Origin of the sequence: Priestia sp. D3YE.R1 (assembly GCF_049199565.1) — a bacterium.
Lineage (GTDB): Bacteria > Bacillota > Bacilli > Bacillales > Bacillaceae_H > Priestia > Priestia aryabhattai.
Genome location: NZ_JBLTHW010000002.1, coordinates 980,415 through 1,038,085 on the forward strand (window position 1 = coordinate 980,415; position 57,671 = coordinate 1,038,085).

Sequence of the window (57,671 nt, forward strand, 5' to 3'; positions counted from 1 at the left end):
AAAGAAGGAATATTTTTTTCTGAAAACATACTTTAGACCTTTATTATTATCATTCTAATCTCCATAAAGGAAAAAGAATAGAACGTTTTCATGTCCAAATAATAAAAAAGAGTACTGATTTTTCAAGAGATTGATGAAAACACAATGATTGAAAAACATAAAAAAAGGAATAGCGCTTTCAATGCTAGAAAGATAGAGTATTTAATCATGTGAAAAAGATAAAACGCAACGGCTGGAAAACGTGGTTTGGAATGTAAAAAAGTCGTACACTTTTTTTTGAAAAACGGTTACATAAAAAGTCTCTTACACGTAAACTTTGGTCCTAGTTACAGCTCAATGAAAAAGATGAAAATGAAAAATAGCTACATTTGGCATGTTTGACTTTCGTCATTTATCCAAGTAATCTTTTGGTTGAACGGAACCGGTTCTGTTTTCGGATTTTTGATAGCTAATTGAATTAATAAATTTATATTCTTTACTAACCCAAAAGGAGAAAACATATGAAAATGAAACGAGTTGCTAAGCATACAACTGCTGCTACACTGGCTGCAGCCCTACTAGTAGGCGGGGGATATCAAACATTTGCTAAAGGAAATGACAGCAAAGACTTTAATAATAGCTACGGAATTTCGCATATTACTCGCGATAATATGGTGAAAATTCCACAGCAGCAAAACAGTGATCAGTTTGAGGTTCCTGCTTTTGATGAATCAACTATTAAAAACATTGCTTCTGCTAAGGGAAAAGATGCATCGGGAAATACAATTGACTTAGATGTATGGGACAGCTGGCCATTACAAAATGCTGACGGAACAGTGGCGACTTATCATGGATATCAAATTGTGTTTGCCCTAGCAGGTGATCCAAAAGATTCTAATGACACGTCTGTTTATCTTTTTTATAAAAAAGCTGGAGACAAATCGATTGACAGCTGGAAAAACGCTGGAAGAGTATTTAAAGATAGCGATAAATTCGTTCCGAATGACCCGCATCTTAAAAATCAAACACAAGAATGGTCTGGTTCTGCCACATTAACGAAAGATGGGAAAGTTCGTTTATTCTACACGGATTATTCAGGTAAACAATACGGAAAACAAACGTTAACGACAGCTCAAGTGAACATGTCTCAGCCAAACGATAATACGTTAAAAGTTGACGGAGTAGAAGATTACAAGTCAATCTTTGATGGTGACGGAAAGATTTATCAAACGGTTCAGCAGTTTATTGATGAAGGCGGCTATGACACAGGGGATAACCATACGCTAAGAGATCCTCATTACATAGAAGACAACGGACATAAGTACCTTGTTTTCGAAGCTAACACTGGAACAGAAGATGGCTATCAAGGCGAAGACTCTCTTTATAACAGAGCATACTACGGAGGAAACAATCCTTTCTTCCAATCTGAAAAGAAAAAGCTTCTTGAAGGATCGAATAAAGAAAAAGCTTCTTTAGCAAACGGGGCTTTGGGCATTATTGAGTTAAATGATAACTACACGCTCAAAAAAGTAATGAAGCCGCTTATTACATCAAACACAGTTACAGACGAAATTGAACGTGCAAACATTTTCAAAAAAGATGGAAAATGGTACTTGTTCACTGATTCTCGCGGATCTAAAATGACGATTGATGGAATCGGACAAGATGATGTGTATATGCTAGGCTATGTTTCAAATACGTTAACAGGAAAATATAAGCCTTTAAATGATACGGGATTAGTTCTTCATATGGATTTAGATCCTAATGATAAAACATTTACGTATTCTCACTTTGCCGTACCGCAAACAAAAGGCAATAATGTCGTTATTACAAGCTACATGACAAACAGAGGCTTTTATGAAGACAACCACTCTACATTTGCACCAAGCTTCTTAGTAAATATTGACGGTTCAAAAACATCTGTTGTAAAAGACAGCGTTCTTGAGCAAGGTCAGTTAACAGCGGATGAAGACTAAACGCTTTGCAATAGCAACAAAAGAAAATGGTGATTGTAATCACCATTTTCTTTTGTTTTATTCGATGTAGACAAAAAAGAGAAAGGCGGGGTTTGTTTGAAGAAAAAAGGTGCTTATAAATGGATAACGCTTGCCGTTCTTTTAGTTGTAATAGCCGGACTCATTATAGCAGGCGTATCCAAAAAAGAGGATACAAAAGATCAAGGAAAAGAAAAAGGGAATAAAAGTGAATCCACTTATCGCCCGGTATATCATTTTAGCACGCCTGATAAATGGAAAAATGATCCTCAAAAGCCTATTTATTTTGACGGAGAGTATCATTACTATTACTTATACAATCATGATTACCCTAAAGGGAACGGGACGGAATGGCGACATGCAACGTCTAAAGATTTGGTTCATTGGAAAGATAAAGGAGTAGCTATTCCAAAGTATACAAATAAAAATGGCGATATATGGTCCGGATCCGTTGTAGAAGATAAAGAGAACACAGCAGGTTTTGGTAAAGGCGCAATTGTAGCGATTATGACCCAGCCTTCTGCTGATGGACAAAAGCAAGAACAGTATCTATGGTATAGTACCGATAGAGGAAAAACCTTTAAATCATATAGCAAAAATCCTATCATGCCTAATCCAGGCACCAAAGATTTTAGAGATCCTAAAGTTATATGGGATCATGAACATGACAAGTGGATACTCGTCATGTCAGAAGGTGAAAAAATCGGATTTTATGAATCTTCTGATCTAAAGAATTGGACGTATACAGGAGGATTTGTAACCAAAGATATTGGTATTACAGAATGTCCAGACCTTTTTCAAATGAAGGCCGATGACGGGACAATCAAGTGGGTTCTCGGGACAAGTGCAAATGGAAAAGAAAGCGGAAAACCAAACACCTATGCTTATTGGACTGGAAATTATGATGGAACAACATTCACTCCTGATATAGACGAGCCACAATGGCTAGATCATGGCTTTGATTGGTACGGAGGAGTCACGTTTAAGGACGGTAAAAATGAGGATTCTTTAGAAAAACGCTATGCTTTTGCATGGATGAACAACTGGGATTATCCCGATAAGACACCAACGATGAAAGATGGGTTTAACGGATTCGATTCAGTAACCCGTGAAATTACGCTTTCGAAACAAGACGACGATCAGTACAGTCTGTTATCAAAGCCTGTCGAAGAATTAAATCAGCTAATTGATTCAACAAATTCTCTCAAGCAAGTAGAAGTGAACGGGGAGAAAAAGTTAAAGATAAAAGGCGAAGCTTATCAGCTTGATACAGATATTTCGTGGTCGGACGCAGAGAATGTAGGCTTAAGGCTAAGAGAATCCACAGATCAAAAGCGGCACATTGATGTGGGCATTTTTGCAAAAGATAACGTCTCATATGTGAATAGAAGCTATAGTAATCAGCCTGATCAAAGCAAAAAATATGTAGAAAGCCGCGATTACTTTGATGCAGGCAAGAAAAATGTTCATTTGAAGATACTGGTAGATAAAACAAGTATTGAAGTCTTTATTGATGATGGAAAAACAGTGCATTCTAGCGAGGTATTTCCGCGTCACAATGACCAAGGAATTACGCTTTTTTCCCAAGGGGGAACGTCTTTCTTTAAGAATATAGAAATCAAACATTTTCGTTCCAGTCAGTAAATTCCCTATTTTCAAAAAGAAGGAATAGAATATCACCTTATTATGGTTTAGGACTCGTTCAAAAGGGTACATGTCTACTAACAGTAAATGAAAGGGTGTTTATTCAAATGGAAGAGAAAATGAGACAACTAATAGAGGGACTTAATACCGATTTAGCGGGTGAATATTCAGCGGTTATTCAGTACACTTACTATGCGTCTACAGTAACCGGCCTAGAATATCAAATTTTAAAACCTTTCTTTGAAGGAGAAATTCCTGATGAGCAAGGACATGCCCTTTATTTATCAGAAAAAATTAAAAACCTTGGCGGTGAGCCAACAACAAAGCCGGCTGAGGTAAAGCACGTCTCAAACGTGACGGAAATGCTTAAAGAAGCAAGCAGAGCTGAAAAAGAAACTATCGAGCGCTATGAAGAGCGAAAAAAGCAAGCAGAAGAGTTAGGATTAACAGAACTTGTTGTCAAACTTGAGGATATGATTGCAGATGAAACAAATCATATGGAAGAAATGGAACGTTTATTAAAAGATCCGCGACTAAGTTAATCATACAAACCATAGAAAAAGCATCCCGTAGCATCTGTTGCGGGATGCTTTCTTGTGGTTTGAAAAAGAAATAAAACATCGTTTACGCATGTTTTTATAAATGAGAGTAAAGTCATATTTTTGAAATTCTCTATCGCTTTGAAAAAATTTATAGTAAAATAATTATTTGGCTGCATATGGCAGTAACTATATGCGGAGCATCACATACATATAAAGGCTAAAAGGGTATAAGTATATTGAAACCGCTTTTATCTTCTGTAAGAAAAACGATGGTATGCCCGCAGTTGCAAGGAGAGAAAAAGATGAGGAAACGAATCATGACAGCGCTGCTGCTTGTCACTGTTTTAGCTGCAATGGAAGGAACCATTGTCAGTACGGCTGTTCCAAGAATTACAAGTGATTTGTCAGGTATTGAGCTAGTTAGCTGGGTGTATGCCATTTATATGCTGACAACCGCTGTATCTACACCTATATACGGAAAGTTAGCAGATTTATTCGGCCGCAAAAAAGTTATGCTTGTTGGAATTATTATTTTCTTAATCGGATCGATACTTTGCGGACTTAGCTTTTCGATGCAACAATTAATTGTCTATAGAGCAATTCAAGGGCTAGGCGCCGGGGTCGTTATGCCGCTTACAATGATTATTATTGGCGACTTGTATGAAGAAGCAAAAGAAAGAGCTAAAGCGCAAGGATGGATTAGTGCAGTGTGGGGAGTTGCTGGAGTTCTCGGTCCTCTTCTTGGGGGATTTTTAGTCGATACGCTGTCTTGGCGCTATATTTTCTTTTTAAATATACCGTTTGGCCTAATGGCTTTTATTGTTCTTCTAGTAAACTATAAAGAAGAAGTGGTAAAAGAAAAACGCTATATCGATTACATTGGAGCGGTGACGTTTTCAGTTGGAACCATTGCATTTCTATACGCGCTTTTAACCGGAAGCCAGCATCAAAACTGGGGAGATCCGGTCATTATAGGATTATTTGTTCTAGCTGTTCTGACATTCATTGGCTTTATTTATATCGAAAAGAAATCGCCGGAACCTCTTATTCCGCTTGAGTTGTTTTCCATTCGAAGTGTATCTGTTATAAACTTATTAACACTTCTTGTCGGATCAGTAGTTATTAGTATTACGGTTTACCTTCCAATTTGGAGCCAAGGAGTGATGGGAAAAAGTGCAACCGCTGCTGGTTTTGTCTTAATGCCCATGCCAGTATGCTGGACAATTGGTTCACTGCTTTCAGGGAATTTAGTAGGGCGTCTTAAAACGCACTCCATCCTTACGCTAGGAACGGCAATCGTAAGTACGGCATGTTTTATGCTGTTTTTAGTCTCCACGCACTCACCCGTATTTTTAATTTATGTAGCCGTTGGGGTTCTTGGGTTAGGAATGGGGATTATTACGCCTATCTTTATGTTGGTTATTCAATCAGCAGTCCCAGCTAGCAAAAGAGGAGTAGCGGTGGCTCTTAATACGTTTACAAATACATTCAGTCAAACGCTAGGTTCTGCGGTGTTTGGTACAATTTTTAACTTAGTGACGCTTTCACAAGCAAAGAAATTAGGGCAAGAAAATTTGAATGCTTCGTTTGAAACAGGCGGGGTACCAGCAGAAGAACTGTCAAAGCTTCATGAAATTCTTGCATCAGGTGTTCACATTATTTACAGCGGAACGTTTTTAGCTGCTTTGCTAAGCTTTGCTGTCTCATGCTTATTAGTAAAAAACGGACATAAAAAAATAAAGAACATATCTGTGCAAAAGTAACGGAAGAGACTGCTACAAAAGTATTTTAATTGAAGGAAAATCCGAACGAGTTTGATTAAGGACCAAACTCGTTCGGATTTTTTTATTGGTATGGTGAATGTAGGTTTCATGTATGGAGGTGCTTTTAGCTGTTGATTCAGTTATGTATCAGTCTCTTTTTTAAAAGAATTATCAAAGAGAGAAAAGAAAAAAGATATTGTCTAATAACGTTCCGGAAAAATCGTTAACAGAAGGAAGAATTTTTATTATTGCCGAAAATTTCTTATTTTTTGTATTTTTAGTATGGACATTTACTGGGTTGTTGATTATTATAAATTCTATAAGTGTTGAATTTTAAGCGCTTACAAAAGAAACATTTGTCTTTCTCAGGAATACACTTGATTTTTAATTCATATACTATAAGTGCTTGAATTAATCTTTTAATGGGGAAAAGAGAAGTTTATAAGACGTGTTGAACAACAATGAGGGGGTATGGAAGATGACAAGCAGACGTTTAAAAGAATTCTTGAATAATAATTTAGAAGATTTAAAAGATAAAGGGCTATACAACGTCATTAATCCAGTAGAGGGACCAAACGGACCTGTTATTCAAATTGATGGAAAACAATTAATTAATTTATCATCCAACAACTATTTGGGGCTTGCTACAGACGAAAGGCTTATTAACGCGTCCAACCAAGCCACTGAAAAATACGGAGTGGGAGCTGGAGCTGTCCGAACGATTAATGGAACTCTAGATATTCATATTAAGCTAGAGGAAAAGCTTGCCGAGTTTAAGCATACGGAAGCAGCTATAGCTTACCAATCTGGCTTTAACTGCAATATGGCAGCCATCTCTGCAGTTATGGATAAACATGACGCGATTTTATCAGATGAGCTGAATCACGCTTCAATTATTGACGGATGTCGGCTATCAAAAGCAAAAATTATTCCTTACAAGCATTCGGATATGGAGGATCTTCGTGCAAAAGCAGGCGAAGCACAAAAGTCCGGTGCCTATAATAAAATAATGGTAATTACCGACGGTGTATTCTCAATGGATGGAGACATTGCTAAGCTTCCCGAAATTGTAGAAATTGCAGAGGAATTTGATTTAATCACATACGTAGATGATGCTCACGGGTCGGGCGTATTAGGTAACGGTATGGGCACAGTCAAACATTTTGGCTTATCTGAAAAAGTAGACTTCCAAATTGGAACCTTGTCAAAAGCGATTGGAGCTGTAGGTGGATACGTAGCTGGAAAAAAAGACTTAATTGACTGGTTGAAAGTACGAAGCCGCCCGTTTTTATTCTCGACTGCTATTACACCAGGCACGGCTGCTGCATGTATGAAAGCGATTGAAATTCTAAGCACAAGTACGGAGCTGCAGGATCAAATGTGGGAAAACAGCCGTTATTTAAAGCAAGGATTAAAAGAGCTGGGCTTTAATACCGGCGAAAGTGAAACACCTATTACTCCGTGCATTATAGGAGATGAAAATCAAACGCAGGTTTTTAGTGAGAGATTAATAGAAGAAGGGGTATACGCTAAATCAATTGTTTTCCCTACCGTTCCAAAAGGAACAGGACGCGTGCGCAATATGCCAACGGCTGCTCATACAAAAGAAATGTTAGATGAAGCACTTCGTATCTACAAAAAAGTAGGCAAGGAAATGAAATTAATCTAATCGTTGAATTTAGGCAGTACATGAGGAGGATATTGAGATGAAAAAAGTATTAATAACGGGGTCTCTAGGACAAATCGGTTCTGAATTAACAATGAAAATGAGAGAGATGTACGGTTCAGAAAATATTATTGCCACTGATATTCGCAAGACGGCGAGCGATGTTGTGACTTCAGGTCCATTCGAGATTTTAGACGTAACGGATCAGACTGGTTTATTTGCGATCGCCGAAAAGCATAAAGTCGATACGATTATTCACTTGGCTGCGCTGTTATCAGCGACAGCCGAGCAAAAGCCGCTTCTGGCGTGGAATCTCAATATGGGCGGATTAGTAAACGCGCTCGAAGTAGCGCGTGAGCTGAAGTGCCAATTTTTCACTCCAAGTTCAATTGGTGCATTTGGTCCAACGACTCCAAAAGACTGGACCCCTCAGGATACGATTCAACGTCCTACCACGATGTATGGTGTTAATAAAGTAGCGGGTGAATTACTTTGCGATTACTATCATCATAAATTCGGAGTCGATACACGAGGGCTGCGTTTTCCAGGCTTAATTTCATACGTAACGCCTCCAGGTGGAGGGACAACGGACTACGCTGTTGAAATTTATTATGAAGCCGTTAAACATAAGCGTTATACGTCTTATATCGACAAAGGAACATATATGGATATGATGTATATGCCTGATGCACTAAACGCTGTTATCCAACTAATGGAAGCAGACGGTTCTAAGCTGAAGCACCGAAATTCATTTAACGTTTCTGCTATGAGCTTTGATCCAGAACAAATGGCAGCGGAAATTCGAAAAACGATTCCGGAATTTGTGCTGAATTACCAAGTAGATCCTGTTCGACAAGCAATTGCTGAAAGCTGGCCTAACCATATAGATTCCAGCTGTGCTAAGGAAGAGTGGGGGTTTAAAGCAGAATATAACCTAGAAAAAATGACGAGAGAGATGCTGGGAAAGTTAAAAGTTGAATCACAGCTTGTCTTAACGTAAGCAGAGAAAAATGATTTCTTCCTCGAAAATAAAGTAAGCGCTTACTAAAAGGCAGATTGCTTGTTTATGCAAGTTCTACTTCGTAACAGTGGTGGACAGTACACATAGATCTTCTGCCCCTTTAAGTGAGCGCTCGTTCGTTGAATAATCAGCACCCTTTTAGGTATTCGTCTGTTAAAATAATAAGGGGATAGAAGGGAGGGAATGACAGTTGAACAATAAATTTCAACAAGTTAATGATTTTTCAATGGGAAGATTAACATCTTTACTCGTTCTTTTACACAATACGGAACTAGCTGAAGGTATTGAAAAGGAAATCAATGAGAGAGGATATAGCTACACAGTAGGAAAAGTCGGAGCGATGGAACTGTCTAAAGTCGTGGCGGCAATTGAAACGAGCGCCAAGACAAACAAAATTATTAATGCCCAGTCGTACCGGGAAGTTCACGCTCTTTATCATGCTATACTTGAAGCCATTCAAGGAGTGAGTCGAGGAACGCTGCAGCTAGGTGATATTTTACGGACAGTAGGACTCACATTTTCAATTGTGCGCGGAAAAATTGAGTTCTCAGGATCAAGCGAGGAATGGATTAGTGTTTGTGTGTATGGAACAATAGGTGCGCCTAAAAAAGGCTTTGAACATGATACGTTAGGCTTTGGTTTTAACCATATCTAAAGAGTAATTGATGAAATAGTATGATAATAAAAAGCGAGTAGCAGATGTACATAGCTGTTTTAAAGAAGATATTTTTCTTATTGAAAGGTTCTGTGCGGCGTGTTAACATAGTGATTAATATAATAACTGCCTTTAAGACGGTCCAGAGAGGCCGAAAAGGACGGATAACTTGTTTGCTGCTTCTATGCCTATCTGTGCCCTTTTGCCCTCTGCGACAAAAGGGCTTTTATGCGTTACTTACCTCTTTTAAACGAAGTCCAGAGAGGCTTCAAAAGAGAATGGACATATATTATTTATCCATTCCTTCAAAAAAGAAAGAGCGTTTATACAGACAGAATACAGTGGAGGGTGGAACAACATGAATTATCGTAACAAGACAGTTGTAGCATCAGTAGCAGGTTTGACGTTAGAAGGGATGGACATTATGTTTATCTCGTTTGCTATGTCAATGATTATTGCTGAATTTCACATTGATTTAGCAACAGGTGGACTTATTTCTTCTATTACAAATATAGGAATGCTCATAGGCGGCGTAATCTTCGGAATTTTAGCAGATAAGTTTGGAAGAGTGCGGGTTTTTACCTACACGGTTCTTTTATTTGCAGTCGGAACGGCATTAACAGGTTTTGCAGCAAATGTGGAACAAGTGTATGCTTCACGATTTATTGCCGGAATTGGGGCTGGAGGAGAGTACGGAATCGGTATGGCTCTTGTTGCAGAAGCGTGGCCGAAACATAAGCAAGGAAGAGCCTCATCTTATGTTAGTATTGGCGCACAATTTGGAGTTATTCTTGCGGCGCTTTTAAGTTCTCTGATCCTGCCGATGTTCGGATGGAGAGCCTTATTCTTTGTCGGAATTATACCCGTCATTTTTGCTTTTATCGTACGAAAAAATTTAAACGAATCTCCTGAGTGGCTAAAAACTCAAAAAGAGAAAACAGCGGTTGCTAAAAACAATGGCAAGCTTCGCCAACTATTTGCTACGCCTAAGACAGCGATGACAACCATTTCGCTGGCAGTGATGGCTACCGTTCAAATTGCAGGCTATAACGGACTCATGATATGGCTTCCGTCTATGCTTCAGCAATCACAAGGCCTCTCTGTTTCAAGTTCAGCTCTTTGGACAATCAGTACAGCCGTTGGAATGATTATAGGCATGCTAACATTTGGGCAATTTATGGATCGTTTTGGATCCAAACGTACCTTTGGAATCTTTCTTCTTGCTTCTGCTTGTGCGGTATTTTTATACTCGTATGCCGAAGGAAGTGCAGGGCTGCTTATAGGAGGAGCTGTGGTCGGATTTTTCTCAAATGGAATGTTTGCGGGATACGGAGCATTGATAAGCAGCCACTATTCAGTAGAAGTTCGCAGTACTGCAACGAACACCATTTTTAACTTTGGGCGAGCGCTCGGAGGCTTATCACCAATTCTTGTCGGCTATCTTTTGCAAAGCTATGATATGACGGTAGCGATGACGTACTTGGCAGGGCTGTACTGTATTTCGTTTGTTTTTATGGTGAGTCTTAAAAAAACGGGAGAAAAAAAAGTAAAACAAATGAACGCTCAGTCTGCTCTTTAAAATAAAAAATAGATTCTATGCTTTTCTGGAAAAACCGCGCTTACTCAAAAGGGCGGTTTTTTGAGTGTATAAAAAAATAAGTTTAGATGTTGTAACGTTGTTTCTTTCGCAGATGCTTTATTAACAAAGATGTCTACATTATCTATAAAAATATTTATGGATAAGCAGATATTTTCTAATTTGTATTATAGTAATTCCTCTCTTACAATATGGTGTGTAAGGCGGAAACAGAAAATACTATCTTTATTTGCAGGAGGACGTTACTATGTCTAAACATATATTAATGGTCGTAACAACGGCTGACAAAATGAAAGAAAATCATCCAACAGGCCTTTGGCTTTCAGAATTTGGTGAAGCGTACGTAGAGTTCGAAAAAGCTGGATTTACGATTACTGTAGCAAGTCCTCTAGGAGGAAAAGCGCCGGTGGATGCTCGCAGCCTTGAAGGAGAGACTTCTCAAGAAATCTTAAATACAGCTAGGCATCTAGAGAATACCCTAAAACTTGATACAATTACAGACAGTGCTAAATTTGATGCTGTTTTCTTACCAGGCGGTCACGGCACAATGTTTGATCTGCCAGATAATCAAACGCTCCACGCTTTAATTCGTGAACTATACGAAGGAGACAAAGTAGTAGCCGCTGTATGCCACGGACCCGCAGGCTTAGTAGGTGTTACATTATCAGATGAAAAGCCGTTGGTCGAAGGAAAAGATGTCGCTGCGTTTACAGATGGTGAAGAACGTGAAACAACATTGGATCGCTTCATGCCGTTTCTTTTGGAAACACGTCTGCGTGAACTTGGGGCAAATGTAGTAACTGCTCCAAACTGGACAGATAATATACAAGCAGATGGAAACTTGATAACAGGTCAAAATCCTCAGTCAACAATCAGTGTAGCAAAAGCAGTCGTGAAAAAATTATTGAAATAAGATGTAAAAAAGCCTGTAGGCTTATAGACTACAGGCTTTTTTATGAACAGCATGAAGAAAGAACGCTGTAGATAATGTGTATGTTTTGCTGTCTTGCACTAGAGAGATTAATCATCGTACAAAAAAATGATGGTTAGTGTAATGAATACCAAAAGAGGGAAGCTTTTTATAAAGAATATTTTTTAAAAGAAATGAGGAAAAACGATGTCAGAAATTATTGTTAACGCCATTTTGCAAGCCAAGCCAGGAAAAGAAGAAGAGCTTCGATCAGAGTTAGTAAAAGTTATTGAACCATCAAGAAAAGAAAAAGGATGTATTCAATACACTCTCCACCAGGATACAGACAAAGCAGGCACATTTGTTTTTTATGAGAAATGGGAAAGCAAAGAAGATGTTGAAGCTCACATTGAAACACCTCACTATCAAGAATACAGACAGCAAACAGAACCGTTAATTGAAAGCAGAGCGGTACATCGTTTACAAGAAGTACTTTAATACAAAAGAGGCTGGAGCAAAAGTGTTTTAGTTGAAGGAAGATCCGAACGAGGAATCAAGATTCTTGATGGAGAATCAAACTCGTTCGGATTTTTTTGTGGTAATGGTGAATGTGAGTTTCATTTAGTGAGACCAAACAGGAGCGTAAGCGAGGAGGCTCATCGACCGCCTACAGAAAGAGAAGGCTTGCAGGGAAACCAGCAGCGGTATCACAAACAATCCATACTAGCTCCTTTATCCAATTTGTTCATCTTTTAGATGTGATTGATTTCGCTATGACTCCATCCCTGTTTGTTATAAAGAACTAAAAAACTTCAGGGGGAAAATAATTTCAGCTGCGAAAAGCCGATTGGAGCAGTGAAAGAAACAAAAAATAATAGAAGCGGCGTTTGAGAAGCAGACAGGCGGGTAGATAAAAACTAGATGACATAGTTCAACAATTAACAAACTAAAAGGAGAGATCAAATCAATGCGTACAAATTTAAAACACTTTATTAACGGAGAATGGGTTGAATCAACAGGAAACGAAACGTCAGATGTGATCAATCCTGCTACTGAAAAATCAATTGGTAAAATTAGCTTAGGTACAAAAGAAGATTTAGATAAAGCCGTGGCAGCAGCTAAAGCAGCGCTTCCCACATTTTCAAGAACAACAAAAGAAGAGCGAATTAAAATGCTTCGCAATATTGCAAAAGGGTATGAAAAGCGTAAACAAGAGCTTATTGAAGTTATGACTGAAGAGCTTGGCGCTCCTTTAAAAATTTCAGAAGAAGTGCACTATGAAATGGGACTTAGCCACTTTAAAGAAGCAGCTAATGCACTTGAAGATTATACATTTGAAAAAGATCATGGAAGCTACAAGGTCGTAAAAGAGTCTATTGGAGTAAGCGGACTTATTACACCATGGAACTTCCCAACAAATCAAACGTCTACTAAAATTGCAGGAGCTATCGCAGCAGGAAGTCCAATGGTATTAAAACCATCAGAACTTACACCGTATGCAGCGATGATATTAGCAGAAATCATTGATGAAGCTGGTGTACCAAAAGGTGCCTTTAACCTTGTAAACGGAACGGGAAGCACAATCGGTGACGGTATTAGTTCTCACCCGGACATTGACTTTGTATCATTTACAGGGTCAGGTGCTGTAGGCGAGAAAATTATGCAAAACGCGGCTAAAACAATCAAAAAAGTAGCCCTTGAGCTAGGCGGGAAATCACCGCTAGTTGTATTAGAGGATGCGGATGTAGAAGAAGCGGCTAAAATAGCAGTTTCACACATTGCAATGAATACAGGACAAGTATGTACGGCAGCAACGCGCATTATCATTCCTGCCTCTATGAAAGAAAAATTTGAAGAAGCAGTGAAGAAGGTTCTACCATCATTCCCGGTTGGTGATCCGTTAAATAAAGACAACGTAACTGGACCGCTCGTAGCGGAAAAGCAGTGGGATCGCGTACAGGATTATATTAAAAAAGGAATGGATGAAGGTGCAAAGCTTCTTACTGGCGGAACGGGCAAACCAGACGGCTTAGAAACAGGATACTTTGTTAAACCGACAGTCTTTACTGACGTTTCAAATGATATGGTTATTGCACAAGAAGAAATCTTTGGACCTGTAACCACTATTATCACGTATGATGATCTAGAGCAAGCTCTTGAAATTGCAAACGATACAATTTATGGACTTGCAGGCTATGCGGTCGGAAAAGACCAAGAAACACTTGACTATGTTGCTAAAAACATTAGAGCTGGTCAAATCATCGTCAACGATGCCGAGCAAGACAGAGCTGCCCCATTCGGTGGATTCAAACAATCTGGTATTGGACGCGAGTGGGGAGCATTTGGTATTGAAGAATATCTAGAGCCAAAAGCAATCATGGGCGTTAAAGTTCCGGCAAAAGTATAATTGATGTAAAAAAAGAAAGGAGTTTTTCTCCTTTCTTTTTTTTATGGATACATAAAAGAGAGCTAGTAAAAGAAAGAATAACGAAAGCAAAGGTGGATAGCATAAACGTGTATCACGTATATGAAATAACACGCTAAAGGAGGGAATTATAAAGTGAATAGAGAGATGCACGGAAGTTCATCAACGGAAAGCTTTATCCCCATGAGCTCTGTAGCCAGTGGAAAAGGAGTCGAAGTGGCGCCGGATATCTACAGCTACACTACACAGATTGTTAACGTATGTTTTATAGGAAATCCAGACAAAGAAAATAGTTTTGTACTTGTGGATGCGGGAATGCCTAATTCGGCTTCTATGATTATCAAAGAGGCAGAAGAAAGGTTTGGAAAAGGAAAAAAACCAAAAGCAATTATTCTTACACATGCACATTTTGATCATATTGGATCTATTATTGAATTAGTGGAGAAGTGGCAAATACCGGTATATGCACATCCGCTTGAACTTCCATATGTGACGGGTAAAAAAAATTATCCCACACCGGACGGCACAGTCGAAGGCGGGCTTGTAGCAAAGCTTTCTCCGCTATTTCCAACGGAAGCCATTGATTTAGGTTCTCATGTGCAAGCTTTACCAGCCGACGGCTCTGTACCCCATATGCCGGAATGGGAATGGGTTCACACCCCTGGTCATTCTCCAGGACATATTTCTCTTTTTAGAAAGCAGGATCTTACGCTTATCGCCGGGGATGCTTTTGTTACCACTAAGCAAGAATATTTACTGGATGTACTAGAGCAAGAATTGGAAATTAGCGGTCCTCCTCGTTATTTAACTACGGACTGGGCATCTGCCAAAAAATCAGTTGAAGTGCTTCAGTCACTTCATCCATCTGTGGCGGTGACAGGACATGGAAAACCGGTTTCCGGCGAATGGCTTTCAACTAATTTATTGAAGCTTACGAAGAATTTTGATGAGATTGCTCGTCCTGATTACGGAAAGTATGTATAAGGCTAAAGAAAAAAGTTTACTCTTTAAGCAGCTCTTAAAAGCTGCAGGTGAAGATCAAAAGCTCTACGAACTCAGTGAGTTCGTAGAGCTTTTTAGTTTTTCGTATAAAAGTAAAAAAAGTTATAACTACCCTTATTAAAAATTTTGCTGAATAGCCTGCTGCGCTTCGCGTAAGTGTCTTAAGTGTTCTTCCATTCGTCTTAATTCTTTATCACCAGACGCCGCTTCTTTTTGTTCATTAATTTGCTGCTGAACGATATTCAAATGCATTTGAGCATTTTGAAAATTAGCTCCATTCAAATTCATCTGTCCTTGATAAACAGCCTGCTCAGCTAATTGTAGTGCTTCTTTAATATGAGTGTATGAATTCATGCCTCTCATCCTTCTGTATAGTATTTACAGTTAACATGCGCTGGTTTTTCGCAGCTATACAAAAGGATTTAGAAATAAAATAAAAATTACGTAGTACAAGCTAAGTAGGCTGCATACATTTATCATAGTTCAATTTATAAAACCTCAGAAGCAGGGAGGGATACATGTGGGAGCTTTTTTCAGCTATATGTTGTTAGGGCTATCGTTAGCCGCACCAATCGGCCCTATCAACGCCGCTCAGCTTGACAAAGGAATTAAAAATGGTTTTTTACATGCTTGGTTCTTAGGGATAGGAGCAACATCAGTTGACGCTCTTTATATGCTTGTAGTTTATTTTGGGTCCGTTCATTTTTTAAGCAGCGATTTTATGAAAACATTTCTTTTTTCGTTTGGATGCTTCGTATTAATTTATACCGGTATTGAAGGATTAATGAGCGCAGGGAAAATTACACAGCATCGGAACGCAAAAGGAGATTCGGTAGTAAAGTGTTTTTTTTCAGGTTTTTTCATTTCATTAACAAATCCGCTTACTATTCTTTTTTGGCTTGGTATTTATGGCTCTGTTTTAGCCAAAACAGCTAATACATACGAAACAGAACAGCTTATTTTATACAGCTGTGCTATTTTTACAGGGATTTTATGCTGGGATATTGCTATGGCAGCTTTAGCAAGCACTTTTCGAAGGTATTTAGCGGCGACGTTTTTGACTGCAGTCTCCGTTATATCCGGCCTTTCTCTAATAGGATTTGGTATATATTTCGGCTGGCAAGCTGTACAGCAATTCATTATTTAAAAGAGGAGAAAGCAGAACTGAATTTAAAGCGTTTTCTATCTGCTGAAAAATAGTAGAAAGCTGTCTCTTTTTGCGCATAAATTTTTCAAACTATCACACACTACATCAAGGTATAAGGAGTGATAGTATGAAAAAGAAAATAGGCTGCGGAAGTCAGGTTGAAGGGAAATTAAAATGGTGGCAGCTGTCTTTAATCGGAGTAGGGTGCATAATCGGTACAGGCTATTTTTTAGGATCAAGTATTGCAATAAAAGCCACGGGTCCCTCTGTATTAATTGCTTTTTTACTAGCAGCAGTATGTACATTTATTGTATTTGACGCTCTTGCTAAAATGAGTGCTCAAGATCCTCAAAAAGGTTCGTTTCGCTCCTATGCTAAAAAGGCTTATGGAAGATGGGCAGGATTTAGCAGCGGATGGGTGTACTGGAGTTCAGAGATGCTGATCATGGGGAGTCAGCTCACGGCTTTATCTCTTTTTACACGTTTTTGGTTTGAAGATATTCCACTGTGGGTCTTTGCCTCTATTTATGCTGTTTTAGGCATTGCTGTTGTATTAATCGGAACAAAAGGCTTTGAACGAATGGAAAATGTATTTGCTGTCACAAAAGTGGCTGCTATTTTAATGTTTATTGTATTAGCTAGTCTGGCTTTATTTGGATTTCTTGACGAAGGTGCCAAACAAGGAGTGCCGCGAACGATAAGTGAAGTATTTCCGCACGGGTTTTTAGGTTTATGGGGCGCTTTGCTTTATGCTTTTTATGCTTTCGGCGGCATCGAAGTTATGGGGATCATGACGGTTCGTTTAGAAAAAAAAGAAGACGCACCGAAAGCGGGAAGAAGTATGCTTATTCTCCTTGGAATTATTTATATTGTTTCACTGAGTTTAGCTATTTTAATTGTGCCATTTCATGATTTTCATGGAAATCAAAGTCCATTTATAACGGCTTTAGAAACATATCATCTTCCATTTTTCCCTCATGTTTTTAATGGAGCAATGATTATTGCGGGTTTCTCAACAATGTCAGCGTCTTTTTTTTCCGTAACAACAATGATTGTCACTCTTTCAGAAGATGGGGATGCTCCTGCATTGTTTTCAAAACAAAAACAGAAAAAGCTCCAGTTTCCTTTACCGGCTTTACTTTTAACAACAGCAGGATTAATTGTTTCTATTGTTCTTTCCTTGCTATTGCCCGGGAAAATTTATGAGTACATTACAACAGCAGCTGGACTGATGCTGATTTATAATTGGTTCTTTATTTTAATTTCTTTTCATCGCTTAATCAAACAAACCGTTTGGGATAAGGTAAAGCAAGCTGTTGGTCTCTTATTAATCCTGCTAGCAGTAAGCGGTACGCTGTTAGAATCTGCAAGCAGGCCAGGTTTCTTTGCAAGCTTAGGCTTTCTAATTGTCATAAGCCTTGTTATTTTAAAACTGCGCCATAAGTGGAAAGAAGAAGAAGCCGCTAGCTAACATATATTTAATCTTTATGAGGGACACTATGCACGTTGTACAATTACAAAAATAAAAGGTGGTTATGAACATGCCAAAAAACAAGCAGACTCCTTCTTCACAAGTAGATCAAAAACAAGTAGTAGATGACAAAGCGAAAGCGCTACGAGAAAATAATTATGAAGATGGTCATATTCGCAAGATAACTCAAAGCGGAGCAGACGGCCAATAACAAAAAAAGACGCGTTCGCGTCTTTTTTTGTTGAAGTGTATCATCCTTACCAACGATGAGCTTTTGCATTACTTCGCAAGATGATGTTCGTTTGAGACATCTCTGTATGTCCATTTACTTGGGACTTTGAACGCTTCGGTCTCGTCCAGTTGTGGCGGAATAGTTCTGAATGCTGATCTACTTGATTTTTATCATTCATCATAATCACCTCAAGGATAGGATACTTTCACAAGATATTTACGGTGAAATATCTCTCTTATAGAATGGGATAAAAAAGAAGAAATACACCTAACACTTTTAACCATACATATAAAGGGAGTGCCTATTCATAAACTATAAAGGGCAACTTCTCACTTTGGGTTAAGCTTCGGATTTATAAAGTAAAACTGCCTTAGTGGGGACTAAGGCAGTTTTTTAGTGGAGTAATCAAACTTCAATAATGACAGGAAGGATCATAGGTCTTCTTTTGGTTTGGTTATATAAAAATTGGCCAAGTGTTGTCTTGATTTCTTTTTTCATAATGCTCCATTGGTGAACATGAGATTTTTGTAATTGATTTACAATTTTAGTCACTTGTCGGTTAACATCTTTTAATAACTGCTCTGAATCTCTGGTATAAACAAAGCCTCGTGAAATGGTATCTGGACCAGACACAATTTTCCCTTCCGCTTTATTCAGAGTAATAACAATAACCAGCATACCATCTTCTGAAAGCTGTTTGCGGTCACGTAAAATCGCGTTGCCAACATCTCCAATGCCAAACCCATCTACATATACATTACCTGCAGGGATTTTTCTTGTTTGAACAGCTGCTCCGCCCTTGATATCAACAATATCACCGTTATTTATAATGAAAATGTTCTCTTTTTCCACCCCGACGGATTCTGCTAATAAGCTGTGGTGATGAAGCATTCGAAACTCGCCGTGAATCGGGATAAAATACTTTGGCTTCATCAATGTAGCCATTAATTTTAGCTCTTCTTGATAGCCATGTCCTGATACGTGCATACCTGTTGCGCTTCCTGACCCGTAAATCACATGAGCTCCGAGTGTGAAAAGACTGTCGACAATACGAGAGATATTACGTTCATTACCAGGAATAGGCCCTGCTGATAAAATGACCGTGTCTTCAGGAAGAATCTCTACTTGTCGGTGATTTCCGCTGGCTAATCTAGATAGAGCGGCCAGCGGCTCGCCTTGGCTTCCAGTACAGAGAATAGCGACTTGTTCAGGCGCAAGTGAATGTACTTCATAAGGTTCAATTAGCATCCCTTCAGGAATGGTTAAATACCCTTTCTCTAACGCAACTGATACAACGTTAACCATGCTTCTTCCTAGCAGCGCAAGTTTTCTGTTCGTTTTAATCGCTGCATCTACAATTTGCTGTACGCGGTTAACATTCGAGGCGAAAGTAGAAATAATCACTTTTCGCTTTGCTTTACGAAAAGCTTCTTCTACATGTTTACCAACTAGCTTTTCTGAAGGCGTAAATCCAGGGCGCTCAGCATTTGTGCTTTCTGATATTAAAGCCAGTACACCTTCACTTCCTATTTTTGCCATTTTATGAAGATCTGGATATTGGTCGTTAACAGGAGTTAAATCAAACTTAAAATCCCCGGTATGCACAACAGCTCCTTCAGGCGTATGAAAGACAATGCCAAGACAATCTGGAATGCTGTGATTCGTTTTAAAAAAAGAAAGCGGAATATTGCCTAATGTAATTTCTGATTCTTCGTTGATTTCAATAAGCTCCGTCTCAGCAGATAATTGATGTTCCTGCAGTTTAATGTCGATTAATCCGAGTGTAAGGCTTGTTGCATAAATGGGGAGGCTTAACTGTTTTAGAAGATAAGGAATACCTCCGATATGATCTTCATGACCATGCGTAACAACCAGTGCTCGAACTTTTTCTCGATTCTCTTGTAAGTATGTAATGTCAGGTATAATCAAATCAATTCCTAATAAACTTTCGTCAGGAAATTTAGAGCCGCAGTCAATTACAATGATGTCATCATCATATTGAACGGCATACATATTTTTTCCTATTTCATTAATGCCGCCTAAAGCAAAAATGGATAGTGTGTTTCTATTTGTACTCACGCTTGTTTCCTCCTATATTTTCAAAATGGATATACAGAATTTCTACTCTTAGTATGAACATTTATTTCTGGTGCATTCTGTTAAATATGGATATTTTGTTTTTTATTGGATATGAGGATGCAAGTAAAAAGAAAAGAAGGTCATTTTCCTAATACTACCTCTTATTTTCTTTTTATAACTCCATAAAATATAGACGTTACACATGGAGGTGGATGGAATGAGTAAACAAAATAAAAGCAAAAACCAAGGAGTCAGCAGCAGTGCAGCAGCTGTCGATAATGTGAATAAAAGTATTTTATCAAACGATATTCATACAGATGAGCTTCAAAAAGCAAAAGTAAGTCGTCATAATAAGTAAAAGAATGACAGACAAAAGAGCAGCTTTGAGCTGCTCTGAATAAAATAGAGATAGGGAAGTGAAAAACGTGTCAGAACACAAAAATTCTCAGTATAAAGAAGAAAATAAGTCAACGCCTAGTCGTCCTCTTGAATATAAAGAACGGGCGAACGAATCAAAAAGTACACGTCAAATGCTGCGCAGTATTCTCGAATATTCGAGTCGATATCGTTAATAAAATTTTACATATAAAACTGTAAGGATAAGTGGGCAATTTAAAAGTTGAAGCACCGCTTTACTACATAAAAAGCAAGCGGCTATGCTTGCTTTTTTGATATATAGCCCTGTACATATTGAAAAAAAACCATACATACGTTATTTTAGATAAACGTATGTATAATGGTAAACCTGTACATTTATTTTGGGGAAAAAGTTAAAGTTTGGAGAAAAGAAGTGGGGGATTTTATGAATTTACATGATTTTGTTCATGGAGTAGATCCAACAATAAAGCTAGTTATTGAAGATGAGTTTCCTGGAACGCGGTGTGTAGGCGGAAAGTACGTTCCTAGCACGCATTCTATTTTTTTATATGAAAAAGATATTAAAATACAGTGTCGGCACTTGTTTGGTTCAAATGAGTGTTTAGAATCTTATCAATGGATTATTTTAGCTCATGAATTAGGCCATGCGCTAGATGAAGACCTTTTGTCTTTGAGTAAAAAGTTTGATGAAACAGAAGATATATGGCTTCTGTATCAAATTGAATGTAATGCTTGGGAGATAGGAGAGAAATTGATTCCTTTTATTGATTCAGAGCTATTCTCATCCATAAAAGATGAATCGTTAGCCCATTATCATAAAGAGATGGAAAAGATTAGTTAGAAGAAGAAAAGTTCCAGTGGCTTGTACTATAAGGAACTTTTCTTCTTCGAGTTGTTTATATACTTCAAATACTAGTTAATTATTACGCTGGCTGCTGCTGGATCTGCCGCCTTTTTTTCCAATTTCCTCGTAAAATTCTTTACCTTGATTTTTGGAAGTAGCTTCTCCGCCTTTTTCACCAATTTCTTGATAAAACTCTTTGTCATGATTTTTGGAAGTAGCTTTTCCACCTTTTCTTCCTGCTTCTTCACGACTCATTTTTTCATTCTTTTTATTAGTTGCCATCTTGCATCCCTCCTAATAAATTTGAATTCATAGTCTGTCTTCCCGGTCAAAAAAGGATTAAACTGGTTATTTTTTATTTTTTCTAAAAATTAGATTTTTCTCAAAACTAGCAGATCGCAAAGCGCTGTATAGCAGTATTTATTAAGTTGAAAATAATCTTAAAAAAAATTATATGAAATATGATATGGTTAATAGAAATAAGAAAAAGGAGCTTAGAAACATGTCAAAATATGTAGAAATGGATAACGCTTCGCTGCGACGGAAAATACAAGAATACAAAGAATTAATTTGGAGAGTAGGGCCAGGAAGTGAAAGAACTATAGAAGCTGTTCAAGAGATTCAAGGAATGGAAAAAGAGTTAAAAGCACGCAACGCAGAATTTGAAGCTACGGATTGGAAAGCTTTTACTCGGGAAATAAAAGAAAACTACGATTTTACTTACTAAGAAGACACATTCATAATAATGTGATTGAAATAAATGTCTCCAAGTAGAAGGCTTTCTCTTTTCTACTTGGAAACGATAGAAGTAGTATGAAGACGATTAAGAAAAATGATCCAGTATCAGTGAAGCAAGTAATCCAAGTGCAGCAATCAATCCTGTAATAGATCCTCCTTCTTCATAGGCCTCTGGCATCATTGTAGAACCTACCATAGCAATAATGCCGCCGCCGGCAAAAGCAGCAATAGCAGCCATAAGTGTCTCAGATGCATGATCTAAAAAAACAAAGCCTGTCCATGAGCTAAAAGCTGAAATGAACAAAACAGCTGCCCATAGTAAAAGAATTTTCTTTTTAGAGAATCCGCTTTTTACTAGACCGGTCGTACTGGACAGTCCTTCAGGAATATTACTTATAAAAATAGCGATAACAAGAAGCCAGCTAACGGTTGCATTTTCAATTAAGCTAGCTCCAATCATAATGGACTCTGGGATTGCATCCATTACGGTTCCTATAAATATAGCAATTCCAGAACTATTCGCGGCCATTTGTTTTGTAGACCTCTTTCTTTTATTCGCTCCTTGACGTGAAATTAGATAGTCTAAAAAAGTAAAAACGAGAGCTCCCGCAAGGAACCCAAGAGAAGTAGCTTTTAACCCTCCGGTATGAACCGAGTCTCCAAGCAGCTCATAGGTAGATGCTCCAATTAATACACCTGTCCCAAAAGCCATAATATAACCAATTATCTTTTTGCCAATAGGCAAAAAAACTGCTGCCAAAGCACCAAGAAGGACAGCTGATCCTGAAATTCCGCCCCACATCGCAGCTTGCCACATGAAAAATCCCTCCTCATCTCTATTTTCTATGGATACTTTCCCTAAGAAGAGAAAGTGAAAACGTAAAAGGAGAAGAAAGGAATTTATTCGATTAAGTAGTGGTTTCATTTCGTTATCCTTGAGAAAGAGAGTATTCCAGCATCCAAGCTGAGCCTGTATTTATTTTTAATATTCATAAAATTTTAATTATACTGAAATAAAAAACTATTTCACGGAGATGACTGATTTGACAAAGGTAAATGGTTTACTAAAGTGTTTTTCTGAAAAAAACAATTGTATTTCTGAGGAAAATTTATTATTATAAAATAAGTAATTATACAGTCGAATAGCTAAAAATAGAAAAAATAGTTTAGTTGTAAAGGTACTAGGTAAAAATGGAATGATTTAAACATGACAGCTGTTCCATCAGAAACAGAAAGTATCTTTCCTAACAGAGCTATAACAAGTTTAGGAGGAGGAAATGGAATGGCAGACAAAGAGCTAAAAAGAGGCTTAGAATCTCGTCACATTCAAATGATCGCGCTTGGTGGAACAATTGGCGTTGGATTATTTATGGGATCAGCAAGCACGATTCAATGGACAGGTCCATCGGTATTGCTTGCTTACGCAATTTGCGGAATGTTTATTTTCTTTATTATGCGTGCTATGGGCGAAATGCTCTACATGGAACCAAGCACAGGTTCATTCGCTACATTTGGCCACAAATATATTCATCCATTAGCAGGTTATATGGCTGCGTGGAGCAACTGGTTTCAATTTGTAATCGTAGGGATGTCCGAAATTATAGCGGTAGGAGCATATATGCATTACTGGTTCCCTCATTTACCAGCTTGGGTGCCTGGTATGATAGCTATGTTGATTTTAGGCGCAGCAAACTTAATTTCAGTAAAATCATTTGGAGAGTTTGAATTTTGGTTTGCGATGATTAAAATTGTAACGATTATTTTAATGATTATCGCAGGACTTGGATTAATTTTCTTTGGATTTGGAAATGGTGGAGACGCCATCGGATTATCAAACCTTTGGGCACACGGCGGCTTCTTTACAGGCGGATGGTCAGGCTTTTTCTTTGCACTATCTCTTGTTATTGCAGCTTATCAAGGAGTCGAGCTAATTGGGATTACAGCTGGTGAAGCAAAGGATCCTAAAAAAACGTTAACAAGCGCGATTCAAAGTATCATTTGGCGTATTTTAATTTTTTATATTGGAGCTATTTTCGTCATCGTGACGGTATATCCTTGGAATGAGTTAGATTCTTTAGGAAGTCCATTCGTATCTACATTTGCTAAAGTTGGTGTTACGGCAGCAGCAGGTATCATTAACTTTGTAGTCATTACGGCAGCGATGTCAGGCTGTAATAGCGGAATTTTTAGTGCAGGACGCATGCTTTATACGCTTGGTGTAAACGGTCAAGCACCTAAATTCTTTACAAAAATTTCTCGCAACGGCGTTCCAATTTACAGTACACTCGCTGTTATGATTGGATTAGTAATTGGTGTTATTTTAAACTACATCGCTCCACCTAATGTATTTGTTTATGTATACAGTGCTAGCGTGCTTCCTGGAATGATTCCTTGGTTCATTATTCTTATCAGCCAAATTCGTTTCCGTAAAGCTAAAGGTGCTGAAATGGATAGTCATCCTTTCAAAATGCCCTTTGCACCTGTAACGAACTATGTAACCATTGCTTTTCTACTAATGGTGCTTGTAGGCATGTGGTTTAATGATGAAACGCGTATTTCACTTATTGTAGGAGTTATTTTCCTCGCTCTCGTTGTCATTAGTTTTTACGCATTCGGAATAAATAAACGTATGATACCTGATACAGAGAACGATCAAATTAACAAATAAATATGCTTTTTCATAATCGAAAAGCAAAACAAAAAAACGGCTGATAAAAGTCGTTTTTTTGTTTTGTTTAAATAAAAGACATAAGAAAAAATGTCATTGTGTACTGATAGTTTGGATAAACTATATTCGTTCATATAACGTAAAGGAGCGAATGTCATGAGAAGTCACAGATATATTATCAAAGATTCACTAAAAGCTGATGAAGTTGCCAAAGATTTGGAACTGCAGCTGGACATAAACCGAATGTCGGATGTCAGAATTCTTTCGGTAAATGCACAAAACGAAATACTCGTTCAAATGCAGGAGGAGAACGAGGAAGCAGGAGATGTTATTGATGTATTTATGAAAGAGTATAAAACAGGAGAAATTATTGAATAGCACGTAATTGAGAAGAATATTGAGTGGTTTTGTTGAATAAATAAAAAGAAAACACCTTTATTTTTTATTGAAAAAGAAACGGACGTAAGAAAACTTCTTGTTTATCAAGAAGTTTCTTTTGTATCTGAATAGTAGTTTGTATACGTAGGGGAGAGGTGATGAAGGTGAAAAAAAATGGTGAAGGTCACGTCCTTTTTATTATTCTCGGAGGCCTGTTTATTTTAATAGGTACACTCTTTGCAAATACCTCCGTTTATTTTCTCATCTCCGGATGGATAGCAGCTGTCTGTTGTTTGGGAATCAGTGCTGTACTAAAGAAAGGAAAAACAAAATCAGTCAGTAAAGAGGATGAGCAATAATAATTTTTATATAAAGATGGAAATTAAATATATAAAAAGGAAGAATGGATATCCATTCTTCCTTAAGTCATGGTGTGTATGAAATTGTCTTAGAAACGTCCGCCGCCAAGTTGTTGCTCAGCTAATTGTACAAGACGTTTTGTGATTTCGCCGCCTACTGATCCGTTTGCACGTGCAGTAGTGTCAGCTCCTAAATTTACTCCGAACTCGCTAGCGATTTCATATTTCATTTGATCGATTGCTTGTTCAGCTCCGTATACTAATAATTCATTATTATTGCTGCTTTTATTGTTTGCCATTGTATTCAACTCCTTTCTGTAACGTTAAGGTGTGAATAAAGGAAGAAGAATATGCAACAAACTGATATTTATTTTATAAAAAACGTATTTTTACGTTGTTTGCCCTTCTAGAAGTTTAACTGGAAGACAGATTTCACGGGGGACATTACTAAATTCTCCTTCAATTTCTTTTAGTAAAATATCAATGGCTGTTTGAGCAATCGATTCAATGGGCTGTTGAATTGTAGTTAGACCAGGTAACAAAGTCTGACTGGCTTCCGTTCCGTCATAGCCCACAATTTTTAAATCTTTTGGGATGCTTTTTCCTCTTTTTTGTGCTTCAGCAACTACTAAAGCTGCAAGTAAGTCATCGCTTGCAAAAATACCATCTACTTCCGGATGTTCTTCAAAAACCTTAGAAATAGTTTCTCGCTGAATGTTGCGGTCAAAGGTATTTGAAATTTCATACGTGATAGGCTGTTTTCCGTACTGTTTCATCACGTTTTCATAAGCTTTCCTTCTTAAGTTAGCTGGAGTTTCAAGTTTAAGGGGACCGTTAATATGAATAATATGCTTACAATCTTTTGAAATAAGCAATTCCGTGGCTTGTTCTCCTCCAGAATAGTTATCAGAAGATACGGTAGGAATACCTTTTGATAAATAATGATCCACTGCTACTACAGGAAGGCTTTGACTTTCGGAATCAAAAATACCTCTATTATAAGTAACGGCAATAACACCGTCTACCTGATTTCTGATAAGCATTTCTACATATTTTTTTTCTTTATCAATGCGATTCAGACTGTTACAAAGAAGTACTTTGTAGTTGAGGGAAGCACATATACTTTCAATATGAAAGGCTAACTCTCCGAAAAAAGGGTTGCTTGTTTGCGGGACAATCATACCGATTAAATTTGTTCGCTTATTAAATAATGAACGCGCAATATCATTTGGGAAATAATTAATTTCTTTCATTGCTTTATAAACATTTTCTCGCGTTTCTTTGCTTATGTAACCACGGTTATTTAATACACGAGAAACTGTAGTCGGTGAAACACCTGCAATTTTTGCTACATCACTAATTTTGGCTTTCATCTAGTTTCCTCCTAATTTCTCCAAAACCTTGCTTTACCAGACATGTAAAAGTCTTAAAATAAATGCAATCAAGCAAGCAGCTTTCCAGTCGCTACGTTTTATTTTGATACATAAAAATCTATGTGAGGATTGTAAACGGTTTATTGAACAATTTAAACATACCATAAAGCTCACTTTTACGCCTAATACAATCTTTTTGCCATATAAAATGTGAAACCGGTTGACATATGAAACCGGTTGACATAAAATCAAATTGAAAGTGCTTTCATTTTGTTAGATAAAAGATTTTATATCTTAAGCTAAAGGGGTAACTAAAATGAAAAGTTCAAAAAGTTTATATTGGAAGCTGAGTGCATATTTTTTCTTCTTCTTTTTTACGTGGTCGTCGAGCTACTCTTTATTTTCTATCTGGCTAGGGCAAGAGATTAAGTTGAACGGATCAGCTACAGGCTTAATCTTTTCTGTAAACGCTATCTTTGCTTTGTGTATGCAGCCTTTGTACGGATATATATCTGACAGGATAGGTTTAAAAAAACACATTTTACTTTTTATTAGCTGTCTTTTAGTGTTTGTAGGACCATTTTATATTTTTGTTTATGGGCCTTTGCTTCAATACAATGTGTTGATAGGAGCTATTATTGGAGGCTTATATTTAGGAGTAGCGTTTTTGGCGGGCATCGGAGCGATTGAAACATACATAGAGAAAGTCAGCCGGAAATATAAATTTGAGTACGGGAAATCTAGAATGTGGGGGTCATTAGGCTGGGCTGCAGCTACATTCTTTGCAGGACAACTATTTAATATTAATCCTCATATTAATTTTTGGGTGGCATCCGTTTCAGCGGTTATCCTAGTGGCTATTATTTTTTCTGTGAAGGTAGAAATGAGCAGCTATGAAATGGAAAAAGCTGAATCCGTCACGCTGAGAGATGTAGGTAATTTATTCTTATTGAAGGAATTTTGGCTTTTTATGATTTATGTTGTTGGCGTTACGTGCGTGTATGGAGTATACGATCAGCAATTTCCTATCTATTATGCATCTTTGTTTCCTACTGAATCGATAGGTAACCAAGTATTTGGCTACTTAAATTCGTTTCAAGTATTTTTAGAAGCTGGAATGATGTTCGCAGCACCGTTTATTGTAAATAAGATTGGTGCAAAAAATAGTTTGATTTTAGCAGGATTTCTAATGGGATTTCGTATTATTGGGTCAGGACTTGTGGTTGGTCCAATTGGAATATCTTCAATGAAGCTTATTCATGCATTAGAACTTCCTATTATGCTCATTGCCATCTTTAAATATTTGGCAGCTAACTTTGACACGCGCCTATCTTCTATACTTTATTTGGTTGGATTCCAATTCGCTTCACAAATAGGTGCTTCAGTCCTTTCACCCATAGCGGGAGGATTATATGATAGCGTAGGTTTTTCCCGTACCTATTTAATTATGGGAGGTATGGTTTTGGTATTTAACGTTGTTTCCATGTTTACACTACTAAACTCTAAAAAACATAAGTTTATAAGAAAAGATGTACAAGAAAACACGCAGATTATATAGGGGGATATGATGATGTTAACGATAAATAAAATCGAGCAAGCTCAAAATTCATTAAATGAAGCAGAGAAAAAGGTAAATCATCAATATCGGTTGGGGTATCATATTATGGCGCCAGCGAACTGGATTAATGATCCGAATGGATTGGTTCAGTACAAAGGAGAATATCATGTTTTTTATCAACATCATCCTTATGACGAGAATTGGGGCCCGATGCACTGGGGACATGTAAAAAGCAAAGATCTTGTTCATTGGCAGCATTTACCGATTGCTTTAGCTCCTGAAGATGCATTTGATAAAGATGGATGTTTTTCTGGAAGTGCCGTGGATAACGAAGGAGAGCTTACGCTAATTTATACAGGACATAATTATATAGACAAAGAACTGGATACTTTTTTTCAAAACCAAAATATAGCTGTTAGTAAAGACGGCATTACCTTTGAAAAAGCAGAGGTCAACCCAGTTATTGCTGAGCCGCCGGCAGATAGCTCTCATCATTTTCGAGATCCTAAAGTATGGAAGCACGAGGATTTCTGGTATATGATTCTAGGAAACTCAACAAAGAAACAAGAGGGACGTGTTATCTTATACAGGTCTTCAAATTTACGACAGTGGGAATATGTTGGCGTCCTTGCTAAAAGCGATGGAGATCTAGGATACATGTGGGAGTGTCCGGACTTCTTTGAGTTAGACGGAAAGCATGTGTTAATGATTTCTCCTCAAGGGATAGAAGCAAAAGGTGATTCCTATCACAACCTTTTCCAAACGGGATATTTAGTTGGAGAATATAGTTATGAAACCAATACATTTCATCATGGGTCATTTACTGAATTAGATCACGGCCACGATTTTTATGCTGTTCAAACGCTTTTAGATGATAAAGGAAGACGAATTGCAATTGGATGGATGGACATGTGGGAAGCTAATATGCCAACGAAAGAGGATGGATGGTGCGGTGCGCTAACGCTTCCGAGAGAACTAACTTTAAGAGAGGATAAAGTGTTAATGAACCCCGTCCAAGAGCTTACATCACTTCGGAAAACTCAGTATAATATGCTAACCAATAAAGCTCTTTCTAACAGCTATGTAGTAGAAGTAAATGAAGACTTGCTAGAGATACAAGCTGTATTTGATTTAGCGGACTGCCAAGCTTCATCGGTAGGAATAAAAATTCGTGGAATAAACAATGAAGAAACGCTTATGTGTTATAACCTTAATGAGCAAAAGCTATTGCTTGACTGTACTCACTCGGGAAAAGAAGATGGAGTTAGGAAAGTAGCGTTACAAGCAGGTGAGACACTAGCTTTACGAATATTTGTGGACCGTTCTTCCATTGAATTATTTGCAAACGAAGGACAAGCGACCATGACGAGCCGTATTTATCCAAAAGAAAGCAGGCTCGGAATTGAATTATTTACTGAAGGAGGAAACGTAATCGTAAAAGAGTTAACGTATTGGAATTTAAAAGATATTTGGGGGTAAAATACAGAGGAAGAAGTATATTAATACTTCTTCCTTTTTTGAGCATTTAATAGCTCGTCAACAAAGTGGAGGTATACAAATGGATAAGGCACTTTAGATTAAAAGTATAAGCAAATACGATATAATAGTAAAAGAGAAAATAAATGAAAGAGAAACTGTCCTGCTCTAAGATGCCTCGAAGAAAGCAGGACAGAGCAGCGCTGCTGCGCGTATAAAACAGCGATCAGTAAAGAAAAGAATTATGTTTTAAGACACAAAAAGAAAAGGAGATACGATGACTAATCAAAAAGAAACAGGATGGAATTTACGTAATAGCTATGCGGAGTTACCAAACATCTTTTTTACCCCTCTTGATCCTAATCCAGTGAGTTCACCTAAAATAGTTAAATTTAACGACTCTTTAGCCGCATCTCTAGGGTTACAAAAAGAACAGCTGCAAAGCCAAGAAGGAGTTAGTATTTTGGCTGGAAACAGTTTTCCAAAAGGTGCTTTCCCCCTTGCACAAGCTTATGCAGGGCATCAATTTGGCCACTTTAACATGCTAGGTGACGGCCGGGCTTTGCTGATAGGGGAGCAAGTTACGCCTTCAGGTGAACGAGTGGATCTTCAGCTTAAAGGCTCAGGCCGAACTCCGTATTCCCGAGGAGGAGACGGTCGGGCAGCTCTAGGACCTATGCTGCGTGAGTATATTATTAGTGAGGCTATGCATGCTCTTGGTATTCCAACTACTCGGAGCCTAGCAGTCGTAATAACAGGCGAATCCATTGTTCGTGAAAAAGAACTGCCGGGGGCGATTTTGACGCGTGTAGCTTCCAGTCACCTTCGTTTTGGCACATTTCAATTCGCTGCAAAATGGGGAACGGTCGAAAACCTTCAAGCGCTAGCTGACTATGCATTAGAACGACACTTTTCCCATATAGAAAAGAATGAAAAAAAATATTTATCATTGCTTCAAGAAGTGATTAAGCGGCACGCTACCCTAGTTGCTAAATGGCAACTTATTGGTTTTATTCACGGCGTCATGAATACGGATAATATGACAATTAGTGGAGAAACGATTGACTATGGACCATGTGCGTTTATGGATACCTATGATCCAGAAACTGTATTTAGTTCAATTGATGTACAAGGGCGCTACGCTTATCAAAATCAACCAGGCATTACAGGGTGGAATCTTGCGAGGTTTGCTGAGGCTTTATTACCGCTGTTGGATCAAGATATAGAAAAAGCAGTTGAAATAGCTCAAAGCGCCGTGACGGAATTCCCAAAATTCTATCGAGAAAACTGGCTGGCAGGTATGCAGGCTAAACTTGGACTTTTTAACGAAGAAAAAGAAGATGAAGCATTATTCCAAGAGCTTCTTACCATGATGAAAACCTATAAAGCTGACTATACAAATACGTTTCGTGCATTAACTTTCGATAAGCTAGGAAATAATGACCTGTTTGAAAGCGAAGAATTTGCACAGTGGCAGGAGTTATGGCAGAAAAGACTAGGTAGGCAAAAACAATCTAAAGCGGAGTCGGAAGAGCTTATGAAAAATAACAATCCGGCTGTCATTCCTCGAAATCACCGGGTAGAAGCAGCACTAGACGCAGCACAAAAAGGAGACTACAGCGTTATGGAAGATTTTCTAAAAGTGCTTTCTAGCCCATATGAATCGCCTTATCAGTCAGAGTACTGTACACCGTCTGCTCCGTCTAATCAGCCTTATCAAACGTACTGCGGAACTTGATTTATTTAGATAAGAACAGCTATTTAAAGACAGCATAAATGACATCAAAAAGAGCTCTTTATAAAGAGCTCTTTTTGATTTTCTGAAAAATGTATTATTGATTCATTAAAATGATAGCGATTCCTTAGGAAGAGCTGGATAAAATTTAGCAGTATAAAAGAATCAAAATAAAAAGAGATTACCTAATTCTTTTGTCTCTTATTATTACCAGTAGAAACTATTATATAATAAATTATTCCACTATTTCACAAAAAATACATTAACGATATTTTTTTGAAAATGGTCTAATTTAATAGCTGTAGAAGAACTTATAAAAAATAGCAGGTTAAATATGACGATCAATTTGCCTACTTAATCAAAAAGTTAAAGATTTAAGACTTTATAACTAAATTAAAAAAATAAAGGGAGAAAAAAGGGTATGGGCACTTCATTTTACCTATTTGACTTTTTAATATTATGCAAGTAATCTTGGAAAGGTAATGGAACCGGTTCTGTTATTTCGCCAGATTGATATGACTTCTCGATACATAGAAAATGAATTGCTTGTGAGTGACACAAGAAAAAGTATTATACAAAAGGGAGAAAAACAGATGAATATTAAGAAAATCGCAAAGCAAACTACAGCTTTATCTTTTGCTACAGCTCTGTTAGTAGGTGCTGGATCTCAAACATGGGCTGCTGAAAGCAATCATAAAGATACTAATAATAATTATGGAGTTTCCCATATTACGCGTGATAACATGCTGAAAATTCCTCAGCAGCAAAAAAGTGAACAGTTTAAAGTTCCAGCTTTTGATAAATCAACAATCAAAAATATTGCCTCTGCAAAAGGGTATGATAAATCGGGCAATTTAATTGATTTAGACGTATGGGACAGCTGGCCTCTGCAAAATGCTGACGGAACAGTAGCCAACTATCATGGTTACCAAGTTGTATTTGCGCTAGCAGGTGATCCGAAAGATGCTGATGATACATCTATTTATGTGTTTTATCAAAAAATAGGTGAAGGTTCGATTGACAGTTGGAAAAATGCAGGAAGAGTGTTCAAAGACAGTGACAAATTTGTACCGAATGATCCTCATTTGAAAAAGCAAACACAAGAATGGTCAGGATCTGCTACTTTAACATCAGATGGAAAAATACGCTTATTCTATACTAACTTTTCAGGTACAAACTATGGAAAACAAACCTTAACAACAGCTCAAGTAAATGTATCTCAGCGAAGTGCAGATACGTTAAAGATTGAAGGTGTTGAAGATCATAAATCCATTTTTGATGGTGATGGTAAAAAGTATCAAAATATTCAGCAGTTTATTGACGAAGGCGCATATGGTTCAGGAGATAATCATACGTTGAGAGATCCTCACTATGTAGAGGATAAAGGACATAAATACCTTGTGTTTGAAGCAAACACAGGAACTGAAGATGGTTATCAAGGTGAAGATTCCCTTTACAATCGAGCTTACTACGGTGGAAATAATCCATTTTTCCAATCAGAAAAAGAGAAATTACTGCAGAGCTCTAATAAAAAGAAAGCCGCTTTAGCAAACGGTGCGTTAGGCATTGTTGAATTAAATAACGATTTTACCTTGAAAAAAGTAATGGATCCACTGATTACTTCAAACACGGTGACAGATGAAATTGAACGCGCAAATGTATTTAAAAAAGATGGGAAATGGTACTTATTCACAGATTCTCGCGGATCTAAAATGACTATTGATGGTATCGGCCAAGATGACGTATATATGCTAGGATACGTATCAAATACGCTGACAGGAAAATACAAGCCGCTAAATGATACAGGACTTGTTTTACATATGAACCTCGATCCTAATGACAAAACGTTCACGTATTCACACTTTGCAGTTCCACAAGTGAAAGGAGACAATGTCGTAATTACAAGTTACATGACAAACAGAGGCTTCTATTCAGAGGAACACTCTACGTTTGCTCCTAGCTTCTTGTTAAATATTAAAGGATCGAAAACAGCTGTTGTGAAAAATAGTATTTTACCACAAGGACAATTAAGTACGGATAGATAATTTTTAAAACCGAAAGAAAATGGCGGCAACTGCTGCTGTTTTCTTTCGGTTTATTATGTAATCACAAATATGCTGTAACTGCAGTGCTGATTAAAATAAAAAAGTAGTATATACAGATTCACAGTTATTTTATTTAAAGAAAATGAAACATTCAGACAGACTATAACTTTAAGAATGAAACCGGTTGACATGCAAGGTTGACTAACTTAATATATTTACATATAATGGCTTGAAACGCTTTCATAGATTAGTATGACATGATGATACTTATAGATGAAATAACTTGTATTAGTAGGGAATGTTTCATTTCTTTGAAAGAGAAAATCCCGTTCGTTAACTGAAAATAAAGAAGGTGCTTCTTAATGAAACGAATTGATAAGGTATATAATCAGCTGTTGAGTAATTTTCAGGAGTTTACAGAAGTAGAACTTTTACATAAACAAGGAAGCTCAGCGATTGAAATTGCTGAACAGTTAGATTTAGAGAGATCTAATGTAAGTCTTGAACTGAATAAACTTGTCCGTATGCAAAAAGTAATCAAAATTAAAATGTTCCCCGTTCGCTACGTTCCGCTAGAGGTTGTCGAAACAATTTTTCGTCAAAAGTGGGATACGAATAAGATGGAAGTGGAAAAACTAGAGCAGCTATCTAATGGAGGAAAAGAAGAAGCACTTCCTGCTAATCCTTTTGAATTGATGATTGGGGCCACAGGCAGTTTAAAAAAATCGATTTCTCAAGCAAAAGCTGCTGTCCTTTACCCGCCCAATGGGTTACATATGCTGCTATTAGGTCCCACGGGATCAGGCAAATCTCTTTTTGCAAAACAAATCTATCAATTTGCTTTATATTCAGAGAGGTTAAAAACAGGGGCCCCGTTCATTACCTTTAACTGCGCTGATTATTATCACAATCCTCAATTACTTCTTTCTCAGTTATTTGGTCATAAGCAAGGGAGTTTCACTGGAGCAACTGAAAGTAAAGTAGGTTTAGTAGAACAAGCAAATGAAGGCATTCTCTTTATGGATGAAATACACCGGCTTCCTCCTGAAGGTCAAGAAATGCTTTTTTACCTCATTGATCAAGGTACGTACAATCGCCTAGGGGAAACAGATCATAAGCGAACGTCTAAAGTATTAATTATTTGTGCTACAACTGAAAATCCCGGTTCAGCCTTACTGCAAACTTTCTTAAGAAGAATTCCGATGACTATCCATATTCCCTCATTAGAAGAGCGATCTCTAAAAGAAAAGCTTCGTCTCACAACGTTTCTTTTAGAACAAGAAGCTAAACGAATTAATAAAAAGCTAAGTGTCCACATTGATGTATTAAATGCTTTAATCCACACTGAAAAATTCGGGAATGTAGGGCAGTTAAAGTCCAATGTACAGCTCGTTTGCGCACACGGATTTTTAAATAACCTTGATAGTAAACATATGGTGGAACTTACAGTGAGAGATTTGCCTGATGATATTAAACGAGATTGGATTTCGAATAGTAAAAATATGGAGCGCAGCAGAAAAATTTCTGAATATGTAAACCTCAAAACGATTATTTCTCCGGCTATGGAGAGCCAAGAAATAAAAATGGAGGAAGACGTATCATTTAATTTATATCAGTTAATAGAAGAAAAAGTAGATGTTTTAACAAAAGAAGGTTTATCTCAGGAAGACATCAATCAATATATTCTTACCGACATTCATTTGAATGTTCGGAGCTTTTTTAATCAAAAAAATGGCCAGAGTTCTAATTTAATGAAATTCGTAGAAGACGACGTGATTCAGCTTACAAAAGAATTAAAACATTTAGCAGAAAAAGAATTGAGCTGTAAATTTGATCGCAGATTTATTCATTTTTTAAGTATGCATATGGAATCCTTTTTAAAGCGAAAAAAACAAGTAGACGTATTAAATACAAAGGAAATAGATGAAATTCGCGAAACATATCCAAAAGAATATGCGGTAGCCCTGCTTTTTAAAAATCGAATTGAAAAGTGGTTTAACATTGTCGTGCCAGAAATAGAAGTCATTTATCTCACAATGGTTATTCAATCCATTCGAACGTTAGAAGAAAATAAGCGAGTGGGGATTGTAGTTGCTGCACATGGAAACAGCACGGCAACTTCTATGGTAGAAGTGGCTAAGGAGCTTTTAGGGAGCACTCCTATTATAGCTATTGATGTACCTTTGACGGTATCTCCAGTCGAAATTGTAGATAGGTTAGTCCAGGGAATTAAGAAAGTAGACGAAGGAGAAGGCGTATTAATGCTTGTGGACATGGGCTCGCTTGCCATGTTAGAAAGCAAGTTGGAACAAAAAACAGGGACTAAGATTAAAACAATTAGCAACGTGACGACGTCTATGGTGTTAGACACCGTTAGAAAAGTAAATTATTTAGACTTAAATTTATATGCCATATTTGATTCGGTGCAAAAAGACTTTATGGAATTTATAGATAAGCAGCAGCATGTGCTTGGAAAAAAGAAAGCCCTTGTTTCTATTTGTACAACAGGAAGCGGTACAGCAAAACAATTAGAAAAAATCTTAACAATTATTTCACGCAAAGTATCTCAAGAGCCTATTAAAATTCTAACCGTTTCTTCTATTAAATTAGCAGCAAACATTCGGGAAATTCAAAAAGAATATGAAATTGTGGCAACAGCAGGTACCAAAAACCCTAAGATTGATGCGCCTCATGTATCGCTAGAAGTCCTTATTGAAGGGCAGGGAGAGCGGATACTTCAACAGGCAATTACAAAAGAAACGATACGCTATGATGAGGAGCAGACAGAAGGGAATATTGTAGTGCGTGAACTTTGTGAAGAAAACTTGCGAAAGTATCTTCTATTTATTAATCCGTATCTCATAAGTGAAATTCTGTTAGAGTGGTTACGTCACGTACAAGATGAGTTAGAAATGGAATTAAGCAACACCGTTATGATTCGGATTGTGATGCATACAGCCTTTGCTTTAGAAAGAATGATAAAAAACGAACCTCTTGCTTTTCCGAAGGATGAAGAAATCACTCATCAATTGGAAAATATTTATCAAAAAACGGAAAAAACATTACAAGCCGTCGAAAAAAAGCTGAAACTTACCTTAACAAGAGATGAAAAATTATTTATTTCCACTATTTTTGCGGATGAAATGTAAAAATCATATTATAATCCTAAGAAACTAGTTTGATTTATATGCCACTAGTTTCTTTTTTTGTCTCACTTTTCAAATAACAGAAAAACCTGTATTAAAACGCATTGCGTTTTGATACAGGTTTATTTATTTTAAAAAACCTGTATCAATAACAAAGAAAAAGGTATTGAAAAATAAATGAAAGCGCTTAATACTCTTTGTTGGCACGATACTTGCAATAAATAAGTGTAGAACGCAAAAGAGAGGAGCAAGTGTACATGATTTCAGTCATTATTAGTGGACATGGTGATTTCGCACCAGCATTAGAAGGGTCTTCCAAAATGATATTCGGTGAAGAGAATCACGTAGTAGCCGTACCTTTTCTAAAAGGAGAGGGTATCCAAACCCTTGAAGAAAAATATAAGCAGGCACTAGAGGAAATCCCTTTAGAAAATGAAGTGCTTTTTCTAGTCGATATTTTCGGAGGTACACCCTACAATGCAGCTACTCCCTATATCCTTAAAAATAAAACAGCGGATATGGTGTCGGGAGTTAACTTGCCTATGTTACTAGAAGTGTTAGCCATGCGAGAACACGTTACATTAAAAGAGATGCTAGGAAGATTAAAGCAAGTGAATGAAGAAAGTTTTCAAGTGTGCAGTGAACATTTAGAAAAAATTCAGCAAACAAACCAAATCGGAGAGGATGGATTATTATGAAAATCGTTTTAGCAAGAATTGATGACCGCTTTATTCACGGGCAGGTATTAACAAGATGGATTAAAACAAATGCAGCAGATCGAATTATCATTGTTTCAGATGAGGTGGCAGCGGACGAAATGAGAAAAACGCTGATTCTTTCTGTAGCTCCTTCGAATGTAAAAGCAAGTGCTGTCTCGATTTCTAAAATGACAAAAGCCTTTCATAGTCCGCGTTACCAGGATACAACAGCCATGCTGCTGTTTGAAAGTCCCGCAGATATTGTTGCTCTTGTTCAAGCTGGAGTGCCTATTGAGACAGTGAATGTAGGCGGCATGCGTTTTGCTAATGACCGAAAACAAATCACCAAATCTGTAAGCGTTACCGAAAAAGATATCGATGCTTTTGAGAAACTGCAGGAACTAGGCGTAAAGCTTGAGCTGCGCCAATTACCTTCAGATTCTAGCGAAAATTTTATTCAACTACTGAGAAATGAAACAAAAATCAAATAAGGAGATGAGTTTATGTCTTCCATACAAATTATTTTATTATTAGTCATTGCAGCGGTAACTGGCATCGCAAGCGTGTTGGACGAAGGGCAATCCCATCGTCCTCTCATTGCCTGCACGTTAGTAGGGTTGGTGCTTGGAGATTTAAAAACGGGCATTATTTTAGGTGGAACGCTGGAATTAATGGCTCTTGGATGGATGAATGTTGGATTGGCGATGGCACCTGATACGGCTATTGCTTCTGTTATTTCAACTATTTTAGTTATCACAGCTGGTCAGGGCATTGGTGAAGGCATTGCGGTAGCTATAGCTTTAGCAGCCGCAGGGCAAGTACTCACCATTTTTGTTCGTACCATCACAGTATTTTTAATTCATCGAGCTGATAAGTACGCGGAAGAAGGAAACTTTAAAGGAATTGAAATTATGCATATTACTGCTATGGGTTTTCAGGCTCTCCGCGTTATGATTCCAACTTTAATTGTTACATTAATCAGCGTAAGCGCCGTGCAAACTTTCCTCGGAAATATTCCGGAAGTTATTACAAAAGGTCTGCAAATTGGAGGAGGCATTATCGTGGTCGTAGGATATGCCATGGTTATCAATATGATGAACATTCCTCATTTAAAACCTTTTTTCTATATCGGGTTTTTATTAGCGGCATTTACAGGGTTTAACCTGGTAGGATTTGGGGCGTTAGGTCTTTGTTTAGCCCTTCTTTATCAGCAAGTAATGCAGCAGCGAAATCAAATGCAGCCGGCAGGCGTTCCCGCAGCTACAGGGAGCGAACAAGTATATGATGATGACGATGATGATTTAGATGCCTAAACGGCGAACTTAAGGGAGGGATAGAGATGGAAAATGAAAAAAGATTAACGAAAAAAGACATCTTTAGAATGTTTATTCGCTCGAATTTTTTACTCGGTTCATTTAACTTTGAGCGTGTTCAGGCAATGGGCTACTGTTATGTTATGATTCCAGCAATCAAACGTTTATACGGACCAGGGGCACAGCGAAATGCAGCATTAAAGCGACATTTAGAATGGTTCAATACACATCCATGGATTTCCGCACCTATATTCGGCGTCACGGCAGCAATGGAAGAAGAAATGGCAAATAAAAAAGATTTTGATGAAAAAGCCATCAGCGGAATGAAAATTGGATTAATGGGACCGCTTGCTGGCGTAGGAGACCCTATTTTCTGGGGAACGCTGCGACCAGTCCTCGCAGCACTAGGCGCATCTCTTGCGTTAGGCGGGAATATTGCCGGGCCACTGCTGTTTTTCATCTTAATTAATGCAATTCGATTAAGTACAAAATATTATGGGTTAAAATATGGCTATTTAAAAGGAACAGAAATTTTAAAAGATTTAGTAGGCAATCGAATTCAAAAACTGACGGAAGGTGCGTCCATTTTAGGACTCTTTGTAATGGGAGCATTGGTTTCGAAATGGACCACTATTAATATACCAGTGGTTGTTTCTAGGATCAAAGATGATTCTGGTAAAGTTGTCGTAAAAACCGTTCAAGACGTACTCGATAGTATTTTACCGGGATTGCTACCTTTAGCGCTAACTCTATTAGTAGCATGGATGCTTCGAAAAGGTACAAATCCGCTGCTTATTATTTTCGGTATTTTCTTAATCGGTATAGGAGGTTATTGGATCGGCTTTTTAGGCTGATAAATAAGAGGGAGTCATCTATTCTTCTAGCATCTGCTGGTGAAAATGTTTTACATAGCCAGTATGCCAATAAAGGAGGAAAGAAAGATGAAAAGAACCGTCAAAAAGTTATTGATGATTGGAGTCGCTTGTTCCATAAGCTTGTTTTCTGTATACCCTGTATTAGCTGATAATACAGGGTATTATCAAGAAAAATACCGGAATCAATTTCATTTTTCTCCAGAAGCGAACTGGATGAACGATCCAAATGGAATGGTCTATTATAACGGGGAGTACCACCTGTTTTATCAGTATTATCCTTACGGTACCACCTGGGGACCTATGCACTGGGGGCATGCAGTTAGTACAGACTTAGTGAAATGGAAACACCTGCCGGTTGCTCTTTCTCCAGATGAGAACGGAGAGATCTTTTCAGGAAGTGCCGTTATCGATTGGAATAATACTGCAGGGTTTGGAAAAGAAGCGATGGTAGCTATCTTTACGCACTCGGGCAGTAAAGGGCAAGTTCAAAGTCTAGCATACAGCACGGACAGCGGAAGAACATGGACCAAATATGAAGGAAATCCTGTTATGCCAAATCCCCCAGTTCCTGACTGGCGCGATCCAAAAGTGTTTTGGCACGAGCAAACCAAGCAGTGGGTGATGTCTTTAGCTGCTAAAGATAAAATCATGTTTTATACATCACCTGACTTAAAAAAGTGGGAATACGCAAGTGAGTTTGGATCTGACGGAGGGATTCAAGCAAACGGTCAAAGCGGTGCCTATTCATATACTTTGTCTGAACAAAAAGGTCAATCCTTTACTCTAGAGGGAGAAATTACGCTTGTAGAAAAGAATGGACGCGAAGGTGCAGGAGGCCTTGTTTTTCGTTCTAATAAAGATGCAACAAACGCATATACCGTCAATTTAGATGCTGAAAAGAACCTCTTAACACTTAACAAAGTAGAGAAAGGAAGCGTAACGACTGTTGTTTCAAAGCCAATGAGGCTTGATACGTCACAAGCGTATCGTGTGAAAGTAGAAGCAAACAGTCATCACTTTAAGATACTGCTAAATGGGAAACAGGTTTTAGAAGGCAGTGATGCATCTTTTGAAAACGGTCAGTTTGGACTAACAGCATGGAATTCCACAGCTGTCTTTCGTCATGTTAAATTTACGAATCAATCTAATTTCATAACCAATCTATCTAACTGGAAACCTGTTACGGGAACATGGAATGATACTACTGATGGAAAAATCGGTAAATCTGACAGCGACGGATATATTATGAGTGAAGAACAGGGAGATCAGTTTATTTACGAGTCAAATATGACATTTTTAGATGAAAACCATGGTTCAGGTGCACTACTTTTTCGAGCAGACGCGGAAGCCAAAAACGGATATATAGCTAGCGTGGATGCTTCTAAGGATACAATCAAACTAGTAAAGCTTCAAAATGGCATTTCAACTGTCCTTGCCGAAACAAATGAAAAAATTGATACGAGCAAATCACATCAAGTAAAAGTAACTGCATCGGGAAATGAACTTGATTTGCATATAGACGATAACTTCACCCTTACTGCAAAAGATGAAACTTTTTCAAAAGGATTGTTTGGACTACACGTTAATCAATCTTCAGTCCGGTTTCAAGACGTTAACATGACCAAGTTTATTGATACAGATGAAAAAGAAATTAAAAATAAAAGTTTTGAAACAGGAGATCTCACCGGCTGGAAAACGATAAATGGAAATGCATTCACAAACGATCATGTAACGGATGCAACCGCAAATTGGAGCGGTCCTTTTGAACAAAAAGGAAAGTATCATTTATGGGGTTTTTCTGATAAGCAAGATGGAGATAATGCCACTGGAGAATTACATTCGTCTTATTTTAAATTGAGCGGATCAGGTGAAATCAATTTGTTAATGGGAGGCGGAAACGACCCCACAAACCGCTATGTAGCCTTAGTCCGGGCATCTGACGACAAAGAATTGATTCGTCAAGCGAATACAAAGTTTGCAGATGAAAAGTATCAGCGCTACGTATGGGATGCTTCTAAGTATATAGGAGAAGTACTGTACATTAAAGCCGTTGATCAAGCTGTAGGCGGATGGGGGCATATTAATCTAGATGATGTGAATGTATTTAATACAGAAAAAATGCCGGATAAAGTAGACAATGTAGCAAAAGAACCAGAGGAAGCTAAACAAAGAGAAGGCGGAGAGATTTCAGATTGGAACACAGTGTCAGGAGAATGGGTGAATTCAACTCACGGAAGCAACGGAGGCATTTGGGAGTGTCCTACTTTACTCGAACTGCCGGTTGATGGAGACAGTACGAAGAAAAAATGGGTGCTGCAGGTCAGCATCAATGATGGAGCGGCAGCTGGAGGGTCAGGGATGCAGTACTTTGTTGGGGATTTTGACGGGAAAACATTTAAAAATGAAAACCCACCAGAGGAAGTGCTTTGGACAGATTATGGTGCCGATTTTTATGCCGCTGTAGATTGGAGCGGAGTTGAAGGAGATAACGGAGAAAAGTATTGGCTAGGCTGGATGAGCAACTGGCAATATGCAAACAATACTCCCACTACTACTTGGAGAAGCTCTATGTCAATCCCAAGAAAAATAGAACTCACCAACACAGCAAAAGGGCTTCGTTTAAAACAAATACCTGTTTCAATTGATTCAATCCGCAATAAGCAAGAAAAAAAGATATTGAAGAATCTCATGGTTACTGAAAATGGAAATCTTCTTTCAGGCATACAGGAAAACAAATATGAAATCATTGCAGAATTCGATGTTTCTACTACAGATGCACAAGAATTTGGTTTTCAAATTCAAAAAGAAGGCAGTGAAAATACGAAAGTCAGCTATAACATAAACAAACAGCGATTATCTGTTGATCGAACAAACTCTGGAAGTTTTGATTTTGGTGAAAATGTGAAAGGCAAACACTCTGCTTCCATGCTTCCAAAAGACGGAAAGGTTAAGCTTCATATGTTTGTAGACCAGTCGTCTGTAGAAGTATTTGGTAATGACGGCACGGAAGTAATAACAGACCAGCTCTTTCCAACGCTTTCAAGTAATAAAATAAAGCTTTATAGCAAAGGAGGCGCTGTAAAATTAAATTCTCTTAAGATGTATCCGTTAAAATCTATTTGGAATAAAAGTCCTGTTGATACAAACTTATCTGGATGGAAGAATATTAGCGGACTATGGGCCGATACGATTAACGGGAAACAAGGACGAAGCAAAGAAGATTCCTTTACCTTATCATCAAAAGAAGCAAAAAATTTCACATATGAGGCAAAGATAAAGGTGTTAAAGGAGGCTGTTTCAAATTCTACAGGAGCAGGAGCGCTAGTATTCCGTTCGGATGAACAGGCAAATAACGCTTACGCTGCGAATGTAGATATGCTTAATAATCAAGTGAAACTCATTGCGTTTAGAGATGGAATAGGAAAGGATCTCATGATTTACGACGATGGGGGAAAGCTGGATTTAAAACCAAATACAGATTATCATCTAAAAGTAAGGGCTGAAGGAGAGCACATTCAAGTTTATCTCGAAGGCAAGCTGGTGATCGATACAATGGATCCTACCTTTTCAGAAGGTTATGCTGGGCTGAATGTGTGGAATTCTACTAGTTTGTTTAATGAAGTGAAATTTGAAATAGTGAAATAAAGGATTGTGAGAGCTGCCGCTTACTAAGGCAGCTTTTATATAACATAAAAAAGTATGCTGCGGTGAAGTAGCATGCTTTTTTGAATTTCATAGGTTAATGAAGAGGATTTTTACATATGATAAATATCTTACTAATCTAATTAATCATACATTTTAGTTCTTAAAAGGTCTTTTGAAAAATCCTCATAAAAATATGATAAAATCGGATAGGATATATATTTCGAGGAAGGAAAGTGTTTTTTTATGATTATTGGTAACGAACAAGATTTAGAAAGTTTACGCAAAATTGGGCGCATCGTTGCACTTGCGCGCGAAGAGATGAAAAGCCAAGCAAAAGCAGGTATGACAACAAAAGAGCTTGATATGATCGGTAAAAAAATATTGGATGAACACGGTGCTATTTCTGCACCTGAAAAAGAATATGATTTCCCAGGTGTAACGTGTATTAGTGTAAACGAAGAAGTGGCTCACGGTATTCCGGGAGATCGCGTATTAAAAGATGGCGATTTAGTAAATGTGGATGTATCTGCCGTACTTGATGGCTATTATTCAGATACAGGCATTTCATTTGTTATCGGGAAAGATGAAGAAAAAGAAAAGCTGTGTCAAGCTGCAGTAGATGCATTTTGGGCAGCTATGAAAAAAGTAAAAGCTGGTTCAAAACAAAACCAAATTGGTCGTGCTGTTTCTAACTTTGCACACCAAAACGGATACGCGGTTATTGAAAATTTAACGGGTCATGGTGTTGGCCGCAGCTTGCATGACGCTCCTAACCACATTTTAAACTATTATGATCCAATGGATAAAGCACTTTTGAAAAAAGGTCTTGTTATTGCTGTAGAACCGTTTATCTCTATGAAAGCTGATCATATCATTGAACGTGGAGACGACGGCTGGACGTTTGTTACACCTGATAATAGTCTTGTAGCACAATGTGAACATACGATTGTTGTAACAAACGGTGAACCGATTATTTTAACTGAACTATAATCAAGTTTCGCACATCTTCTTATTTCTATAGATTCCATTAATTAATAAAAAGCTACTTCACGTAGCAATGTTTTTTCATTGTATTAATAGTGAGGTAGCTTTTTTATTATTGTGTAATGAATGAATTTCATATTGAGTCGCTTTGTTTATACAACGTTTGAAAGATAGTGTAATTGAATATGCTCAAGGGAATGCTAAGTATAAATCAAAATGAAAAGGGGTATGAAATGTGGAATATGTAGGAAGAGAAGCGATTGTAAGTGAACTGACTCATCATATGGATGACATTTTAAACAAATATAACCTTCAAGGCGTTTCTGTATATGAAGAAGAAGGAGAAGGGAATCATTATTATCTTGGCTATACAGTAAAGAAGAATGATCAGGTGTTTATGGTTAACAAACCTTATATAAAAGATAAAGACGGGAAACTAGCAGTAGAAAAGCAAGAATGGACCGTTCAAGGTAACGAAGGAGAAACAAATAGATATACTTCACTTGAAGATGCATTTCAACAAATTGATCAAATGATACATTAAATAAATTTGATCAATTTCACTGCGGATGCTTTTCTTTACCTGCGTGAGAATGAGCAGAAGAGGCACTGATAGCTGGCGCGCTTTTTTCGCTTATAGGATCTAAATTTTCTTTGCTATAAAGTCTAAAAATTTGTTTTTTTAGGTTTTACTATATAAATACGGGGTACACATACAATACAGCAGCTATCATGCAAATGGTTGTTGTGGAAGGTTAAATACTTAGCGTTTGAAGGGACTGATTAGTTTTGAAAGGCTTAACAGCGACTTCAGCAAATGTATTACCGCAGATTGAAAGCAGATATTCGTATCTGACACAAGGCACTTTGGTTATGAACCGATATACGTAACGAAAGGGCCTGACTAGGCAAACAAAGGAAAGACTGAATCAACGAGAAGAAGCCTGCATCTAAACATGTAGGCTTCTTCTTTTTTACAGATGAAAATAAGACGATGAGTGCGTACATAACGGGTATAAATTAAAAAGATTCACATTCAGTCCATTTTCCGTACACGTTTTTCTTGAAAAAAGGTCATAAGTTGAAGATACTGTATATAACTATGTAAAAGAATTTTTGAAGAAAAAATAGTAAATCTGCTTGAGGTGAAAATGATGAGAAAAGCAAATAAAAGTGAATTTCTGTGGAATACGTTAGACGGCTGGCTTTTTATCCCTAGGAACATTCCTTTACTATTTCTTTTTGTATTTCTCTTAGGGGTTTCTTACCTAGGTTGGGTTAAGCTGTTTCATAAATTCGTTTAGATACACCAATGAGCTGAAACAAAAAATTGTTTCAGCTCGTTGGCGTTTTTATTAATTATATATGCACCGTCATTCACATAGATTATTCGTTCCATCCTTTGCACACATCAACCCATTTTAAGCATTTCGAAAATTCTTCTAGTTCGGGTATTGTTAATTCGATTGCACTATTTCCACTTCCACAGGCAGGAAAAACGGTAATAAAACGTTTCAGAGATTCATCTAGATACACGTGGACACCTTCATTAACGGCAAACGGGCATACTCCGCCTACAGCATGACCAATCAGCGTTTCTACTTCACTTGCTCCAAGCATTTTTGCTTTGGTTCCGAACTCTTCTTTATATTTTCGGTTGTCAATTTTTGCATCTCCCGCTGCCACAATCAATAAAACGGTTCCTTCGGCGTTAAAAGAAAGACTTTTTGCGATTCGTTGCGGCTCGCATTTTAAAGCTTGCGCTGCCAGTTCTACAGTAGCACTGGACTCATCCATTTCAATAATTCGATTCTCCATGCCATATTGTTTAAAATATGCTTTTACTTTTTCAATCGCCATTTTTTATATCCATTCCTTTCATTGACTCTCGCAAATATGTATGATTGCCCTACAGAGAATGTACAGTTGTTCTTTAAAGTGAAAAATTCTTATTATTTTAATATACAGAAATTATACACAACTTTGGAGTTAAAAGCACATATTCGTTTTAATTAAAAAAGTTACGTAGGTAAAGTATTTTTAACTGATTAAAGCAGGATTACGGAACCCTTTGAAGAATGTAACTATGTCGGCTACGAAAACATAGGCATTAGAACAAAAGATAAATGATGAAATTGAAAAGGCGCAAACGTTCTAGTGAAATGAGGAGAAGTAATGCCAAATTTACACACTGTCGTCAGTTTTTTTAGCAGTACATGTATGGCAACGATGAGTATGATTTATTTGTTTTCCCTTGTGCCGCGCGCATGGTCTTTTAAATTTCGATTTGGAGCCATGGTTATAGGAATCCCAGTCGGCATTATAATGGGACAGGTTGCTATGCTGATCGGCTGGCACCATCATTAAAACTTTGAACTTTTTAACAAAAAAGGAGACATGTAAAATGAATATTATTACATTAAACAACGGCTTAAAAATGCCTCAGCTTGGATTTGGCGTATGGCAAGTAGAAGATAACCAAGCAGCAGCTGCAGTGTCAAAAGCAATTGAAGTGGGATATACGTCTATTGACACAGCCATGATCTATAAAAATGAAGAAGGAGTAGGTCAAGCGATTAAAGAATCTTCTGTTCCTCGAGAACAGCTGTTTATTACAACAAAAGTTTGGAACAGCGACCAAGGCTATGAAAATGCATTGCGTGCATTTGATGAAAGCTTAGAACGATTAGGACTTGATTATGTCGATTTATATTTAATTCACTGGCCTACGCCTCAATATGATGAGTATGTGGAGACGTATAAAGCATTAGAAAAGCTTTATCACGATGGAAAAGTAAAAGCAATTGGCGTCTGCAACTTTGAAATTGAGCATTTAGAGCGCTTGTTAAACGAATGTGATGTAACACCTGTTTTAAACCAAATTGAGTGCCATCCGTATCTTGCTCAAAATGAATTAAAAGAGTTTTGCGCCAAACATAATATTTTTGTGGAAGCATGGAGCCCTCTTGATCAAGGAGGAGAAGTGTTACAAGACGAGGTTATTCAAAAAATTGCTGAAGTACATAGCAAAACTCCAGCTCAAGTTGTATTGCGCTGGCACTTACAAAACAACACAATTGTCATCCCTAAATCAGTTACACCGTCTAGAATAGAAGAAAACTTTAACGTGTTTGATTTTGAACTCACTGCCGATGATATGGCAGAGATTAATGGGTTAAACAGCAATCGCCGTAAAGGTCCGCACCCAAGTGACATGAACGTTCGATAACGTTTAAAAAAATAAAATTGTGCAGCCGTGAATCATCGCTGCTATAAGAAATAACGATTTTATTTCAGATTATTTAAAATTTTCTTAAATAATAATTGACAAATGATTAATTCAGCGTAATACTTAGTGTAGGTACCCTAGTTGCTTTAAGTTGTACAGCTTAAAGTGTATAGTGATTTAGTCATTTAGCGATTGTATGTATAAGTGAAATACTGATTATTAATAAAAGCCCATAGTGTAAGTAGGTTAGTTTATAGGGGGCTATATCAAAAGGAGCTTGTTTCCTCTTTGATATAGCCCCTTTTTGTGTTCAAAAAGAAAAGGCAGTCTACAGTTTAACAAGGGAGCGGGTATGATGTTTATTCAAATTGATGGAAATTCACTGACGTTCGACCAAATTTACAAAGTTATTTACCAAGGATACTCCGTGAAAATTAGCGATCACGCAGTTGAACATATACAAAAAAGCAGAACGTTAGTTGAAGAGAGCATTACGAACAACAATGTCATTTACGGAGTCAATACGGGATTTGGAAAGTTTAGCGATACGGTTATTTCAAAAACAGACTTAGCTGATCTGCAGATTAACCTAATTCGCAGTCATGCCTGCGGACTAGGAGAGCCATTCTCGTTAGAAGTAAGCAGAGTCATGCTGCTTTTACGAGCGAACGCATTAGCTAAAGGGTATTCCGGAATACGACTGGAAACCTTGCAACTTCTTATCGATTGCTTAAACCAAAACGTAGTGCCGGTTATCCCGAGTCAAGGTTCTCTTGGAGCTAGCGGTGACTTAGCCCCGTTATCACATCTAGCGCTGCTGTTAGTTGGAGAAGGGGAAGCTGTATATAATGGTCAGCGAATGCAAGGAGAAGAAGCTTTAAAGCTAGCGGGGCTTGAACCTATACAATTACAGGCGAAAGAAGGGCTAGCTCTAATTAACGGCACTCAGGCAATGACGGCTGTAGGCGTAGTTTCGTACCTTGAAGCTCAAAAGCTCGCTGATCTTGCGGACGGAATTGCAGCACTAACATTAGAAGGTCTGCAAGGTATTGTAGAAGCATTCATGCCAGAGTCTCATGCAGTAAGACCTTATCGCGAACAACAGCAGGTAGCTGCCCGAATTCTTTCGTACTTAGAAGGCAGTCAATTAACTACTTCTCAAGGTCAACTAAGAGTGCAAGATGCTTATTCACTGCGCTGTATTCCTCAAGTTCATGGTGCTATTTATCAAGTTTTAAATTATGTAAAAGAAAAGCTTTTAATTGAGATTAATTCAGCAACCGATAACCCGCTCATCTTTGCCGACAGCGGCAAAGTAATTTCTGGAGGGAATTTTCACGGGCAGCCCATTGCGTTTGCTATGGATTTTCTAGGAATTGCAATGGCGGAGCTTGGGAATATTTCTGAACGGCGCATTGAACGAATAGTAAACCCTCAGCTTAGCGGGCTGCCGGCATTTTTAAGTGCAGATCCAGGTCTAGAGTCCGGGCTCATGATTACTCAATACGCTGCAGCTTCATTAGTTTCCGAAAATAAAGTATTAGCGCATCCATCAAGTGTCGATTCTATCCCATCTTCAGCGAATCAAGAAGATCATGTCAGCATGGGAACGACTGCTGCACGTCATGCTTATCAAATTATCCAAAATACACGAAGAGTTCTATCGATTGAAGCAATTTGTGCGGCTCAAGCAGCCGATATTCAAGGAGTAGATAAACTTGCTTCGGAAACAAGAAAAATTTATTCAAGAATTAGAAAAACCGTACCAACCATTACTAAAGATCGAATTTTCTCACGTGATATTGAAGGGTTAGCAGCTGATTTCAAAACCTTTGTGCAAGATACTAATTATGAATTAGCGCTTTAATAAAAAGTTAGTTTAACAGTTTTTCATTTTTATAGAGGAGGAAAACGAAATGGAGACAAAACAAAGTGGAATAAAAGCACCTCGTGGAACAGAACTAACGACAAAAGGCTGGGTACAAGAAGCTGCTCTTCGCATGCTTCTAAACAATTTAGATTCCGAAGTAGCGGAGCATCCAGAAAAGTTAGTCGTATACGGAGGAATCGGAAAAGCAGCCCGTAACTGGGAGGCGTTCGATCGCATTGTCGCAGCGTTAAAAGAGTTAGAAGAAGATGAAACGCTTCTCATACAGTCCGGTAAGCCTGTTGCGGTTTTTAAAACACACAGTGATGCGCCGCGTGTTTTATTAGCAAATTCAAATCTTGTTCCTGCTTTTGCGAATTGGGAGACGTTCCATGAGCTCGATAAAAAAGGGCTCATGATGTACGGGCAAATGACTGCAGGGAGCTGGATTTATATCGGAAGCCAAGGCATTGTTCAAGGTACCTATGAAACATTTGCTGAGTGTGCCAACCAGCATTTTAACGGAAGTTTGAAAGGAACGATTACGGTAACAGCTGGATTAGGAGGAATGGGAGGCGCACAGCCACTAGCTGTTACGATGGCAGGCGGCGTTGTAATTGGAATTGATGTTGATCGCACGCGTATTGAAAAACGTATCGAAACAAAGTATTGCGATACGGTAGTTGAAAGCGTAGCCGAAGCCATCACGTTAGCTGAAGATGCAAAAAGATTGGGCAAAGCGCTTTCCATTGGATTAGTTGGAAATGCAGCCGAGATTCTTCCTGAAATGATAAAGCGAGGATTTATCCCAGATATTGTGACGGATCAAACATCGGCACATGATCCGCTTAACGGATATTTGCCGATTGGAGTCAGCTTAGCTGAAGGAGAAAGATTGCGGAATACAAATCCAAATGAATATGTAAAACAATCAAAAGCAAGTATGGCTATTCACGTTCAAGCCATGTTAGAGATGCAAAGAAAAGGCGCGGTTGCTTTTGACTATGGCAATAATATTCGCCAAGTGGCGCTCGATGAAGGTGTCACGAATGCATTTGACTTCCCGGGATTTGTCCCAGCGTACATCCGTCCGCAGTTCTGTGAAGGAAAAGGACCGTTCAGGTGGGTCGCTTTGTCGGGAAACCCAGAAGATATTTATAAAACAGATGAAGTCATTTTACGTGAGTTTTCGGATAATACCCATCTTTGCAACTGGATTAAAATGGCGCGAGAAAAAATTGAGTTTCAAGGATTGCCGGCTCGTATTTGCTGGCTAGGCTACGGAGAAAGAGCGCGCTTTGGAAAAATTATTAATGACATGGTAGCAAACGGAGAGCTGTCAGCGCCTATCGTTATTGGCAGAGATCATCTAGATGCCGGTTCTGTGGCGTCGCCAAATCGTGAAACTGAAGCAATGAAAGATGGCAGTGATGCAGTAGCAGACTGGCCTATTTTAAATGCATTAGTAAATACGGCAGCAGGCGCAAGCTGGGTATCTGTTCACCACGGAGGAGGAGTAGGTATGGGGTATTCTCTGCACGCTGGAATGGTTGTAGTAGCAGATGGTACAGAAGATGCAGCAAAACGTCTAGAACGTGTTTTAACAACAGACCCTGGCATGGGTGTTGTTCGTCATGTAGACGCCGGCTATGATAAGGCCATTCAAACTGCAAAAGAAAAAGGAATACAAATTCCCGCGTTAAATGAATAAAAAAGGAGGGATACGTATGACTGTTACGTATATCAAATGTGCTGCACAAGTCATTACGGTTAAAGGAGGAAGTCAGCCTAGACGATCGGAGGAAATGTCAGATCTAGGAATCATTGAAAATGGCAGCGTACTCGTGAAAAATAGAAGAATTGTATTTGTTGGGCCTGACGTCAAAGCGCAGGAATACCTTGAGCATATTCATGAACCTATTAATATAATTGATGCCGAAGGAAAAATTGTAACGCCTGGGTTGATTGATCCCCACACTCACCTTGTGTTTGGCGGCAGTCGTGAAAAAGAATTAGAAATGCGCTTAAACGGAGCAAAGTATATTGATATTTTAAAAGCGGGAGGAGGAATTTTACAAACAACCGTTAGTACACGACAAGCAACAGAAGAGGAGCTAATCAAGCAATCTACAAAACGTTTAAATAAATTTCTGCAGTACGGAGTTACAACTGTCGAAGCAAAAAGCGGGTACGGTTTAAATCTTAAAGACGAAATCAAACAATTAAAAGTAGCGAAGAAACTGAATGAACAGCATCCAGTAGATGTGGTTTCAACCTTTATGGGAGCTCATGCGGTGCCAGCTGAGTATAAAGGCAATGAAGATGAGTTTGTTCGTTTTGTTATCGAAGAAATGATACCAATCGTTGCAAAAGAAGAGCTAGCGGAGTTTTGTGATGTGTTTTGTGAAGAAGGCGTGTTTACAGTTGAACAGTCAGAGCGTATTTTACAAGCTGGAAAAGCATACGGGCTAAAACCTAAAATCCACGCTGATGAAATTGTTTCCTTTGGCGGTGCAGAATTAGCCGCTAAAGTAGGAGCTGTGTCTGCGGATCATTTACTAAAAGCATCGGATCAAGGAATTAAGCAAATGGCTGAAAGCGGAGTTATAGCCATTTTATTGCCGGGTACTGCATTCTTTTTAATGGAAGAACCGGCGCGTGCTAGAAAAATGATTGAAGCAGGAGTGCCTGTTGCGTTATCAACAGATAGAAACCCAGGGTCTTCTCCTACGGAATCACTTCCGTTTATTATGAATTTAGCTTGTTTAACGATGAAAATGACGCCAGCGGAAGTCTTAACGGCCTGTACGATCAATGCAGCTCACGCCATTTGCAAAGGCGATCAAATTGGAAGTATTGAAGTAGGGAAAAAAGCTGATTTAGTACTATTTGACGCTCCAAATTATCAAACGCTGCAATATAACTATGCGGTAAATCTTGTAGACACGGTATTGAAAGATGGAAAAATAGTGGTTGAAGGCGGTGTGTTACATGAGCTATCCGTACCCACAGCTTGATCGACCGCCTTTTTGCTGGCAGCGTCAAAGCACTCATGACCCAAAAGTAAGCGATTGGATTCAAACAGTTGAAGATGGGAGCAACTTCGACTTTACATCGATAGATATTACGGTCTTAGGCGTGCCTCTTTCAAGGTCCTCCATTAGCGCTTCTGGAGCCAGTGAGACGCCAATGGCCATTAGGAAGCTATGGAAATCCTTTAATCCGTATCATATTGAGTATGATACGGATTTAACTTCCCTGTCAGTTTTAGATTTAGGAGACGTTAAACAGCATGTAACGGATATAGAGAAATCCCATCAGCATATAAAAGAAGCGATGATGTCTATACGGAAATATCATCCGCATGCGCTGCCTGTTATGCTTGGAGGAGATCATTCTATTACAGCTATGTTAGTAAAAGGGTGGCAAGCGTCACATCCCGAACAGAAGATAGGGATTTTACAGTTTGATACGCACTTTGACTTACGCAGCTTAGAAGATAACGGTCCTTCTAACGGAACACCTATACGAAATTTAATTGAAAGCAACACGATTGATGCAAGACATGTATGGAATATCGGACTTCACGGGTTTTATAACTCAAAATCGTTAAAGGAATATGCAGATAGCAAAGGCGTCCATTATGTAACGTTACTGCAAGCAAGAAAAGCAGGAATAACTCATACGGTGAAAGAAGCATTAAAACAGCTGAGCAAAGAGGTAGACATGATCTATTTAACCGTTGATATGGACGTGTTAGATATCGCTTACGCACCGGGAGTTCCAGCAGGAACGACAGGCGGAATGAGGACAGATGAGTTGTTTGAAGCAGTATACACCGCCGGGAGTCATCCGCTTGTTCAAGCAATGGATATTGTATGTCTAGATCCGCTGCGTGATGTAGGAGAAATTACCGTGAAAGCAGGCGTACACGTGTTTTTGAATTTTTTAACGGGCGTTGCAAACAGAAAGTAAGGAAGTGTTACTGTTGCTTCAATTATTACTGTAATGGTAATGCTCAATCAAAAAGCGAAAAAAACAGCTAGATAGTATGAATAAAAGTAAGTCAGCACCAGCAAGTTGCGAACTCGACGTTCTGGTGCTGACTTTATAAAACCTATCTTCTAGATGAACATTACGAAGCCGAATATGTGTTAAGAGCCTCAATCATTAAATCCCAAAAACCATCTACATCAAGGGTTAAACCAAACTTCGCATTTGCTTTCCTTCCTGTAACTCCAAGCAAATCAACTGAAGTCGTCCCAGCCGTGTATTCTCCGCGTGTTTCTACTACAATATTAACTTCTTTGAGCGTAAATAGTTCTGGAGCTATGCAATAAGCAACGGTTAATACATCGTGAACAGGCGGACTATCAAAGCCAAACGTTTCTTTATAGGCAGATTTAAAAAATGCTAATAATTCACCTACCTTTTTTGCTACGTTATTATCAATGTTCATCACTTGGTTAATAACATTATCTGTTGCAACGGCTTGATGCGTAATATCTAACCCCATTACTACGAGTGGAATGCCGCTATCAAACACTTTTTTAGCCGCTTCTGGATCTGCCCAAATGTTAAACTCAGCCGTTGGCGTCCAGTTCCCGAAGGTTCCACCGCCCATAAGGATAATCTCTTCAATGTTTTCTTTAATTTCTGGAGCTTTTATTAAAGCTAAAGCAATGTTCGTTAAAGGACCGGTAGGCAAAAGCGTAACGGGATCTTCTGACTCTTTGACCATTCGTATAATAGTATCTACTCCGTGTTCTTCGCTCCAGCTGCGAGAGAGAGCCGGGAACTCAGGGCCGTCTAATCCTGAATCCCCGTGTATACTAGGCGCGTTTTCACGTCTGCGCATCATTGGTTCGCTTGCTCCTTTTGAAACAATCGGGTTATGTAACGATACCAAATCACACACTTTCAAAGCATTCATCGTCGTGTTTTCAATTTATGCGTTTCCTGAAACAGTTGTAATCGCTAAAATATCTAATTCCGGTCGTGCGGCAGCCAAAATAATAGAAATAGCATCATCATGACCTGGATCACAGTCCATAATAATCTTTCTTTTTTTCATTATGATCACCTCTATATAATGGATAAATTGCTGTTAATTTTACATGGATTTTATTTTTTCTAAAATAGCTTCTGTAAACTCCGACGTAGAGGCATGTCCGCCTAAATCTTTCGTTTTCACTTCAGATTGGAGCGTTTGATAAAGTGTGTGTTCTACTGTAGCAGCCACTTCTGTAAGTTTGTGATCCGCATGTTTTTCAGCCAGCCATTTCAGTAGCATGGCTGCTGAAGAAATAATACCGGTTGGGTTTGCTATATTTAAACCTGCGATATCGGGCGCAGAACCATGAGCTGCTTGTGCCATAGCGATATGTTCATTTGCATTAAGAGAAGGGGCTAATCCTAAGCTTCCTACAAGCTCGCCGGCTAAATCTGAAAGAATATCACCATACATGTTTTCTGTCACAATGACATCAAAATTGGCTGCACGACGCACGAGATGAGCAGCCATGGCATCAATATGGTAGTCGTCCACTTTTACTTCAGGATATTGCTCAGCTACTTCTCGACAAACGTTTAGAAATAGTCTGGTACTTAATCTTAAAACATTTGCTTTATGTACGATTGTTACTTTTTTACGACGCTGCATAGCCAATGCAAAAGCTTCACGCGCAATTCTTTCTACGGCTTTTCGCGTAAATACCCCCGATGTCACCACAACGTCTTTTGTAATCTGCCATTCGCCATGTCCAGAATACATATTTCGATCGGCATAAAATCCTTCTGTATTTTCTCGGACGATCACTAAATCTGCTTCTTTCAAGACGCTTTTAATGCCTGGCATTGTTTTGGCAGGGCGAATATTTGCGTAAAGATCTTAAAGATCTAAACTGTGACGAAGCTCTCCGCTGGGATTACGCTTTTCTTTGTGCTGAAGGGGGTAAGCCGCAGAATCGTGCGGGCCAAGTATCCATCCATGCGTATGTTTTAAAGCATCTATCGTTACTTCTGGCAGAGGATCGTTATATTGTTTAATTCCTTCCCATCCCATCGGTAGATGAATCCACTCCATTTTTACTCCTGCTTTGCAAGAAGCAGTTTTAACTACCTTAACTGTGGCATCGACAATCTCTCGCCCGATGCCATCACCCGCCAATACCCCGATACGATAAACAGTCATTGTTTTGAACACCCTTTCATTATGCGCCATGCTTTTATAAATAGATTGAAGGTTATAGTATTAATCTACTTAAAGAAAAGACAATAATAAAATAGTATTTTTTTATGTTTATAGATTAAATTCTTTTATCTTTCTTTTTGCTGCTTTTTAAAAAAAGAACTGGCTAATGCTTATACTCTAGATTTTCTATCAACCAGCTTCTTAATTGGCGTTATTAAATTGAATAAAACACCCAATTAACACCTAAAGCACGATTTAATTATATCATAATTCAGAAAATTAAACGGTTCTACGTTGGCACGAAAATTGCTTGTACTGTATATGAGGAATACAAAAGAAAGGAGCAATATGTAGGCGCAGATAAGTAAGCTGCTTTTAAAGAAAGAGATGTTTGTCTAAGGCTATTATTTCACAATGAAGGGGAGAAGAAGAATGAGTGAACCGCAAAAGGAAATGAGTTCATTAAATCAGGTACGGAAAAAAGAGAGGAAAATAAACGTTTTTGCTTTATTGTTAGGCTTTCTTGTGATTGCTACCATTTTAACGTATACCTTGCCAGCTGGAGAATATGCGCGTGTAGAAGTAGACGGGAGAACAACGGTAGATCCTCAATCGTTTAAATGGATTGATTCTACACCTGTTGGATTCTTTGATATGGTCAAAGCAATACATACAGGAATGGTAGAAGGAGCCGACATTATCTTTTTTGTATTAATTATCGGCGGTTTCTTTGGTGTACTAAGCGCTACGGGGACAGTAGATGTATTAATTACAACGATGGCTAAAAAACTTGCTACCCGAGAAAAATTATTAATTCCTGTCATGATGTTATTTTTTGCAGTAGGCGGTTCTTTAATGGGGATGGCGGAAGAAACGCTAGCCTATATTCCTCTTTTAATTCCGCTGGCACTTGCTCTTGGATTCGATGCATTAACAGGGACTGCTATTGTGTTAATTGGCGCATCGGCTGGTTTTACTACGGCAGTTATGAATCCATTTACAGTTGGTGTTGCGCAAGGAGTAGCAGAGCTTCCTATGTTTTCTGGAATGGGCTTTCGACTCATCTTGTTTGTAGTTGTTTACGCTGTTTCAGTTTGGTTTGTCTACCGATATGCGATGAAAGTGAAAAAAAGTCCTTCTATTGGGACGTACGGAAAATACAGCATAACCAGCGCAAATAAACTTTTAAACTCGGATGCCAAGTTAACTAGAAAGCATAAATGGATTATGGCAGCATTTCTTGTTAACTACGTAATTCTTGCTTTTGGCGTTATTAAGTATAAGTGGTACATTACTGAAATTGCTTCTTTATTTGTTATTTTGACAGTTGTGATTGGGATTATTGGAAGGCTCTCTGTTGAAAATACAGTTAAGTCATTTACAAACGGGGCAGCAGCACTAGTTGGAGGAGCGCTTGTTATCGGAGTTTCTCGTGCTGTTCTTGTTGTTTTAAATGAAGGACATATTGTAGACCCTATGCTTCATCAAGTATCTGGAGCTATTCAGCATATTCCGGGATATTTAAGCGTCATCGGAATCTATAACTTCCAAGCGCTGATTCATCTTATTTTAGCATCTGGAACAGGTCATGCGATGCTGACGATGCCAATCATGACGCCTCTTGCAGATTTACTTGATATTACAAGGCAAACAGCAGTATTATCTTTTTCTTTTGCAGATGGCATTGGAAATATGATCTTCCCGACGGCTGGAACATTAATGGCTGGTTTAGCGATTGCGGGAATTTCATGGACAAAGTGGGCCAAATGGGTGTTGCCGTTAGTCCTTATTCAATATGTGATTGGTTTAATCGCCGTTGTGATTGCTTATTTTATCAATTATGGACCATTTTAAGCATTAAAATTATATAGAAAAATGTTATTCGTAAGTTGAGCTTACTAGTAGGAGGAATAGAAGTTGTTAACCTTAATCAAAAACGCAGAAGTATATGCACCAGAGTATTTAGGAAAAAAAGACGTATTGCTTGCAGACAGCAAAATCATCCTTATAGAAGATTGTATTGACCATGTAAATACGTCCAT

Annotated in this window: 49 protein-coding genes and 3 pseudogenes (1 of these 52 only partly in view); 42 read left to right on the forward strand and 10 right to left on the reverse strand. The window is 38.1% G+C overall.

Annotated elements, in window-relative coordinates:
- The first annotated feature begins 500 nt into the window (after positions 1-500).
- The 12 genes from ACOZIR_RS17190 (at position 501) to ACOZIR_RS17245 (ending at position 15,180) form a co-directional block, all read left to right on the forward strand.
- Positions 501-1,955, forward strand: coding sequence for a glycoside hydrolase family 68 protein (locus tag ACOZIR_RS17190; RefSeq protein ID WP_340141447.1), 1,455 nt, complete (start codon positions 501-503; stop codon positions 1,953-1,955).
- Between the two features lie 96 nt (positions 1,956-2,051).
- Positions 2,052-3,617, forward strand: coding sequence for a glycoside hydrolase family 32 protein (locus ACOZIR_RS17195; protein ID WP_045291426.1), 1,566 nt, complete (start codon positions 2,052-2,054; stop codon positions 3,615-3,617).
- 107 nt (positions 3,618-3,724) lie between these two features.
- A complete protein-coding gene (locus ACOZIR_RS17200) occupies positions 3,725-4,159 on the forward strand; it encodes a ferritin-like domain-containing protein (protein ID WP_045291424.1) in 435 nt (144 codons plus the stop codon).
- Between the two features lie 302 nt (positions 4,160-4,461).
- Entirely contained in the window at positions 4,462-5,922 is a 1,461-nt protein-coding gene (locus ACOZIR_RS17205; RefSeq protein WP_045291423.1) for an MDR family MFS transporter, read from the forward strand.
- A 478-nt stretch (positions 5,923-6,400) separates the two neighbouring features.
- Complete coding sequence (locus ACOZIR_RS17210) at positions 6,401-7,591, forward strand: glycine C-acetyltransferase (protein ID WP_045291421.1); 1,191 nt, start codon at positions 6,401-6,403, stop codon at positions 7,589-7,591.
- A 37-nt stretch (positions 7,592-7,628) separates the two neighbouring features.
- On the forward strand, positions 7,629-8,588 hold the full coding sequence (locus tag ACOZIR_RS17215) for an L-threonine 3-dehydrogenase (RefSeq protein ID WP_421535719.1): 960 nt from the start codon (positions 7,629-7,631) through the stop codon (positions 8,586-8,588).
- 211 nt (positions 8,589-8,799) lie between these two features.
- Positions 8,800-9,264 (forward strand): hut operon transcriptional regulator HutP, encoded by a 465-nt coding sequence (gene hutP / locus ACOZIR_RS17220; RefSeq protein ID WP_045291416.1) that lies wholly within the window; start codon positions 8,800-8,802, stop codon positions 9,262-9,264.
- Positions 9,265-9,622: 358 nt separating this feature from the next.
- A complete protein-coding gene (locus ACOZIR_RS17225; protein WP_045291415.1) occupies positions 9,623-10,843 on the forward strand; it encodes an MFS transporter in 1,221 nt (406 codons plus the stop codon).
- A 265-nt stretch (positions 10,844-11,108) separates the two neighbouring features.
- Positions 11,109-11,774, forward strand: coding sequence for a type 1 glutamine amidotransferase domain-containing protein (locus ACOZIR_RS17230; RefSeq protein WP_045291413.1), 666 nt, complete (start codon positions 11,109-11,111; stop codon positions 11,772-11,774).
- 204 nt (positions 11,775-11,978) lie between these two features.
- A complete protein-coding gene (locus ACOZIR_RS17235) occupies positions 11,979-12,269 on the forward strand; it encodes a putative quinol monooxygenase (protein WP_045291412.1) in 291 nt (96 codons plus the stop codon).
- 469 nt (positions 12,270-12,738) lie between these two features.
- Positions 12,739-14,178, forward strand: coding sequence for an aldehyde dehydrogenase family protein (locus ACOZIR_RS17240; protein WP_025749256.1), 1,440 nt, complete (start codon positions 12,739-12,741; stop codon positions 14,176-14,178).
- Positions 14,179-14,331: 153 nt separating this feature from the next.
- Positions 14,332-15,180: an MBL fold metallo-hydrolase gene (locus ACOZIR_RS17245; protein WP_340141444.1), complete on the forward strand. Its 849-nt coding sequence runs from the start codon at positions 14,332-14,334 to the stop codon at positions 15,178-15,180.
- Between the two features lie 135 nt (positions 15,181-15,315).
- On the opposite strand, the gene ACOZIR_RS17250 is transcribed toward ACOZIR_RS17245, so the two are convergent.
- Positions 15,316-15,552, reverse strand: a complete 237-nt coding sequence (locus tag ACOZIR_RS17250) for a hypothetical protein (RefSeq protein WP_014460820.1) — start codon at positions 15,550-15,552, stop codon at positions 15,316-15,318.
- A gap of 166 nt (positions 15,553-15,718) precedes the next feature.
- On the opposite strand from ACOZIR_RS17250, the gene ACOZIR_RS17255 reads away from it, so the two are divergent.
- The 3 genes from ACOZIR_RS17255 (at position 15,719) to ACOZIR_RS17265 (ending at position 18,027) form a co-directional block, all read left to right on the forward strand.
- The gene (locus tag ACOZIR_RS17255; RefSeq protein WP_045291406.1) at positions 15,719-16,345 is read left to right on the forward strand and encodes a LysE family transporter; all 627 of its coding nucleotides are present in this window, start codon (positions 15,719-15,721) and stop codon (positions 16,343-16,345) included.
- Positions 16,346-16,472: 127 nt separating this feature from the next.
- Positions 16,473-17,816, forward strand: a complete 1,344-nt coding sequence (locus tag ACOZIR_RS17260) for an amino acid permease (RefSeq protein ID WP_045291404.1) — start codon at positions 16,473-16,475, stop codon at positions 17,814-17,816.
- A 70-nt stretch (positions 17,817-17,886) separates the two neighbouring features.
- The gene (locus tag ACOZIR_RS17265; protein WP_013082476.1) at positions 17,887-18,027 is read left to right on the forward strand and encodes a hypothetical protein; all 141 of its coding nucleotides are present in this window, start codon (positions 17,887-17,889) and stop codon (positions 18,025-18,027) included.
- A gap of 46 nt (positions 18,028-18,073) precedes the next feature.
- Here the strand turns inward: ACOZIR_RS17265 and ACOZIR_RS17270 are convergent, their stop codons facing one another.
- Together ACOZIR_RS17270 and ACOZIR_RS17275 are read right to left on the reverse strand one after the other, a co-directional pair.
- Positions 18,074-18,226: a YpzG family protein gene (locus ACOZIR_RS17270; protein ID WP_013056278.1), complete on the reverse strand. Its 153-nt coding sequence runs from the start codon at positions 18,224-18,226 to the stop codon at positions 18,074-18,076.
- A gap of 227 nt (positions 18,227-18,453) precedes the next feature.
- On the reverse strand, positions 18,454-20,127 hold the full coding sequence (locus ACOZIR_RS17275; protein WP_045291402.1) for a ribonuclease J: 1,674 nt from the start codon (positions 20,125-20,127) through the stop codon (positions 18,454-18,456).
- A gap of 217 nt (positions 20,128-20,344) precedes the next feature.
- Between ACOZIR_RS17275 and ACOZIR_RS17280 the strand changes: the two genes are divergently transcribed.
- From ACOZIR_RS17280 to ACOZIR_RS17290, 3 genes are all read left to right on the forward strand, one after another.
- Positions 20,345-20,485, forward strand: a complete 141-nt coding sequence (locus ACOZIR_RS17280; protein WP_013082478.1) for a hypothetical protein — start codon at positions 20,345-20,347, stop codon at positions 20,483-20,485.
- Between the two features lie 67 nt (positions 20,486-20,552).
- Complete coding sequence (locus ACOZIR_RS17285) at positions 20,553-20,699, forward strand: hypothetical protein (protein WP_155017158.1); 147 nt, start codon at positions 20,553-20,555, stop codon at positions 20,697-20,699.
- A gap of 230 nt (positions 20,700-20,929) precedes the next feature.
- Positions 20,930-21,346: a hypothetical protein gene (locus ACOZIR_RS17290; RefSeq protein WP_045291530.1), complete on the forward strand. Its 417-nt coding sequence runs from the start codon at positions 20,930-20,932 to the stop codon at positions 21,344-21,346.
- Between the two features lie 81 nt (positions 21,347-21,427).
- Here ACOZIR_RS17290 and ACOZIR_RS17295 read toward each other — a convergent pair.
- Positions 21,428-21,631 (reverse strand): annotated as a pseudogene (locus ACOZIR_RS17295) (KGG domain-containing protein); the annotation flags it as partial.
- 220 nt (positions 21,632-21,851) lie between these two features.
- Between ACOZIR_RS17295 and ACOZIR_RS17300 the strand changes: the two are divergent.
- A complete protein-coding gene (locus ACOZIR_RS17300; protein ID WP_025749248.1) occupies positions 21,852-22,076 on the forward strand; it encodes a hypothetical protein in 225 nt (74 codons plus the stop codon).
- Positions 22,077-22,172: 96 nt separating this feature from the next.
- On the opposite strand, the gene ACOZIR_RS17305 is transcribed toward ACOZIR_RS17300, so the two are convergent.
- Positions 22,173-22,904, reverse strand: a complete 732-nt coding sequence (locus ACOZIR_RS17305) for a ZIP family metal transporter (protein WP_340141443.1) — start codon at positions 22,902-22,904, stop codon at positions 22,173-22,175.
- 465 nt (positions 22,905-23,369) lie between these two features.
- On the opposite strand from ACOZIR_RS17305, the gene ACOZIR_RS17310 reads away from it, so the two are divergent.
- From ACOZIR_RS17310 to ACOZIR_RS17320, 3 genes are all read left to right on the forward strand, one after another.
- The gene (locus tag ACOZIR_RS17310) at positions 23,370-24,755 is read left to right on the forward strand and encodes an amino acid permease (RefSeq protein ID WP_216142376.1); all 1,386 of its coding nucleotides are present in this window, start codon (positions 23,370-23,372) and stop codon (positions 24,753-24,755) included.
- A gap of 156 nt (positions 24,756-24,911) precedes the next feature.
- On the forward strand, positions 24,912-25,133 hold the full coding sequence (locus ACOZIR_RS17315; RefSeq protein WP_016763596.1) for a hypothetical protein: 222 nt from the start codon (positions 24,912-24,914) through the stop codon (positions 25,131-25,133).
- A gap of 158 nt (positions 25,134-25,291) precedes the next feature.
- Positions 25,292-25,492, forward strand: a complete 201-nt coding sequence (locus tag ACOZIR_RS17320; RefSeq protein ID WP_045291392.1) for a hypothetical protein — start codon at positions 25,292-25,294, stop codon at positions 25,490-25,492.
- Between the two features lie 89 nt (positions 25,493-25,581).
- Here ACOZIR_RS17320 and ACOZIR_RS17325 read toward each other — a convergent pair whose 3' ends face one another.
- Positions 25,582-25,791: an alpha/beta-type small acid-soluble spore protein gene (locus ACOZIR_RS17325; RefSeq protein WP_013058452.1), complete on the reverse strand. Its 210-nt coding sequence runs from the start codon at positions 25,789-25,791 to the stop codon at positions 25,582-25,584.
- Positions 25,792-25,881: 90 nt separating this feature from the next.
- Positions 25,882-26,865: a LacI family DNA-binding transcriptional regulator gene (locus tag ACOZIR_RS17330; RefSeq protein WP_045291391.1), complete on the reverse strand. Its 984-nt coding sequence runs from the start codon at positions 26,863-26,865 to the stop codon at positions 25,882-25,884.
- 316 nt (positions 26,866-27,181) lie between these two features.
- Between ACOZIR_RS17330 and ACOZIR_RS17335 the strand changes: the two genes are divergently transcribed.
- The 12 genes from ACOZIR_RS17335 (at position 27,182) to ACOZIR_RS17390 (ending at position 44,884) form a co-directional block, all read left to right on the forward strand.
- A complete protein-coding gene (locus ACOZIR_RS17335; RefSeq protein ID WP_340141442.1) occupies positions 27,182-28,423 on the forward strand; it encodes an MFS transporter in 1,242 nt (413 codons plus the stop codon).
- A 21-nt stretch (positions 28,424-28,444) separates the two neighbouring features.
- Positions 28,445-29,902: a glycoside hydrolase family 32 protein gene (locus ACOZIR_RS17340; protein WP_340142146.1), complete on the forward strand. Its 1,458-nt coding sequence runs from the start codon at positions 28,445-28,447 to the stop codon at positions 29,900-29,902.
- A gap of 274 nt (positions 29,903-30,176) precedes the next feature.
- Positions 30,177-31,637 (forward strand): protein adenylyltransferase SelO, encoded by a 1,461-nt coding sequence (locus ACOZIR_RS17345; protein ID WP_045291389.1) that lies wholly within the window; start codon positions 30,177-30,179, stop codon positions 31,635-31,637.
- Positions 31,638-32,227: 590 nt separating this feature from the next.
- On the forward strand, positions 32,228-33,679 hold the full coding sequence (locus tag ACOZIR_RS17350; protein WP_340141441.1) for a glycoside hydrolase family 68 protein: 1,452 nt from the start codon (positions 32,228-32,230) through the stop codon (positions 33,677-33,679).
- A 362-nt stretch (positions 33,680-34,041) separates the two neighbouring features.
- Positions 34,042-36,828, forward strand: coding sequence for a sigma 54-interacting transcriptional regulator (locus tag ACOZIR_RS17355; RefSeq protein ID WP_340141440.1), 2,787 nt, complete (start codon positions 34,042-34,044; stop codon positions 36,826-36,828).
- A 254-nt stretch (positions 36,829-37,082) separates the two neighbouring features.
- The gene (locus ACOZIR_RS17360) at positions 37,083-37,523 is read left to right on the forward strand and encodes a mannose/fructose/sorbose PTS transporter subunit IIA (RefSeq protein ID WP_045291384.1); all 441 of its coding nucleotides are present in this window, start codon (positions 37,083-37,085) and stop codon (positions 37,521-37,523) included.
- On the forward strand, positions 37,520-38,014 hold the full coding sequence (locus tag ACOZIR_RS17365) for a PTS system mannose/fructose/N-acetylgalactosamine-transporter subunit IIB (protein WP_028413929.1): 495 nt from the start codon (positions 37,520-37,522) through the stop codon (positions 38,012-38,014). The genes ACOZIR_RS17360 and ACOZIR_RS17365 overlap by 4 nt, the downstream gene beginning before the upstream one ends.
- Positions 38,015-38,026: 12 nt before the next feature.
- Positions 38,027-38,836, forward strand: coding sequence for a PTS mannose/fructose/sorbose transporter subunit IIC (locus tag ACOZIR_RS17370; RefSeq protein WP_028408130.1), 810 nt, complete (start codon positions 38,027-38,029; stop codon positions 38,834-38,836).
- Between the two features lie 26 nt (positions 38,837-38,862).
- Positions 38,863-39,690 carry a mannose/fructose/sorbose PTS transporter subunit IID gene (locus ACOZIR_RS17375; protein WP_328120033.1) on the forward strand — a complete coding sequence of 276 codons (828 nt, stop codon included), beginning with the start codon at positions 38,863-38,865 and terminating at the stop codon, positions 39,688-39,690.
- 87 nt (positions 39,691-39,777) lie between these two features.
- Positions 39,778-43,356 carry a GH32 C-terminal domain-containing protein gene (locus ACOZIR_RS17380; protein WP_340141439.1) on the forward strand — a complete coding sequence of 1,193 codons (3,579 nt, stop codon included), beginning with the start codon at positions 39,778-39,780 and terminating at the stop codon, positions 43,354-43,356.
- A gap of 243 nt (positions 43,357-43,599) precedes the next feature.
- Positions 43,600-44,346, forward strand: a complete 747-nt coding sequence (gene map, locus ACOZIR_RS17385; RefSeq protein WP_045291382.1) for a type I methionyl aminopeptidase — start codon at positions 43,600-43,602, stop codon at positions 44,344-44,346.
- A 229-nt stretch (positions 44,347-44,575) separates the two neighbouring features.
- Entirely contained in the window at positions 44,576-44,884 is a 309-nt protein-coding gene (locus ACOZIR_RS17390; RefSeq protein WP_328120035.1) for a DUF5634 family protein, read from the forward strand.
- Positions 44,885-45,726: 842 nt separating this feature from the next.
- On the opposite strand, the gene ACOZIR_RS17395 is transcribed toward ACOZIR_RS17390, so the two are convergent.
- Positions 45,727-46,200 (reverse strand): YbaK/EbsC family protein, encoded by a 474-nt coding sequence (locus tag ACOZIR_RS17395; RefSeq protein ID WP_045291379.1) that lies wholly within the window; start codon positions 46,198-46,200, stop codon positions 45,727-45,729.
- Positions 46,201-46,515: 315 nt separating this feature from the next.
- On the opposite strand from ACOZIR_RS17395, the gene ACOZIR_RS17400 reads away from it, so the two are divergent.
- The 6 genes from ACOZIR_RS17400 to hutG all read left to right on the forward strand — a co-directional run bounded on the left by ACOZIR_RS17400 (position 46,516) and on the right by hutG (position 53,411).
- Complete coding sequence (locus tag ACOZIR_RS17400) at positions 46,516-46,707, forward strand: hypothetical protein (RefSeq protein WP_034653208.1); 192 nt, start codon at positions 46,516-46,518, stop codon at positions 46,705-46,707.
- Between the two features lie 37 nt (positions 46,708-46,744).
- A complete protein-coding gene (locus ACOZIR_RS17405; protein ID WP_045291377.1) occupies positions 46,745-47,569 on the forward strand; it encodes an aldo/keto reductase in 825 nt (274 codons plus the stop codon).
- 355 nt (positions 47,570-47,924) lie between these two features.
- Positions 47,925-49,436 carry a histidine ammonia-lyase gene (gene hutH / locus ACOZIR_RS17410; RefSeq protein WP_340142145.1) on the forward strand — a complete coding sequence of 504 codons (1,512 nt, stop codon included), beginning with the start codon at positions 47,925-47,927 and terminating at the stop codon, positions 49,434-49,436.
- Positions 49,437-49,485: 49 nt separating this feature from the next.
- Positions 49,486-51,147, forward strand: coding sequence for a urocanate hydratase (gene hutU / locus ACOZIR_RS17415; protein ID WP_045291375.1), 1,662 nt, complete (start codon positions 49,486-49,488; stop codon positions 51,145-51,147).
- Positions 51,148-51,163: 16 nt separating this feature from the next.
- Positions 51,164-52,453 carry an imidazolonepropionase gene (gene hutI / locus ACOZIR_RS17420; RefSeq protein WP_328120036.1) on the forward strand — a complete coding sequence of 430 codons (1,290 nt, stop codon included), beginning with the start codon at positions 51,164-51,166 and terminating at the stop codon, positions 52,451-52,453.
- A complete protein-coding gene (gene hutG, locus ACOZIR_RS17425) occupies positions 52,428-53,411 on the forward strand; it encodes a formimidoylglutamase (protein WP_328120037.1) in 984 nt (327 codons plus the stop codon). Before hutI ends, hutG begins: the two co-directional genes overlap by 26 nt.
- A gap of 160 nt (positions 53,412-53,571) precedes the next feature.
- Here the strand turns inward: hutG and ACOZIR_RS17430 are convergent.
- Together ACOZIR_RS17430 and ACOZIR_RS17435 are read right to left on the reverse strand one after the other, a co-directional pair.
- Positions 53,572-54,510: pseudogene (locus ACOZIR_RS17430) on the reverse strand (nucleoside hydrolase).
- A 39-nt stretch (positions 54,511-54,549) separates the two neighbouring features.
- A pseudogene (locus ACOZIR_RS17435) lies at positions 54,550-55,629 on the reverse strand (isocitrate/isopropylmalate dehydrogenase family protein).
- A 432-nt stretch (positions 55,630-56,061) separates the two neighbouring features.
- Between ACOZIR_RS17435 and ACOZIR_RS17440 the strand changes: the two are divergent.
- Both ACOZIR_RS17440 and iadA read left to right on the forward strand, forming a co-directional pair.
- Entirely contained in the window at positions 56,062-57,483 is a 1,422-nt protein-coding gene (locus tag ACOZIR_RS17440) for a YfcC family protein (RefSeq protein WP_045291367.1), read from the forward strand.
- A gap of 63 nt (positions 57,484-57,546) precedes the next feature.
- On the forward strand, positions 57,547-57,671 hold the start of the coding sequence (gene iadA, locus ACOZIR_RS17445) for a beta-aspartyl-peptidase (RefSeq protein ID WP_310878966.1). The gene runs 1,048 nt beyond the window's last position; the window shows 125 of its 1,173 coding nt (coding positions 1-125); it begins with the start codon at positions 57,547-57,549; its stop codon lies off the right edge, out of view.

Bases quoted from the DNA above. Each gene is read 5' to 3' on its own strand.
- ACOZIR_RS17370 (WP_028408130.1), top strand. From the start codon at position 38,027: ATGTCTTCCATACAAATTATTTTATTATTAGTCATTGCAGCGGTAACT.
- ACOZIR_RS17260 (WP_045291404.1), top strand. From the start codon at position 16,473: ATGAAAAAGAAAATAGGCTGCGGAAGTCAGGTTGAAGGGAAATTAAAA.
- hutU (WP_045291375.1), top strand. From the start codon at position 49,486: ATGGAGACAAAACAAAGTGGAATAAAAGCACCTCGTGGAACAGAACTA.
- ACOZIR_RS17360 (WP_045291384.1), top strand. From the start codon at position 37,083: ATGATTTCAGTCATTATTAGTGGACATGGTGATTTCGCACCAGCATTA.
- ACOZIR_RS17405 (WP_045291377.1), top strand. From the start codon at position 46,745: ATGAATATTATTACATTAAACAACGGCTTAAAAATGCCTCAGCTTGGA.
- ACOZIR_RS17190 (WP_340141447.1), top strand. From the start codon at position 501: ATGAAAATGAAACGAGTTGCTAAGCATACAACTGCTGCTACACTGGCT.
- ACOZIR_RS17215 (WP_421535719.1), top strand. From the start codon at position 7,629: ATGAAAAAAGTATTAATAACGGGGTCTCTAGGACAAATCGGTTCTGAA.
- ACOZIR_RS17315 (WP_016763596.1), top strand. From the start codon at position 24,912: ATGAGAAGTCACAGATATATTATCAAAGATTCACTAAAAGCTGATGAA.
- ACOZIR_RS17230 (WP_045291413.1), top strand. From the start codon at position 11,109: ATGTCTAAACATATATTAATGGTCGTAACAACGGCTGACAAAATGAAA.
- ACOZIR_RS17200 (WP_045291424.1), top strand. From the start codon at position 3,725: ATGGAAGAGAAAATGAGACAACTAATAGAGGGACTTAATACCGATTTA.
- ACOZIR_RS17440 (WP_045291367.1), top strand. From the start codon at position 56,062: ATGAGTGAACCGCAAAAGGAAATGAGTTCATTAAATCAGGTACGGAAA.
- ACOZIR_RS17265 (WP_013082476.1), top strand. From the start codon at position 17,887: ATGCCAAAAAACAAGCAGACTCCTTCTTCACAAGTAGATCAAAAACAA.
- map (WP_045291382.1), top strand. From the start codon at position 43,600: ATGATTATTGGTAACGAACAAGATTTAGAAAGTTTACGCAAAATTGGG.
- ACOZIR_RS17250 (WP_014460820.1), bottom strand. From the start codon at position 15,552: ATGAATTCATACACTCATATTAAAGAAGCACTACAATTAGCTGAGCAG.
- ACOZIR_RS17210 (WP_045291421.1), top strand. From the start codon at position 6,401: ATGACAAGCAGACGTTTAAAAGAATTCTTGAATAATAATTTAGAAGAT.
- ACOZIR_RS17325 (WP_013058452.1), bottom strand. From the start codon at position 25,791: ATGGCAAACAATAAAAGCAGCAATAATAATGAATTATTAGTATACGGA.
- ACOZIR_RS17310 (WP_216142376.1), top strand. From the start codon at position 23,370: ATGGCAGACAAAGAGCTAAAAAGAGGCTTAGAATCTCGTCACATTCAA.
- ACOZIR_RS17205 (WP_045291423.1), top strand. From the start codon at position 4,462: ATGAGGAAACGAATCATGACAGCGCTGCTGCTTGTCACTGTTTTAGCT.
- hutH (WP_340142145.1), top strand. From the start codon at position 47,925: ATGTTTATTCAAATTGATGGAAATTCACTGACGTTCGACCAAATTTAC.
- ACOZIR_RS17305 (WP_340141443.1), bottom strand. From the start codon at position 22,904: ATGTGGCAAGCTGCGATGTGGGGCGGAATTTCAGGATCAGCTGTCCTT.
- ACOZIR_RS17320 (WP_045291392.1), top strand. From the start codon at position 25,292: ATGAAGGTGAAAAAAAATGGTGAAGGTCACGTCCTTTTTATTATTCTC.
- ACOZIR_RS17395 (WP_045291379.1), bottom strand. From the start codon at position 46,200: ATGGCGATTGAAAAAGTAAAAGCATATTTTAAACAATATGGCATGGAG.
- hutI (WP_328120036.1), top strand. From the start codon at position 51,164: ATGACTGTTACGTATATCAAATGTGCTGCACAAGTCATTACGGTTAAA.
- ACOZIR_RS17365 (WP_028413929.1), top strand. From the start codon at position 37,520: ATGAAAATCGTTTTAGCAAGAATTGATGACCGCTTTATTCACGGGCAG.
- ACOZIR_RS17335 (WP_340141442.1), top strand. From the start codon at position 27,182: ATGAAAAGTTCAAAAAGTTTATATTGGAAGCTGAGTGCATATTTTTTC.
- ACOZIR_RS17330 (WP_045291391.1), bottom strand. From the start codon at position 26,865: ATGAAAGCCAAAATTAGTGATGTAGCAAAAATTGCAGGTGTTTCACCG.
- ACOZIR_RS17235 (WP_045291412.1), top strand. From the start codon at position 11,979: ATGTCAGAAATTATTGTTAACGCCATTTTGCAAGCCAAGCCAGGAAAA.
- ACOZIR_RS17380 (WP_340141439.1), top strand. From the start codon at position 39,778: ATGAAAAGAACCGTCAAAAAGTTATTGATGATTGGAGTCGCTTGTTCC.
- ACOZIR_RS17270 (WP_013056278.1), bottom strand. From the start codon at position 18,226: ATGAATGATAAAAATCAAGTAGATCAGCATTCAGAACTATTCCGCCAC.
- ACOZIR_RS17280 (WP_013082478.1), top strand. From the start codon at position 20,345: ATGAGTAAACAAAATAAAAGCAAAAACCAAGGAGTCAGCAGCAGTGCA.
- hutG (WP_328120037.1), top strand. From the start codon at position 52,428: ATGAGCTATCCGTACCCACAGCTTGATCGACCGCCTTTTTGCTGGCAG.
- ACOZIR_RS17290 (WP_045291530.1), top strand. From the start codon at position 20,930: ATGAATTTACATGATTTTGTTCATGGAGTAGATCCAACAATAAAGCTA.
- ACOZIR_RS17240 (WP_025749256.1), top strand. From the start codon at position 12,739: ATGCGTACAAATTTAAAACACTTTATTAACGGAGAATGGGTTGAATCA.
- ACOZIR_RS17345 (WP_045291389.1), top strand. From the start codon at position 30,177: ATGACTAATCAAAAAGAAACAGGATGGAATTTACGTAATAGCTATGCG.
- ACOZIR_RS17300 (WP_025749248.1), top strand. From the start codon at position 21,852: ATGTCAAAATATGTAGAAATGGATAACGCTTCGCTGCGACGGAAAATA.
- ACOZIR_RS17225 (WP_045291415.1), top strand. From the start codon at position 9,623: ATGAATTATCGTAACAAGACAGTTGTAGCATCAGTAGCAGGTTTGACG.
- ACOZIR_RS17400 (WP_034653208.1), top strand. From the start codon at position 46,516: ATGCCAAATTTACACACTGTCGTCAGTTTTTTTAGCAGTACATGTATG.
- ACOZIR_RS17375 (WP_328120033.1), top strand. From the start codon at position 38,863: ATGGAAAATGAAAAAAGATTAACGAAAAAAGACATCTTTAGAATGTTT.
- ACOZIR_RS17350 (WP_340141441.1), top strand. From the start codon at position 32,228: ATGAATATTAAGAAAATCGCAAAGCAAACTACAGCTTTATCTTTTGCT.
- ACOZIR_RS17355 (WP_340141440.1), top strand. From the start codon at position 34,042: ATGAAACGAATTGATAAGGTATATAATCAGCTGTTGAGTAATTTTCAG.